This is a genomic window from Microbacterium sulfonylureivorans (assembly GCF_003999995.1).
Lineage (GTDB): Bacteria > Actinomycetota > Actinomycetes > Actinomycetales > Microbacteriaceae > Microbacterium > Microbacterium sulfonylureivorans.
Genome location: NZ_RJAD01000002.1, coordinates 113,681 through 168,347, shown reverse-complemented (window position 1 = coordinate 168,347; position 54,667 = coordinate 113,681). Strand labels below are relative to the sequence as shown.

The window sequence follows — 54,667 nt, the reverse complement described above, 5'->3', positions numbered from 1 at the left end:
CGAAGTCGCTCTGCTCGAGCAGCTCGTCGAGGCTGAGCAGCTGCACGCCGAGCTGCTGCGCGCGGGCGCTCGTGACATAGGGGTCGTACGCGACGACGCGCATGTCGAAGCCCTGGAGGCGCGCGGCGATCAGGGCGCCGATGCGGCCGAGTCCGATGATGCCGACCGTCTTCTCGAAGAGCTCGGTGCCGGTGTAGGAGCTGCGCTTCCACTGTCCCTGCGCGAGCGACGCGTGAGCGGCCGGGATGCGGCGGGCCAGGCTCAGGATGTGGCCGACGGTGAGCTCGGCCGCGGAGATGATGTTCGACGTCGGGGCGTTGACGACCATGACACCCGCCGTCGTGGCCGTCTTGATGTCGACGTTGTCGAGCCCCACGCCGGCACGGGCCACGACCTTGAGCGCGGGCGCGGAGGCGATCGCCTCGGCGTCGATCTTCGTCGCCGAGCGGATGAGCACCGCATGGGCGTCGGCGAGGGCCGAAAGCAGCGCGGGGCGGTCGGTGCCGTCGACGTTGCGCACGTCGAAATCGGGACCCAGGGCATCGATCGTGGCGGGAGAGAGTTCTTCGGCGATCAGGACGACGGGCTTCGACACGAAAGCGGATCCTTTGGAGCGTGGGCGCAGGCAGCGACAGGCAAGAGGTGGATGCTGCGCCACACGCCATCGGGGCGCAATCACGTCACACTCTATCCGCTCGCGCCGTGGGCTCCCCGTCGTGTGACGGAGCGGGTCAGCCCAGGAGGGACGCTCCGTACACGGCGGCGTACGCGATCACGTTGAGCCAGAACACCGCGACCACGCAGAGTCCGGTGAACAGCACGAGCGCGAACTGCCACGCTCGGCGCCGCCAGCCGAGAGCGAACGCGACGCCGAACGCGAGCAGCGGGAAGACCACGGCGAGAAGCAGCACGAACCAGCCGTACCCGTTGAGACCCAGCGGCCCGGTCGCCTGTGAGACGAGGAACGCCAGCGCATTCCACAGGGCGTACGCGTAGAAGAGGCCGAACACGACGGAGATCGCGACGACGACCCAGGTCGGCGTGCGCCGCGGCGCGGAGGACTCGGATGCTGCGGCATCCGTCGTGACATCGCTCATCGGCCGATCGCCCCCACCATGATGAACGGCCACGGGATGAGGAACAGCACTCCCCCGATGAGCCAGAGGAATCGCACCCACTTCTTGGAGCCCGTCGTGAGTAGGTACACCGATCCGAACCAGACGATCGGCGCGAGGATGGCGAGCCACAGGCTGACCTGGTACGCGACCGATGCGACGAGGAACTGCGCCGCGTCCTGCAGACGGAGCCCCCCGATCAGCCAGCCGACCGCGTAGAGCACGGAGAAGCCGCCCAGGACTCCGAGAGAGATCAGCTCGACGTTCCCCATGGGCTCGCGTGGAGCCGGCCCCTGCGCGTCGGACTCCAGGGAGCCTCGCGGGTCGACCGGCGCCTCGACGTCCTCACCCTCCGGCGAGTCGAGCGTCTTGCTTCCCTTGCCGACGGCGCTCCATCCTTCGGGGAGCGGCGCAGCGGCGCCGGTCTGGTTCACCGCCTCCGTGGTCTCGGCGGCGCCGACGTCGAGCGTCGGGTCGTCGTCACCGTCCCAGGTGAGGGCATCGTCGTCGCGTCCGGCTGGCACGTGATCAGCGTAGCGGTGCGCCCGGCGAGCGATCGACGGACTCAGCCCGACACGTACACCCCTTCTGTGAGCACCGCCTTGTCGTACTGGAAGGCGATCTCGACCCCGAAGTCGTCGTCGGCGGCGGTGTACCGGTTCTGCAGCCCGGCGTCGAGCACGTTCCACGGCCGGGCGTTCGTCGCACTCGTCTCGCGGCCGTTCTCGGGCACGAACTGCTCGTAGTCGTACGGGAACGACGCGTGCGCGCCGAGATTCGACGAGAACGTGTCCACGGCGATCCGGCCGGCGGCGAGATCGAACTGCAGAAGCCTCTGGAAGCCGGTCGACCGCTCCCCCGAGTGCGTGCGGAACTCCTGGTAATCGGCGACCAGCTCGACCACCGTGTGCCCCTCGATTCCACCGGCGTCCTCGGTCACGATGCGGCCGAGACCATGGAAGTGCCCTGACAGCACTGCGATCACGTTGCGGTTCGGCGCCACGACCCGCGCCCACAGCTCGCCGCCGCGCGAGGTCCACCTCGACCCGATGGAGCGGCCGACCGGGCTGTCGAGGGCCGCCGGTGTCACGTGCTCGTGCGTCGAGACGACGACGTTGTGACCGGGATGCCGCGCCACCACATCCTCTGCCCACGCGAGCTCGCGCTCGCCGAACGCGTACGGCAGCGACAGCATCAGGAATCGCGATCCCGAGCGCTCAAACGTCGAGTAGTTCGCACTGTTGTCACCCGGAGCGATCGACTCGCCGTACCAGGGCGCGTCGGCGTAGCGTTCGGGGCCGAAATAGATGTTGAACAGCTCGTTCGTGATCCCGCGCTTGTTGTCGTGGTTGCCCGGCAGCACGCTGTTGGGCATCCCCGCGTCATCGAGCCTGCCCTGGATCTCGGAGGCGATACCGAACTCGCGCCGCGCGCGCGGCTCGGTCTGATCGGGATCCACCCAGTTCTGCACGAGGTCGCCCGTGTGGGTCGCGAAGGCGATCTTTCGCACGTCGCGGTTGGCGAGGATCCAGCCGACGGCCTCGGCGTACACGTCGGGATAGGCCTCGGTCAGGTACTGCGTGTCGGTGATGTGGCTGATCGCGAAGTCGTAGTCGTCCGGATCCGCGAACGCCCCGTCGGGTTCTTCGGCCAGCGCGGACGCGGTCCGCGGCACGCTCTGCACGAGGACCTCCGCACGTCCGCCCGGCCGTTCCCCGTCCGCCAGAGCCCCCGTGAGGGTCAGGACCCCGTCGGATGTGGGCCCGGCCGCGGTGTCGAGAGCGCGCCATGATCCGGATGCCTCATTCCACACCGACAGGCTCAGCTCGGTCCGGCCGACAGCGCGTCCTCGCCAGGTCACCCTCGATGCGTCGGCGGGAATGTCGACGGTCATCCGCACGTAGGGGTGGTCGTACCCGTCGTCCTCGGCGCGCAGCGCGCTCAGGTCGCGGGCGTTCACGCGGCGCTCGCCGGTGCCCGTGCGCCCGACCAGCGGGCCGCCACCACTGGTCCCGGCATGGGCCTCGACGATCGACGCCGACTGCGCTCCGCCGGCGAGCGCATCGGATGCCGCGACCTCGTCGTCACGCGACCGCAGCGCCTCGACCCGCGCGTCGAGCCGCTCCGCCGCGATCGTCGTGAGCTCGGCCGGAGCGAGCCAGGGCCGCTCGTCCAGCGTTCCCGGCGTCGCCGCCGCGGTCACGTAGTCGTCGATATCGACACCCGAGAACCTCACCCGCTGGTAGGTCTCGCCCACGAGCCGATCCGGTGCGAAGGTCGACAGCGACAGGCCGTTGGAGCATGCGCTGTGGCGCTCCAGACTGTGGTCCATCTCGTTGGCGTGATAGGCGCCGACGCTGTCGACCTTGTTACCGTCGGCGTCCTCGATCCACACCCCCGCGCCGAGGAAGTCGAGCGGCTCGGCGAACAGGACTTCCGCGTCCCGCGCGGCAGCGGTCCCTTCGAGCGCCGCGACCCACGTCCGCCCAGGAGCGATGCTGCTTCCCTCGGCGACCGTCGCGAGGGTGTCGGTGTCGCGGAACCCGTCGGTGCGGCATCCGATGATCTTCCACCCGCCGATTTCGACGGTCGTCGATCCGTAGTTGCCCAACTCGACGAAGTGGTGCCGGTCATAGCCGTCGGGTACCGGACGGATGTCGGGATCCACCGCGAATTCGCTGATCGCGACATCCGTCCAGGCTTCGACCGAGAGCGCGCCCGCGGGAGCGGCGTCCGCGATCGCGTTGGCTCGGCCTGGGGTGCGGGCGGCGACCGAGAACACGCCGGTGCGCGGGTGCCGCTGCCAGCTCTCCCCTGTGCGGTAGTCGAGGGTCGAGGCGAGCTTCTCGTCTCCGGTCTGACAGGCCGTGTCGAAGTGGTTCGAGACGGTGAGACCGTCGACCCGCACTCCGTCGGCCGTCGTGAGGAGTACACCGGACGTCGTGTCCGCGAGCGACGTCGCGGTCGAGGCATCCGCTGTCCTCTCCCCCGCGCGCGGCAAGAAGCCGGGGCCGCCGACGACGAGGCGCTCGCCTGCGGTCAGGACTGTCCCGCCGGCGAGCGTCGCCTGCAGGGTGTCGGCGTCGAGCACCCCCGCCGCCGTGCAGCGGTACAGCCGCCAGCCGCTCATGTCGACATCACCGGCGCCCGCGTTGCGGAGCTCGACGAAATCGTCCGCCGAGCCGGCCGGACCCGCCGGGGCGACCTCGTCGATGCGCACCCTGCCGACGGATGCCGACTCGGGCCTCGCCGCATCGGCGATGCCGCGCGTCGCCGGCGCGCGCACGAAGTCGGCGCGCGAGTGCCCGGTCGAGGCGACGCGCTGCCAGCTCTCGTCGAGGCCCGCCGCGAGAGTGTTCGGCAGGTTGCCGTGCGCGCTGCACTCGGTCGTCATCGGCGTCGGGGTGCTCGGGTAGACGGCGACGGCATCGATGAGCCGGCCGTCGGGGTCCTCGAGGAACAGACCGTATCCGGTCGACGTGAACGGGTTCGAGAAGACCGCGTCGGGGACGCCGCCGGATGCGAGCGCGACGCCGACGCGACCGGCCGTGAAGATCTCGCCGGGAGCGAGCACCACTCCTGACAGCTCGGCCTCGGCAGCGCCCCGCTTGGCCCGGAGGCCGGTCGCGCCGCAGCGGTAGATCCCCCAGCCCGAGAGGTCTACGACGCTGTCGGAGATGTTCTTCAGCTCGAAGAAGCTGTCGGCCGTCGATCGTGACGACGACGCCGCGATCTCGTTGATGACGACGGCGGGAGCCGCCACCGGCGCGGGGAGCGCGTACGCCGAGGGATCGGCGCGCGCCGGTGCCGAGGCGACCGGAGAGACGACTGTCGCGAGGGCGACCATGAGGACGAGGGCGGAACGGGCGGCGACGACAGTGCGGTCCACGCGCCGAGCGTCGCGTGCCGGGGTGAACGGACCGGGTCACCGTCCTGCGTGTCGCGTGAACGGGAGAGGACCGGGCGGAGGCATCCCACGACATGCCTCGACGATCCGCCGCATCGGTACCCGTTTCCGCGCGGACGGAGGGACCGAACGATATCCGGACGCACGAAGGGCCGCCCCTTCGTAGGGGGCGGCCCACATCGTGCCGGGTGGAGGATGCTCCACCGTGCACAGGTCCGAGGGCTCGCGCGCTCCGATCCGAAGTCGGCGCGAGCCCTCGAAGATCAGGATCAGCGCGCGGCGGAACCCTCGACGTAGTCCTCGTCCTGCTGCTTCCAGGCGAACAGTCCGCGCAGCTCCTTGCCGACCTCTTCGATCGGGTGCTGGGCGCCCTTCTCGCGGAGGGCGTAGAACTCGGGAGCGCCGGCGTCCTGGTCGGCGATGAAGCGCTCGGCGAACGCGCCGGACTGGATGTCGGAGAGAACGGCCTGCATGTTCTCCTTCACGTGCGGGTCGATGACGCGGGGGCCCGACACGTAGTCGCCGTACTCGGCGGTGTCGGAGACCGACCAGCGCTGCTTTGCGATGCCGCCCTCCCACATGAGGTCGACGATGAGCTTGAGCTCGTGGAGCACCTCGAAGTAGGCGATCTGCGGCTGGTAGCCCGCCTCGGTCAGAGTCTCGAAGCCGTACTGGACGAGCTGCGAGACACCGCCGCACAGCACGGCCTGCTCGCCGAACAGGTCGGTCTCGGTCTCTTCCGTGAAAGTGGTCTTGATGACCCCGGCGCGCGTGCCTCCGATGGCCTTGGCGTACGACTTCGCGAGGTCCCACGCGGTGCCCGAGGCATCCTGCTCCACCGCGATGATGTCGGGGATGCCACGACCCGCGACGTACTCGCGGCGCACCGTGTGGCCGGGGGCCTTCGGGGCGACGAGGATCACGTCGACGCCCTCGGGCGCCTGGATGTAGCCGAAGCGGATGTTGAAGCCGTGCGCGAAGGCGAGCGTCTTGCCCGGGACGAGCTTGTCCTTGATCGAGTCGTTGTAGATCGACCGCTGGTGCTGGTCGGGCGCGAGGATCATGATGACGTCGGCCCATTCGGCGGCGTCGGCGACGCTCTTGACGTCGAAGCCCTCGTCCTGGGCCTTCTCGATCGACTTCGAGCCGTCCTTGAGCGCGATGACGACCTCGACGCCCGAGTCGCGCAGGTTCTGCGCGTGCGCATGGCCCTGCGAGCCGTAGCCGACGATCGCGACCTTCTTGCCCTGGATCAGCGACAGGTCGGCGTCGGCGTCGTAGAAGAGTTCAGCCATGGGGGTGTGTCTCCTTGTGTATCTGGTTCGTGATGGTCTGAAGAGAGCGGATGCCGCGGCTCAGCCGCGCAGGACGCGCTCGGTGATGCTCTTGCCGCCGCGGCCGATGGCGAGCAGGCCGGACTGCGCGAGCTCCTTGATGCCGAACGGCTCGAGAGCGCGCAGGAAGGCCTCGACCTTGCCCTTGTCGCCCGTCACCTCGACGACGAGGGCGTCGGTGGCGTAGTCGACGATCGAGCCGCGGAAGAGGCTCACGACCTCCAGCACGTTCGAGCGGGTCTGGTTGTCGGCGCGGACCTTGACGAGCATGTGCTCGCGCTGCACCGACGAGGCCATGTCGAGCTCGACGATCTTGATGACGTTGACGAGCTTGTTGAGCTGCTTCGTCACCTGCTCGAGCGGCAGTTCGTCGACGTCGACGACGACGGTGATGCGCGAGAGCCCGGGGACCTCGGTGACGCCCACCGCGAGCGATTCGATGTTGAAGCCGCGGCGGGCGAAGAGCCCGGCGACACGGGTCAGCAGACCCGGCTTGTCCTCGACGAGGAGGCTCAGCACGTGAGTGGTCATGGCGTCAGTCCTCCTGCTCGAAGGCGGGTGCGTGATCGCGCGCGTACTGGACGTAGCTGTTGCTCACGCCCTGCGGCACCATCGGCCAGACCATCGCATCGGCGCTCACGACGAAGTCGATCACCACGGGGCGGTCGTTCGTGTCGAGGGCGAGCTGCACCGCGGCATCCACGTCCTCCTCCTTCTCGACGCGGATCGCGAGGCACCCGTACGCCTCGGCCAGCTTGACGAAGTCGGGGATGCGCACCGTGCCGTGGCCGGTGTTGAGGTTGGTGTGCGAGTAGCGGCCGTCGTAGAACAGCGTCTGCCACTGGCGCACCATGCCGAGCGACGAGTTGTTGATGATCGCGACCTTGATCGGGATGTTGTTGATCGCGCAGGTCGCGAGCTCCTGGTTGGTCATCTGGAAGCATCCGTCGCCGTCGATCGCCCACACCTGACGGTCGGGCTCTGCCACCTTGGCGCCCATGGCCGCGGGAACCGAGTAGCCCATCGTCCCGGCGCCGCCGGAGTTGAGCCACGCGTTGGGCCGCTCGTACTTGATGAACTGCGCCGCCCACATCTGGTGCTGTCCGACGCCGGCGGCGTAGATGCCCTCCGGTCCGGTCAGCTCGCCGATGCGCTGGATCACGTACTGCGGCGACATCAGCCCGTCGCTCGGCTGCGTGTAGCCGAGCGGGAACTCGTCGCGCAGGCCGTCGAGGAACGACCACCATTCGGCGATGTCGGGAGCGGATGTCTGCGCCACCGCACGGAAGGCGGCGTCGAGGTCGACGAGCACGTCCTTGAGGTCGCCCACGATCGGCACGTCCGCGGTGCGGATCTTCGAGATCTCGGCGGGGTCGATGTCGACGTGGACCACCTGCGCGTTGGGCGCGAACAGGGCCGCCTTGCCGGTGACGCGGTCGTCGAATCGGGCACCGAGCGACACCAGGAGATCGGCCTCCTGCAGCGCGAGGACCGCGGGCACCGTGCCGTGCATGCCGGGCATGCCGAGGTGCTGCTGGTGCGAGTCGGGGAATGCGCCCCGGGCCATGAGCGTGGTGACGACCGGAGCGCCGGTCGACTCGGCGAGAGTCAGCAGCTCGGCCGACGCCTGCGAGCGGATGACGCCGCCGCCGACGTAGAGCACGGGCTTCTTGGCCTCGGCGATGAGCTGCGCCGCCGCCTGGATCTGCTTGCCGTGGGCCTTCGTCACCGGCCGGTAGCCGGGCAGGTCGATCTTCGGCGGCCACAGGAAGGGCGCCTCGGCCTGCTGCGCGTCCTTGGTGATGTCGACGAGCACGGGGCCGGGGCGGCCCGTGCCGGCGATCTCGAACGCCGCAGCGATGGCGCCGGGGATCTCGGAGGCGTCCTTCACGAGGAAGGAGTGCTTCGTGATCGGCATCGTGATGCCGACGATGTCGGCCTCCTGGAAGGCGTCCGTTCCCATGAGGTTGGAGAAGACCTGCCCGGTGATGCAGACGATCGGGACCGAGTCCATGTAGGCGTCGGCGATCGCGGTCACGAGGTTGGTCGCGCCGGGACCGGACGTCGCGATGGCGACGCCGATCTTGTTCGACGCGGCCGCGTAGCCCTCGGCCGCGTGGCCGGCGCCCTGCTCGTGGCGCACGAGGATGTGGCGCAGCTCGGTGCTGTCCATCAGCGGGTCGTAGACGGGGAGGATCGCGCCGCCCGGCAGCCCGAAGACGTCGGTGACGCCGAGCAGCTCGAGCGAACGGACGACCGCCTGTGCGCCCGTGAGCACGGGCGCGGTGGCGGTGCGAGCGGGTGGCCGTGGGACGGCCGCAGCGGTTTCGGCGGGCATGGTGATGTTCCTCGGATCAGTCGGAGGGGATGTCGGTAGCCGTGCTCAACCCGTGGTCGCGCCCTCCGCAGCGGAGCGCACGAGACGGGAGTACTTGGCAAGGACGCCACGGGTATAGCGCGGGGGAAGCGGCTCCCAGCCAGAGCGGCGGGAGTCGAGCTCTGCATCGTCGACGAGTAGGTCGAGAGTGCGAGCCGCGATATCGACCCGTATCAGATCACCATCGCGCACGAAGGCGATGGGACCAGCGTCCACCGCTTCGGGTGCTATGTGGCCGATGCACAGGCCGGTTGTGCCGCCTGAGAATCTGCCGTCCGTCAAGAGTAGTACATCTTTTCCGAGCCCCGCGCCCTTGATGGCGGCGGTGATCGCGAGCATCTCGCGCATGCCCGGGCCGCCCTTGGGGCCCTCGTAGCGGATGACGACGACGTCGCCCGCGGCGATCTCGCCGGCCTCGAGCGCGTCCATGGCCGCGCGCTCGCGCTCGAAGACGCGGGCCGGGCCTTCGAACACGTCGGCGTCGAATCCCGCCGACTTGACGACCGCACCCTCGGGCGCGATCGATCCATGCAGGATCGTGATTCCGCCCTTCGCGTGGATCGGGTCGTCGAAGGAGTGGATCACGGTGCCGTCGACCGGGTCGGGGTCCAGATCGGCCAGGTTCTCGGCGAGCGTCTTGCCCGTGACGGTCAGCGCGTCGCCGTGAAGGAGGCCCTCGTCGAGCATCGCCTTCATGATGACGGGGATGCCGCCGTGACGGTCGACGTCGTTCATGACGTACTTGCCGAACGGCTTCATGTCGGCCACGTGCGGCACCTTGTCGCCGATGCGGTTGAAGTCGTGGAGGCTGAGCTCGACGTCGGCCTCACGAGCGATCGCGAGGAGGTGGAGCACGACGTTGGTCGAGCCGCCGAGCGCCATCGCGAGGGCGATCGCGTTCTCGAACGCCTCCTTGGTGAGGATGTCGCGGGTCGTGATGCCCTGGCGCAGCAGGTTGACGACCGCCTCTCCGGAGCGGTGCGCGAAGTAGTCGCGGCGGCGATCCGCCGACGGCGGCGCGGCGGACCCGGGAAGGCTGAGTCCGAGAGCCTCGGCGACCGAGGCCATCGTGTTGGCGGTGTACATGCCGCCGCACGCGCCTTCGCCCGGGGCGATCGCGCATTCGATGCGCTTGAGGTCGGCCTCGCTCATCTTGCCCGCGAGGCACGCGCCCACGGCCTCGAACGAGTCGATGATCGTGACGTCCTTCTCGGTGCCGTCGCTGAGCTTCACCCAGCCCGGCGCGATCGATCCGGCGTACAGGAACACGCTCGACAGGTCGAGGCGGGCAGACGCCATGAGCATGCCGGGGATCGACTTGTCGCAGCCTGCGAGCAGCACCGAGCCGTCGAGGCGCTCGGCCATGATGACGGTCTCGACCGAGTCGGCGATGACCTCGCGCGAGACGAGCGAGAAGTGCATGCCCTCGTGGCCCATCGAGATGCCGTCCGAGACGGAGATGGTGCCGAACTGCAGCGGATAGCCGCCGCCGGCGTGCACGCCCTCCTTGGCGCCCTGGGCGAGACGGTCGAGGCTCAGGTTGCAGGGGGTGATCTCGTTCCAGCTCGACGCGATGCCGATCTGCGGCTTGTCCCAGTCCTCGTCGCCCATGCCGACCGCGCGGAGCATTCCGCGCGAGGTCGTCGCTTCGATGCCGTCTGTCACCACGCGGCTGCGGGGCTTGATGTCGATGGAGTTGTCAGGCTGGGGCATGGTGGGAAGTCTATTCCCGTGCGGAGGCCCGCTCGCCCGCGATGACGGACAGCACCGCGGCCAGCGCCTCGATGTCGGGGACGCACAGCGACGCCGCGGTGGGGCGGTTCCCCACGTGCACCCCCAGGTCGTCCGCACCGAGGCTCTCGAGCGCGTCCTCGTCGGTGACGTCGTCGCCGGCGAACAGGACGGCCGAGGCATCCGTCCGCTCTCGCAGCTCTGCGATCGCGGAGTCCTTGCCCTCGTGACGGAACGCGTACTCGACGATGTTGTGACCCGTCCGGCGACGCCAGTGCGGCGCCTCGGCGGCGACCATCGCGTCGACGAGGCGGTTCGCCTCCGCCGCGTCGGCGGGCGTCGACTTGCGGGTGTGCACGCCGAACCCGAACCGCTTCGGCTCGATCCAGACACCCTCGAGTCCGGCGGTCGCCGTCTCCGCGTGTGCGCGGAGCTCGTCGCGAAGTCGCTCGTCGCCGGGCTCGTCGTCGTGCGACGCGACGCCTTGGCCGGGGATCCAGAACTCGGCGCCGTGAGAGCCCGCCAGGAAGAGCGGAGAGTCGTCGACGTGCTCGGCGATGATCCGCAGGTCGGAGAGGCTGCGGCCCGACACCAGCGCGACGATCGTGCCCGGAGCGGCGACGAGCGCGTCGAGCGCGGCGCGTGCCGCGGGCAGCATCCGCGCGTCCATCGGCTCGTCCTCGAGCGGCGCGAGCGTGCCGTCGAAGTCGAGCGCGACGAGAAGGCGATCGGATGCCGCGACCCGCGCGATCGCCGCGCGCTCGTCGTCCGAGACGACGTCGCTCATGCGTCGGCCCGGATCGCCCGGTTGGCGGTGCCGGAGGACTCCAGCGCCGCGAGGAACGACTGCGACCACTTCGCCACGTCGTTGTCCAGCACCTTGCGCCGGAGCGCCCTCATCCGTCGGCCCTGTTCGGCCGACGGCATCTCGATCGATCGCATGATCGCGTCCTTCATCCCGTCGATGTCGTGGGGGTTGATGCGGACGGCGCTCGCGAGCTCGTCCGCGGCGCCCGCGAACTCGCTCAGCACCAGCACGCCCCTGTTGTCGATCCGCGTGGCGACGTATTCCTTGGCGACGAGGTTCATGCCGTCGCGGAGGGCCGTCACGAGCATGACGTCGGCGGCGAGGAAGAGGGCCACCATCTCCTCGCGCGGATACGCCTGATGCAGGTAGCGGATCGCCGTGTGGCCCATCGTGTCGTAGTCGCCGTTGATGCGTCCCACCATGAGCTCGATCTCGTCACGAAGCTGCACGTAGGCGGCGACGCGCTCACGGCTCGGACTCGCGACCTGCACCAGCGTGACGTCTTCGATCGCCACCTTGCCGTCTGCCAGCAGCTCGCCGAACGCCTTGAGTCGATGCCGGATGCCCTTGGTGTAATCGAGGCGATCGACGCCGAGCAGGATCTTCTTCGGGTTGCCCAGCTCCTCGCGGATCTCGGCGGCGCGCGCCTGGATCTCGGGGCGCCGCGCGAGCTCGACGTACGACGCGGCGTCGATCGAGATCGGGAACGCCTTCGCGAGGGCGTTGCGGGTCGTGCCGTCGCCGTTCGGCACGGCGATACCCGACGCCTTCGTCGGGTAGCGCAGGACGCGTCGAACTGCGCGCGCGAAGTTGCCGGCGTCCGCCACCCGCTGGAATCCGATGACGTCGGCGCCGAGAAGCCCCTCGAGCACCTGGCGGCGCCACGGCAGCTGCGAGTACAGGCCGTATGCCGGGAAGGGAATGTGGTGGAAGTAGCCGATCGTGAGATCGGGGCGGGACTCGCGCAGCATGCGCGGGACGAGCTGCAGCTGATAGTCCTGCACCCACACGGTCGCCCCGGGCGCGGCCGCCTTCGCCGCCGCCTCGGCGAATCGCCGGTTGACCTTCACGTAGGCGTCCCACCACACGCGCCGGTAGCGCGGTTCGGCGATCACGTCGTGGTAGAGCGGCCAGAAGGTGTCGTTCGACATGCCCTCGTAGTAGAGCTCGATCTCGTCGGCGCTCAGCGACACCGGCACGAGATGCGTTCCCTCGAACTCGAACGGCTCGACGTCGATGCCTGCCTGGCCGGGCCAGCCCACCCAGGCGCCGTCGGCGCGACGCATCACCGGCTCGAGCGCGGTGACCAGTCCTCCGGGCGATCGCCGCCATGAAAGCTCGCCCGAGCCGTCGACCACGCGGTCCACGGGAAGGCGATTGGCGACGACGACGAGTTCTGCCTGGGTCACTCGGGCTCCTGACGGTGGCGGGGGGACGAGGCATCCCCAGGCTATCGCGCCGGTCGCCCGTGCACCGGCCGCTTGACGCCGACGCCGATGCCTGTCAAGGGGCGACGCATATGCCCGCCCCGCGATAGCGTGGGCGCATGCGCAAGTACCTCTTCGGCACCGGCATCCTCACGGCCATCACGGGCGGCCTGACCCTGCTGCGGGGCATGCGCGAGGACGCGCCGTTCACCTGGCGCACGGCACTGGGATGGCTGAGCTGGGGGATCACGCTCGCACTCGCGATCGGCGCGATCGTCGACGTGCGCCGGGCCTCCCGCGGCGAGATCATCGCGAACGACTCCCCCGTGCACGGCAGGGAGAAGAAGCTCCTCAAGCGCCGCGTGCAGCGCTGACGCGGACCTACAGCTCGATCTCGTAGTGCACGAAGCCGGTCGAGACGGCCACCTTGTCGTACAGCGCCCGAGCTGTCGCGTTGTCGTCCGCGGTCAGCCAGTAGACCTTGCTCGCGCCATAGAGCTTCGCCCACCCCTTCACGTGGTCGATGAGCGCGCGCCCCGCACCGCTGCCCCGTGAGCCGGGGTCGACGAAGAGATCCTCGAGGTAGCAGTACGACCCGGTCGTCCACGTGGCCGGATGCGTCAGCCAGTGCACGAGCCCGATCGGGGTGCCCGCGGCATCCCGCGCGAGCGCGCCGTGCAGGTCTTTGTGGGCGAGGATGCGCTCGAACGTCGTGTTCGAGACGTCCGCCGGCACCTCCGACTCGTAGAAGGTGATGTACGCCTGCCACAGTGCGTCCCAGGCGGGCCGGTCGTCGGCGGTGATGCGGGAGATCGTGGTCACCCCGCTGACGGTACACCCCGGCGGTTCCGTCGCCCCCGCTGTCAGCGCGTCAGGATGAGCGCATCGCCCTGCCCGCCGCCGCCGCACAGCGCGACTGCGGCGACGCCGCCCCCGCGGCGGACGAGCTCGTGCACGGCGTGGACGACGAGGCGGTTGCCCGAGGCACCGATCGGATGACCGATCGCGATGCCGCCGCCGTGGGGGTTGACCACGTCGTCGGACAGGCCGAGCTCGGCCTGCGACCGCACCACGACGGCGCCGAACGCCTCGTTGATCTCCACGAGGTCGAGGTCCCCGGTCCCGATGCCCTGCTTGGCGAGGGCCTTCTCGATGGCGCGAGCAGGCTGCGAGTGCAACGAGTTGTCGGGTCCGGCGACCTGGCCGGAGGCGCCGACGACGGCGAGCACGGGCCAGCCCTTCTCATCGGCGTGCGAGCGGCTCGTGAGCACCACCGCGGAGGCGCCGTCCGAGATCTGCGACGAGTTGCCCGCCGTGATCGAGCCGCCCTCGGCGAACGCAGGGCGGAGGCCGGCGAGCGTGTCGACGGTGGTGTCGGGGCGGATGCCCTCGTCCTTCGTGACCACGACGGGGTCGCCCTTGCGCTGTGGGATCTCCACCGGGACGATCTCGGCATCGAACAGCCCCGCGGCCTGCGCGGCTGCCGCGCGCTGGTGCGACCGAGCGGCGACGGCGTCCTGCGCCTCTCGCGTGACCTCGAGACGCCCGTTGTGCCGCTCGGTCGACGCCCCCATGCTCTCGCGGTCGTACGCGTCGGTGAGGCCGTCGTACGCCATGTGGTCGAGCACCTCGACCGAGCCGTACGCCCAGCCGTCTCGCGACCCCATGAGCAGGTGCGGCGAGCGGGTCATCGACTCCATCCCTGCCGCGACCACGACGGGCGCATCGCCGACGGCGATCATCCGCGCGCCGTCGATGATCGCCGTGAGGCCCGACAGGCACACCTTGTTGACGGAGCCGGAGTGGACTCCCCACGGGATGCCGGCGCCCACTGCGGCCTGGCGTGCGGGATTCTGGCCGGATCCGGCCGGCAGCACCTGGCCGACCAGCACCGCGTCGACGGCCTCGGCGGGGATCCCGCCCTTCTCGAGCGCCCCGCGGATCGCGGCGCTGCCGAGCTGAACCGCGGTGAGCGGGGCGAGCTGGCCCTTGAGTCGCCCCTGCGGCGTGCGCGCGGCGGCGACGATGACGACGTCGTCGTGGTTCATGCTTCCTCCTTGAGTTCGACGGCGATCGTGAGCGTGGGCTCCGTCGCCGCGACCACCTCTTCGACCGTGACTCCCGGTGCGAGCTCGATCAGGACGAGACCTGCATCCGTCACGTCGATCACGGCCAGGTCGGTGATGATCCGGTCGACGACGCCGCGGCCCGTGAGAGGGAGCGAGCAGTCGTCGACGATCTTCGCGGAGCCGTCGCGGGCGACGTGCTCCATGAGCACGATCACCTTCGCGGCGCCGTGGACGAGATCCATCGCCCCGCCGGGGCCTTTGACCATCTTGCCCGGGATCATCCAGTTGGCGAGGTCGCCGGATGCCGACACCTGCATCGCCCCGAGGATCGCGGCATCGATCTTGCCGCCGCGGATCATGCCGAAGCTCGTCGCGGAGTCGAAGAACGCCGCGCCGGGGAGAGTCGTGACCGTCTCCTTTCCGGCGTTGATGAGGTCGGGGTCGACGCGCTCCTCCGAGGGATAGGGACCGACGCCGAGGATGCCGTTCTCGGACTGCAGCACGACGGTGACGCCGTCGGGCACGAAGTTGGGGACGAGCGTGGGCAGGCCGATTCCGAGGTTGACGTACGCGCCGTCGGCGAGCTCCTGAGCCGCGCGGGCGGCCATCTCGTTGCGGGTGAGTGCCATGGTCAGGCTCCTTCCGGCATCTCACGAGCCGCAGCCTGGGCGACGGACACGGTGCGACGCTCGATGCGCTTCTCGATGTCGGATCCGACTTCCACGACGCGGTGCACGTAGATGCCGGGCAGGTGGACGCAGTCCGGGTCGAGCTCGCCCGGCTCGACCAGCTCTTCGACCTGGGCGATGCAGACCCGGCCGGCCATCGCGGCGAGCGGGTTGAAGTTGCGCGCGGACTTGTTGAAGATCAGGTTGCCGTGCCGATCGCCCTTCTGGGCGTGCACGAGCGCGAAGTCGGTGACGATCGCCTCTTCGAGCACGTAGTCGCGGGCCGCACCCGAGACGTCGAAGGTGCGCACGTCCTTCACCGGCGACGCGACGGCGATGCCGCCGGCCCCGTCGTACCGGCGCGGAAGCCCGCCTTCGGCGACCTGCGTGCCGACGCCGGTCTGCGTGTAGAACGCGGCGATGCCCGAGCCGCCGGCGCGGAGCTTCTCGGCGAGCGTGCCCTGCGGGGTGAGCTCGAGCTCGAGCTCGCCGGAGAGGAACTGGCGCTCGAACTCCTTGTTCTCGCCGACGTACGAGGACGTCATCTTGCGGATGCGCTTCGCGTTCAGCAGGATGCCGAGGCCCCAGTCATCCACTCCGCAGTTGTTGCTGACGATGCTGAGATCGGTGGTGCCCTGCGTGAGCAGCGCCTCGATGAGGGCGATGGGATTTCCGGAGAGGCCGAATCCGCCGACCGCGAGCGATGCTCCGTCCGGGATGTCGGCCACCGCCTCGGCGGCGGACCCCCAGGTCTTGTCGATCACGCGCTACTCCTTCGTTGCCGGATGGGTCCATCCTGCGCCCTCCGCGTGCCCGGCGCGCGACTCTCGTTTGCCATGTGGAGGACGGCGAGCGTAGTGTCCACATCGTGGACGAATCGACGAAGACCCAACGCTCGGTGCCCGGCGCCCAGTCGGTCGCGCGGGCGGCTCACCTGCTGCGATTGGTCACATCGGCGGGCGACGACGGGATGCCGGTGGCCGACCTCGCCCGCCGGGCCGACCTCACTCGCCCGACCACGCACCGGCTCCTCACCGCGCTGCGGTACGAGGGCCTCGTCGACCAGGACGACCGCACCGGCCGCTGGATGCCCGGACCGGAGCTGTACCTGATGGGGACAGTCGCAGCATCCCGCTACGACATCACGGGGATCGCCCGCGACATCGTCCGGTCGCTCGCCGTCCGCACGGAGGAGAGCGCGTTCCTCTCGGTGCGCCGCGGCGATGAGACGGTGTGCCTGCTGCGCGAAGAGGGGAGCTTCCCGATCCGGTCGTTCGTGCTGTCGGAGGGCGTGCGCTTCCCCTTGGGCGTGGCTTCCGCCGGACTTGCGATCCTGGCCTTCCTGCCGCCCCACGATGTGGACGCCTACCTCGAGCGACACCCAGAGCTGCCGCAGGCGTGGGGCGCATCGCACGGCGAGGCGCGGCTGCGCGCACGACTGCGCGACACCCACGAACGCGGATACGCGGTGAACCCCGGGCTGATCGTCGAGGGCAGCTGGGGGCTCGGCGCCGCGGTGTTCACGAAAGAGGGCCACCCGCAGTGGGCGCTCAGCCTCACCGGCGTCGAGTTCCGCTTCGGTCCCGACCGGCTGCCCGAGCTCGGACGCACGCTGCTCGCGCACGCGCATCAGCTGACGACCCGCATCGCCGCGAGCCGCTGACGACGCCGACGAGGCCGATCGGCGAAGGCCGACTCAGTCGCCGGCGGCGAGCTCTTCGCGCACGACGGCGGCGACGGCATCTGCCCCCGCCGGCGACATCACGATCGTGTAGTGGTTGAACCTGTCGAGGCGCTCGTGCCGCACGCCGGGATTCGCGGCGAGCACGCGGGCGAGATGTGCCGGCGCGTACAGGCCCGGCTCCTCGTCCTGCAGCCCGCGCGGGGCGGTGATCATGCGGGCCGGATGCCGCAGCCCCGCGAGCGCGTCCGACAGGCCGGTGCCCGTGTTCATGTCGAGGGTGTCGTCGGCGGTCGTCTCGTAGCTCGTCGCCGGGCGGAACGCCCCGGCGCCGTCGGCCACGAGATCGTACGCGAGGTACTGCTCGAGCTCCGGCGTCCAGTCCGCTCGGAACGCAGGGTGCGACCGCCAGAAGTCGAGGTACTCCCCCGCGTCCGCGAAGCGCATCGACAGTCGAGCGGCGGTCGGGCCGAGGATGCCCGCGACGAGCGTGTCGGTGTCGAGTCCGGCCGGAACGTCGAGCGGAAGCCCGCCGTCGACGAGCACCAGCCTCGATACGCGGTCCGGGTGGCGGTGGGCGAACACGACCGCGACGAAGGCGCCCATCGAGTGCCCCACGACGACCGTCCGCTCGATGCCGAGCGCGTCGAGCGCTGCGGCGAGGTCGTCGGCGTGCGCCTGGAGTCCGGCGGGTCCGACGAGGTCGTTGCTCGCCCCGCGGCCCCGGAGGTCGGGAGCGACCGCCCGCACGCCGGGGAGCCGATCGACGACGAAAGGCCACGCGAGGTGCGACGACGTCACACCGTGGATGAGAAGGACATCGGCCGCGGCGGCGTCGGCGGGCTCGGGATCCCAGACGCCGACCCGCAGATCGCCGCCCGAGACGGGGACGTCGACCGTGCGGTAGCGGTGGCCCGTGCGGGTCTGCGGCGCCGAGCTCATCGTGCGGTCCATCCGCCGTCCATCGTGTACGAGGCGCCGGTGACCATGCCGGACTTGCCGGAGGCGAGCCAGCCCGCGAGCGATGCCACCTCGTCGGCCTCGACGAGGCGCTTGACCGCGGTCTCGGTGAGCATGATCTTCTCGATGACCTCGCTCTCGGGGATGCCGTGCACCTTCGCCTGATCGGCGATCTGCTTCTCGACCAGCGGCGTGCGCACGTACGCCGGATTGATGCAGTTGCTCGTCACGCCGTGCGGGGCTCCCTCGAGCGCGGTCACCTTCGACAGGCCCTCGAGCCCGTGCTTGGCGGCGACGTAGGCCGACTTGAAGGCGCTCGCGCGCAGCCCGTGGGCGCTCGAGATGTTGATCACGCGGCCCCACCCCTTCTCGTACATCCCGGGCAGCGCCGCTCGGATGAGGAGGAACGGCGACTCCAGCATGAGCCGCAGCAGCAGTCGGAACGCATCGGGATCGAACTCCGTGATCGGGCTCACCCGCTGGATTCCCGCGTTGTTGACGAGGATGTCGACATCGAGCGTGAGATCGTCGAGCGCGGCCGTGTCGGACAGGTCGACGACCCATGCCTCACCGCCCACCTCGGCCGCCGCGGCGGCTGCGGCATCCGCGTTCAGATCGGCCACGATGACGTGCGCGCCGCGGCCCGCGAACTCGTGCGCGCAAGCCAGTCCGATGCCGCTCGCGCCGCCGGTGACGAGGGCGCGCTTTCCTGCGAGGTCGTGCTCGGTCATCACTTCGCCCCTTCCTGCCCGGATGCGCGAGGTGCGAGGGCGTTGTCGATGATGCGGGTCATGCCGGCGAACACGACCGGATCGAGCTGCGCCGGCGGGCGGCCCTCGGCATCGCGCTCCCAGAGAAGGAATCGCATGCCGATGAGCTCACCCATGCCCATGAGCGCCCACGCGGTGGTCTCGGGGTCGAGTGCGCGGTCGACGTCGCCGGCGTCCTGCGCCGCGCGGAGCCCCGCCTCGTATCCCTCGACGATCCGCGTGTAGTGCAGTCGCAGCACCTCGGGTGAGACGAACTCGGCCTCGCGGACCACCCGGTAGAGCGCCGGATGCTCGGCCGTGAAGCGGAAGAACCCCGCGAATCCTGCCCGCTCGGCGTCGAGTCGGGTGGTTGCCCCCTCCATCGCCTCCGACATCGAGTGGCGCACGCGGCGGTTGAGGTCGATGACCAGCGCCTCGAAGATCGACTGCTTGCTGTCGAAGTAGAGGTAGAACGTACCCAGGCCGATGCCCGCGCGCTCTGTGATCTTCACGATGGATGCCTCGTGGTATCCCTGCTCCGCGAACACGACCTCTGCCGCCTCGAGCAGTCGTCGCCGCGTCGCCTCGCCGCGCTTCGTGAGCGGGCGTCCGGTGGCCGGTGAGACCAGCTCGGGCTCGTCGTCGACCAGTTCTTCGGGAAGCGTCATCGCCGCACCTCTTCCGTCTCGTGCCCGGTCGCCCGATCACGTCGCTCCATCAGCCTTCTCCCCCGATCGCGCAGACGCGACCTGGCGAGCTTCTCGATCGTCGAACGCGGCAGTGCGTCGACGAACTCCACGTGCACGGGCACTTTGAAAGCGGCGAGGTTGCGTCGCGCGTGCGCGAGCACCTCGTCCACCGACAGTGCGGCCCCCGGAACCGGCACCACGAACGCTACGCCGCGCTCGCCCCACACGGGATCCGGCACGCCCACGACTGCAGCCGCCTCGACCAGCGGATGCAGGGTCAGCGCGAACTCGACCTCGGCGGGCGCGACGTTCTCGCCGCCCGAGATGAAGATGTCCTTGATCCGATCGACGATCCGCACGATCCCCTCGGCATCCCTGTGCACGAGGTCGCCCGTGCGGAGCCACTCGCCGCTCATCGCGCGCGCCGTTGCGGCGTCGTCGCCGAGGTAGCCGGCGAACACGCTCGGACCGCGCACCCACAGCTCCCCCGTCGCCTCGCCGTCGAGCGCCAGGCCGGACTCGGGATCGACCACCCTCACCGAGACGTGCGGATACGGCCGACCGACCGCGCCGGGCCGCCCGGCGGAGTCCTCCGCGGGAAGGTGCAGCACGTTGGGTGCGGCTTCTGTGAGCCCGTAGCCCTGGGTCAGGGGCACGCCGCGGGCGGTCCACTCCTCCTGGAGCGAGACCGGCATGGTCGCCCCGCCGACCAGTGCGAGCCGGAGGGAGGACGCATCCGTCTCCTCCCACGCGCGATCGGCGGCCAGCAGCGCGTACTGGGTCGGGACGCCCATCATCGCCGTCACGCGGCGTTCTGCGATGAGCTGCAGCACGCGTGCCGGGTGGAACCCGCGCTCGAGCACGACGGTCGCGCCGACCCACCACGCCAGCAGCGGCTGGCAGTTCCACGCGGCGACGTGGAACTGCGGCAGCATCGCCAGCACCACGTCATCGTGCGTGAGCGGCAGCGCCTGCGCGAGGGCGAGATTGTTCCAGAAGCAGTTCGCGTGCGTGAGCACCACGCCCTTCGGGGCCGCCTCGCTGCCCGACGTGAAGATCACCAGCAGCGGGTCGTCGTCGTGCACGGGCCGGCGCGGTCGCGCCGTGCGCGGGTGCGGGACGGTCCCCAGGGCGGACCGCTTGGGCCCCGCCTCGACCCCGGTGGTGCCGAGCACTGCGACGGGCGGCATCCTGTCCAGCGCGCGAAGTGCCTCGCCGGCGAGCGACGCGTGCTCGTCCTCGACGAGCACCAGGGCGGGATCGGTCCGGTCGAGCAGGTCGGACAGTTCGCGCGGCGTCAGCCGCCACGACAGCGGCACGAACGCGACACCCGCGAGGGCGCACGCGAAGAACGCCACCACGTGGTCTGTCGAATTGCCCGAGATCGTCGCGATGCGGTCGCCCGGGCCGTAGCCGACGTGGCGCAGACCCTCGGCGAGTGCCGTGGCCCGGGCTGCGAGGGTCGCGTAGTCGGTCGTCACGCCGCGGTCGTCGATCGCGATGCGCTGCGGCGAGCGGGCGGCGCGGTCGGTCAGCCAGCGGCCGATCGTGTGCGCGCCGTCCTCGAGCTCGGCATCCCACGTCATGCGCGCACCTCCACGGGCGTCTCCGCCTCGGCGGCGTCGTCGTCGAGCGTGCGCAGCGACCCCCGGACCTTCTCGCCGCGACGGCGGCGGAAGGCGGCGTCGATGGTCCCGGCGATCCCGCCGGGGAGGAACATCACGACGAGGATGAACAGCACGCCGAGGATGAACAGCGGCTCCGAGAGGGGAACGCGCAGCACGTCGGGGAGGCCCGCGATGGCGTCCGAGCCGGCGAGGACCGTCAACCGCTGGTCGAGCAGCGTGTACAGCACACCGCCAACGATGGCACCCCACCGGAAGCCGACGCCACCGAGGACGACCATCACGAGGATCGTGATCGTGAGATCTGCCGACACGGCCCGCGGCACCGTGCCCGACTGAAGCAGCATGTAGGCCACTCCGGCGAGGCTCGCGAGCACCGCGGCGATGACGAACACGACGAGCTTGACGGTGTAGGGCCGCAGGCCGAGCACGCGGACGCGCTGCTCGTTCTCGCGCGTGGCACGGGCGAGGTGGCCGAGGCGCGACGTGTCGACCCACAGCGTCACGAGGTACACGACCACGAGCACTGCGAGCGCGAACCAGTACAGGTTCCGCGTATTGACCACTCCGACGAGGACGTCGGGGACCTGGTCGGTGTCGAGGGTCAGCCCTTCCTCGCCGCCCGTGATCTGCGAGTTGCGGCGGACGAGCACCGACCCCGCCTGGGCGAACGCGAGCGTCACCATCGCGAACGGGATCCCCGAGACGCGCATCGACACGGCGCCGGTGACGAGGGCGATCACCATGCCGCCGATCAGCGCGATGAAGATCCCGGGCCACAGCGGAACGCCGAAGTGCTCGAGCGCGATGCCGAGGCCGTACGCGCCGGCGCCGAAGTACAGGGCGTGGCCGAAGGACAGCATCCCGCCCGATCCGAGCAGCAGGTTGTACGACAGCGCGAGCGCGGCGAACACCATGCACAGCGACAGCAGCGCGAGGGTGCCGGGCATGTAGGTGGGCGTCGGAAGGATGCCGGGCAGCGACAGGTTCAGCAGCGGAAGCACCGCCATGAAGACGATGAGCCCGGCACCGACGATGACAGGGACGAGTCGGCGGATGCCGAGCGACGAGGTCGAGGAGCCGGTCATGCCTTCTTCCCCAGGAGTCCGGCCGGGCGCACGAGGAGCACGACGGCGAGGAGGATCACGACGATGAAGTCGCCGGTTCCGCCGAGATAGAAGTTCGCGAACTGCTGCAGCACCGCGACGAGGACGGATGCCACGGCCGCCCCCGTGAGCGATCCGAGGCCGCCGACCACGGTGACGATGAACGCGAAGATGAGGAGCGTCGCGCCGAGGTGGGCCGAGACGAACGTCGAGTAGTGCATCGCGAGCACTCCCCCGATTCCTGCCGCGGCCCCGCCGATCGCGAAGACCAGGGTGAAGGATCGGCGCACGTCGATGCCGAGCGCGGTGACCATCGAGCGGTTCTCGACGCCGGCCCGGATGATCATGCCGTAGCGCGTGCGCTTGAGGAACAGCACCAGGGCCGCAAGCACCAGCACCGCCGCGATCATCAGGACCCAGTAGGTGTTCGGGATGCGGGCGCCGAGCACCTCCGTCGTCTGCGTGAGCCACGGCGGACCGGTGATGTGGATCGGATCGGTCCCCCAGATCCCCTCGAACAGGGCGACGGCGGCGAACGACAGTCCGACGGTCACGAGCACCTGCTCGATGTGCCGCTCGTAGAGGGGCCGGATCAGGACCAGCTCGGTGAGGGTGGCGAACGCCGCGCCGACGCCTGCGCCGACGAGCACGGACAGCAGGAACGAGCCCCACGACGCGGTGCCGAGCGCCTGCGCGACCATCCATCCGATGAACGCACTCAGCGTGAGGAACGCGCCGTGGGCGAAGTTCAGCACGTGCATGAGTCCGTAGATGAGACTGAGGCCGCTCGCGACGAGGAAGTACAGGGCGCCGAGGCCGACGCCGGTGATGAGGGTGAGGACGAGGGTGCTCACGCGTGGGCCTCCGTATGCACTCCGAGCAGGCGGCGGGTGAGCTCGTCGTCGTCCAGGATCTCGCGGGCCCTGCCCGTGTGGACGACGCGGCCCCCGCCGATCACGATCGCCGTGTCGGCGAGCCGGCGCACGACCTCGAGGTTCTGCTCGACGAGCAGGATGGGCACGGTCCTGCCCGCTTCCTCGAGGGCGTCGGCGACCTCGGTGACGATCTTCGGGGCGAGTCCCTTGGTCGGCTCGTCGACGAGGAGCAGCCGGTTGTCGTTGATGAGGGCGCGCGCGACCGAGACCATCTGCTGCTGTCCGCCGGACAGGGTGCCGGCGAGCTGGTCGCGGCGGGCGACGAGGTCGGGGAAGAGCTCGGCGACGAACTCGCGGCGAGGGGCGCGCTGGCGCTCGGCGAGCGCCAGGTTCTCGGCCACCGTCAGCTTCGAGAAGATCTCGCGATCCTCGGGCACATACCCGACGCCCCGGCGCACGATCCGGTGGGTCGCCAGGCCGTCGATGCGCTCGCCCGCGAGCCGCACCTCGCCACGGCGCTGGATGAGACCCAGGATGCCGCGGAGCGTCGAGGTCTTGCCCACGCCGTTGCGACCGAGGACGGCGGTGATGCCGGTCGCGGGCATCTCGAACGTGACGTCCTCGACGACCTGCTGCCCGCCGATCGAGCAGCGGAGTCCCTTCACCGTGAGGATGGGCTCGGCCGCGACCGACTCGGCGCCGCTCACGCCGCCCCCGTCCCGAGGTATGCGCTCTGCACGAGGGGGTTCTCCATCACGTTCTGCGGGGTGTCGTACGCGATGATCGTGCCGAAGTACATCACCGCGACCTTGTCGACCAGCCCCATGAGCACGTCGATGTGGTGCTCGACCATGAGGACGGTGCAGCCCTTCTCGCGGTGCAGGTCGCGGATGTTGCCGACCAGCCCGTCGACGTCGCCCGAGCCGACTCCGGCCATGGGCTCGTCGAGCAGCACGATGCTCGTCTCGGTGGCCAGAAGCACTGCGATCTCGAGCTTGCGCTTGTCGCCGTGGGAGATGTCGCCCGCCGCGAAGTCGCGCTTGTGGCCGAGCCCCACGGCCTCGAGCTTGGCGATCGCGACCTCGGTCGCGGCATCCGATCGTCGCGGGAAGCGCAGCAGCGACGCCGAGCCGCCCAGCGACACCTGGGCGGCCAGCCGCACGTTCTCGAGCACGGACAGCCGCGGGAAGAGGCTCGAGGTCTGGAAGGTGCGCCCCAGTCCCGCCCGCGCCCGGGCGGGCACGGACGCCGTCGTGATGTCGTCGTCGTCCAGGAGCACCCGGCCGGCGGTGGGCTTCATGAGGCCGGAGACCACGTTGAACAGCGTGGTCTTGCCGGCTCCGTTCGGTCCGATGACGCCCACGAGCGAGCCCGCGGCGACGTCGAGCTCGACATCCTTCAGGATCGTCGCGCCGCCGATCTGCAGGCCGAGGCCCTCGATCTTCAGGTGCGAGCCGCGACGGGGCGCAGCGGGCGCCGTCGGCGACGCGGACGGGACAGGGGTGCTCATCGTGCGGTGCCGGCTATTCGGCTTCGGCCGGGGCGACGTCGTCGGCCGAGACCGTGTCGACGAGCTCGGGCACGAACGCGTCGCCGTCGGCGACGAGCTTGACCTGGTACATCTCCTGAATGAGCGCGTGGTCGCTCTCACGCACGGTCATGGCGCCCTTGGGGCCTTCGAACTCGAAGCCCTCGAGCGCCGACACCATCGCGTCGACCTCTCCGTCGCCCTCGGCGATCGCGTGGGCGATCATGATCGCGGCGTTGAAGCCGTCGGGGCTGAACAGGTCCGGCGTGCCGCCGGCGCCCTCGATCGCCTCGACCATCGCGGTGTTCACCTCGTTGTCGGGAGCGCCCGGGAAGTAGTGGTTGAGGAAGCTGATCTTCTCGGATGCCTCGCCGTACGCGCCGAAGGTCGCGGAGTCGCCGAGCCCGGTGACGACCGGGATCTCGTCGAGCACGCCCTGCTGGCTGAGCGCCTGCCACATCGCACCGGAGGTCGCGCCCGCCCACGCGACGAACACGAGGTCGGGCTCGCCCGCGAGGATCTGCTGCGCGAAGGGCGTGAACTCGGTCGCGTCCTCGGCGACGAGCACCGGGGTCACGGTCGCGCCCTGTGCTCCGAGGATCGCGTCGACCGCGGCGACGTTGCCCTGGCCGAACGCGTTGTCCTGGGCGAAGACGGTGATCTTCTTGCCGTCGATGTCGTCGAGGAAGGTTCCCGCGGTGGCGACGTCCTGCGCGCTCTGGCGTCCGGAGCGGAACGTGTAGTCGTTGATTCCGGTGAGCGCGTCGGCGGCCGCCGGACCCGAGATGTAGAGCACCTTGTTCTGCTCGGCCTGCTCGGCGACGGCGAGCGCGACGCCCGAAGCCGCCGTGCCGGCGATGATGTTCACGCCTTCGCCGATGAGCTCCTTGACGACCGTGACCGCCTTGTCGGGGTCGCCGGCGTCGTCCTTGTACTCGACGTTGATGGTGGTGCCGTCGATCTCGCCGGTGCCGTCGGTGACATAGTCGAGACCGGCCTTGAACGCGTCGAGGTACTGCTTGCCGTAGCCGGCGAGCGGGCCGGACTCGCTCGTGACGATGCCGACCGTCACTTCGGACGGACCGCTGCCGTCGCCGGTCGACTCGCCGCCGGGCTCCGTCGACGGAGCGCAGGCGGCCAGGACGAGTGCGGCCGTGGCGACCACGGACCCCAGGAGCAGCTTCTTCGTAACCCGCATGTGCGTGCCTTTCACCGTTGGAAGGTTCGGGTGCCCGGATCGGGCGTACCTGAAAACTGATTCAGGTATTCGCAAATGTAGGAAACAAGAGCGCCGCGGTCAAGTCGAGCAGGTCGACTCGGGGCGGTCGTTACCGAATCGCGATGCAGGCCGACGTCGACGCGGCACCGCCCGACGGCGTGCCCTCACCGACTCACGTCAGGTACGCGTCGACGAGCAGCGGACCGCGGATGTCGCGCAGCACGTCGACGATCCGCCCCAGGCTCCGCGCGCCGACGGAGGAGAGCTGCAGGTCGTACGGACCCAGCGGCTCGAGCCTGCCTGTCCGGATCCGCAGCACCTCCCAGCCGACGGCCCGGAGCGCGCGGTCCTTGCGCCGGTCGGCGTCCTCGCGCCGACCGACGTGCTCGAGTCCGTGACGGCCCGTGCTGTCGTACTCGATCGCCACGCGCAGCTCGGGAAGCAGGATGTCGGGCCAGACCTCGAGGTGATCGAAGAACGGGCGTGCGACGCGCACGGCGTTGAGACCGGGCGTGACGGCGAGCCGGGCGAACACGTCGGCACGCAGCCGCGCCTCGACGGCCGAGGCGGGTCGCGGGGCGCACTCGCTCGCGAACGGCTCGCCCTTCGGCAGTTCGGGCGTCTTCGGGCACAGCGGGCGGGACTGCTTCGGCGGCCGCGGCATCCGCTCCCCTGCCCTCCGGATCGGCGGCGGCTTCGCGAGCACCGAGCAATCCGGGCACCACGCCGACCGCCGCCGCTCGCGCCCCGGCCTGCTGCGCTGCTCGGAGGGCGTTGCCACGAACGTATGACCTGCCTCGCACTGCCACAGCAGCAGCACGTCCGCAGCCGGTGGGATCTGCGTGAGCACGATCCCGGCGTTGAGCTCGGGGTGATACTGACGAATGAGCGCGGGGTAGGGCGCCCACGCCTCGCGGTACGTGCCGACGGCGTACGGCACCTCGGCGCCGCGCGAGAACCGCCGCCGCGCCCACCAGAGCTCGACTCTCTCCACCATGCCCGCACGTTAGCGCCGGCCACCCACATCGGATGTCGGCGGCCGCCGCGTACCCTGGGTGCACCGGCCGGAGAAGTGGATGCCCGGCAACGGTGACGAAGAACAAGCGGTACGAAGCGCAGTCAGCGGAGTTGCATTAGCTGCAGGACGCAAGCGGCGCACTGCTGACGAAGATGTCGCCAGCCACGGTTCCACATTGGACGGGAGACCCCGGGGTGGATCATCTTCGCGGCTGGACTCGTAACACTCGCGTTCCTCGCCGGTCGGGTTGCGGATCGGAGATCCGCTTAAGCCTCAGCGGATTGCCATCCCCGCACTGTTCCGACTGAGGCCGCGCGGTTAGGGTCGGCACATGAGCATCGTCCCGAAGTCGCGCGACGGTCGCGAAGCGCTGCTGATAGCCGTGGGGTCCTTCGTCACTGCGATCGCTTTGTGGGTCGGGTTCTTCGCGTTCACTGGCTACCTGGTCGATTCCGGCGACCGCGACCTGAGCCAAACCCAGACTGATTAGGCCGACGTCGCCAGCGACGGACACGCCGCTGAGGGATCCGCTTGCAGGGCGGAGAGATGCGCCGTAGCGTCCGTTGCATGGGGGAACTGATCGGCGGTCTCGTCACGGTCTTTGCGGCTCCCGATGACTGATTTCCCCGCGTGGGGCGAGCCGGTCAATGAGACATCGTCGTCGTGGGCGAAAGTGCCGATCAACGGTTACTGTCTCTGGCTGCGACGGTCACCTGTCAGTCCAGCCGACTGATCACTCCGGGCGGCTGGTCAACGTCGAGATCACCGACAAGTCAGGCGCCGTCTCCAGATTCACCCTTCCGTTCAGCGACGAGGACGCCACCGGTGGCGTGGAGTTGGTAGGCGAACGTGCCGGCGTATCGGAACACTTCGTGAAGGAATGGTGTGCTGATGCGCACGTCGACGTCTTGTCGCGTGGGGTCGGTGGGGTTGGTTCGTTCGTTCAAGGTCAGAGCGGCGACGCGCGGGAGCGGGATGCGCAGGCGACCGACGCGCAGAGCGAGGCTCGTGGACGTCATGCGCAGCCCGCCGGAGACAACGGCTAGTTGAAGGCCGACCTCGAGTCCGCGTCGCTTACCCAGGCGGTCACGAAGTTGACCGTTCTCGACCGTCATGGTGTCTTCCATAACCCGGGTCCGGCGGGCGAATTCGAAGGTGCGCACGGCGCTGAGGCTGCCGTCCCCGCAGGGTCTGTTCGTGATGGCGAAGGGGACGTCTTGTTCGAGTTCGGGAAAGAGGATGTGGCGCCAGGCCATCAGCGCGAGCACGGGGCGAAGCACTCGGTGTCGGGATCCTGCGACCGCATAGAGGCCGGATCCGCTTCCAACCCATCCGTGAGGGATCGGACCGAAGTACTTCTGCAGGTTCGGATCGAGGAGGTGAAACTCCGCACCCAGTGCCTGCTGGTAGACAGAGTGACGGGGCTCGACGGATTGGGCACCGACGCTGGGGGGCGTCGCGCCCGTCGCCGGCTCCTGCCCCTCGACCGTCACCAACCCGACGCTAGTCACCTTCTCTGGCGGGGGCCAACTACACGCACGGGTTAGCCTCGAGGGGTGGCGCGCCGGGGCATCTTCGTGGAGATCGATATCGATGTCACCGTTGAGCAGGTATGGACGCTGACCCAGGATGCGCACCAGCACGGGAGGTGAGTTCCTGTGCACCCTGTGCGGGCGCGTGCTCGCCCCCGGCTGTTGCGACACCAGCCACATCTTCGCACCCGACCTGTACACCGGCCCGGGTATCGGACACCTACAGGCCCAGGTCGGAGTCCTTCTTCGGTCCGCGACCAAGGAAGACCAGCACACCGAGGCCAATGAGCACGGGCGAGATCCAGGCGAACCACACGGCGTAGAGCCAGCCGTAACCGGCGAGCGCGAAGCCGCCGCCGACCGCAGCGATCGCCAGCCCGCCGACGATGGCGAACACTCCATCGCGCTTGTTCTGCCTGCTTCCGCCCACGACACAGATTCTGTCATCCCGAAGGAGACTCCATGACTACCATGATCGGCTACCTCCGAGTCAGCACCGAGGAGCAGGCCGCTTCCGGCCTCGGCCTGGAAGCTCAGCGCGACACCATCACCCGCTACGCCGCGAGCCACGGCTAGGGCGTGTTGCTAAACCCGGTCGGCGGCCCGGTGGGCCAGTCTCCCGTCGTGTCATAGGGCAGTATCGGTCGCATGCGTGCGACGTTGCGGAGTCTCGCTTTCGACCCGGATCCCAGAAGTCTGGCTGCCGATGCGTCGGCATTTAGAATCAACGCTCGGTTGACGGTTGGCCCCGCCGACGGTCCTGGTGACGAGACGTTCGACGTCACCGTCTGCACGCCCGAGTGGCTCGCTCAGGCCTGCCGGAAGACGGGAGGCATCTACGACGCGCGACACCACGTCGTCGTCACCATGGGGCAGTTCGACGAGCGAGTCCTCCACGACTGGTTCGAGGCCAGAGTGCGACGTGTCGAGGGCGACGAGTGGAGCGAGATCGGCAACCGCCTGGGCCGGCTCGGCTTCTGGGAGTTCGAGGACTACACGCCCTAATATCCGGTCGCTAGCTGCTGGCGACCCAGTGCAGCGTGGCGGCGAGGCAGAGTCCTGCGTGGTAATTCCGGGCGGTCTTGTCTGAGCGTATCGCGATCCCGCGCCATTGCTTGAGCTTGTTGAAGCAACGCTCGACGACGTTCCGGCCGCGGTAGCGGAGTCGCTGTTCGTCGCCGAACTCGATCGGCCTGCCGGAGCGTTTGCGCCGGTTGGCGATCTGATCGTTCCGTTCTGGGATCGTGGCGGCGATGCCCCGCTCGCGAAGCCATGCCCGATTCGCCCGTGACGGGTAACCCTTGTCCGCGAGGACCCGATCAGGCCGGGACCTCGGCCCGCCGACCGCGCCGTGAACACGAATCTGCTCCAGCGTCGTCGACAGCAACCTGGTGTCGGCCGCCTGCCCGGGGGTCAGGATGAACGCCAGGGCGCGCCCGCGACCGTCGCAGACCAGATGGTTCTTCGTCGTCAGGCCGCCGCGAGATCTTCCGATCGCGTGATCAGGAGGCTCCAGCCCGAACTTCTTGTAGTTCGACAGGGCCCCCCGTGACTCGAGGAAGGGTCGCGCCATGCTGGTGCACGCGCACGATCGTCGAGTCGATCGACGCGACCCAATCCAAGTCTCCCCGCTGATGCGCGAGGGACTGGACTTTCTCGAGGACCCTCGCCCAGACGCCCTGCTCGGCCCACCGGTTGAAGTTCTTATAGATCGTGTTCCAATTCCCGAACCGCTCTGGGACGTCCCGCCACGGAGCCCCGGTCCGGAACCGCCACGCGGTCGCTTCCACCAACGCGCGACGGTCCACCGGTGGCCGACCCGTTGCTCTCACCACCGGGAACAGCGGCCCGATCACCGCCCAGGCCTCATCCGAGATCACGTCACGCGACACGACATCAACACTCACCGACGAACGGCCCAAGAGTGTTTAGCAACACGCCCTAGGACATCGAGTGGTACGTGGACGAAGGTCTGTCGGCGAAGTCGCTCGACCGCCCTCAGCTCCAGGCCGCGCTCGAACGCCTGCACCCGAAGAAGCGCGACGCCGCAGGCCTCGTCGTGGCGAAGCTCGACCGCCTGAGCCCGTCGTGCAGGACTTTTCGGGCCCTGCTGCCCGTACGGGTCGGCGGCATCCTGTTGGCAGTCTGTTTGACGGGTTTGACGGTATTTCATTGGGGCGCGCAAACGGCGTCGCGGCGCGGCGATCCAAGCCGCGCTCCTAGCAAATCCCTGGCATTCGTGCACGCTCGAGTTTGTACACGAGAAACGCCTGGCAGAGATTCACACTCTGACCAGGCGTTTCTATTTGGTGCACCCCCTGGGACTTGAACCCAGAACCCACTGATTAAGAGTCAGTTGCTCTGCCGATTGAGCTAGAGGTGCGTGATTCGCAAGAGGCGAACCGAGGGTCAACATTAGCATCACGATTGCGTGACTCGGAAATCGAGGTCGCTCTTGGCCGGATATCCTCGGTAACGTGACCCCGCCTTCCTCGACGCCTCCCTTCGATGCGCCGTTCGAGGGCGACCTCGGCGCCGATCTCGAGCTGGCGCTTCGCATCGCGGACGCGGCGGACGCGGCATCCATGGACCGTTTCGATGCCGCGGATCTCGAAGTCAGCCTGAAGGCGGATGCGAGCCATGTCACCGAGGCCGATCTCGCGACCGAGCGGGCGATCCGCGCGGTGATCGAGGTCGAGCGCCCGGACGACGGCGTGTTCGGCGAGGAGTACGGCGTCACCGGCGACTCGAACCGCCAGTGGATCGTCGACCCCATCGATGGCACGGCCAATTACCTCAAGGGCATCCCGATGTGGACGACTCTGATCGCCCTGTCGATCGACGGCGTGCCTCGCGTGGGGGTCGCGAGCCAGCCGGCGATCGGGCGGCGGTGGTGGGCCGCGACGGGACTGGGCGCATGGACGAACACGCCCTCGGGCGCGCCGAAGCGCCTGGCCGTGTCGACCGTCGACACGATCGCCGATTCGAGCGTGAGCTTCCAGAGCATCGGGCAGTGGCGGGATGCCGGCAAGCTCGACGCGCTCGAGCGACTGACGTCGTCGGTCTGGCGCGACCGAGGCTACGGCGACGCCTGGCCGTACATGCTCCTCGCCGAAGGGCGGCTGGAGTTCGTCGCCGAGTTCGGCGTGAAGGAGTACGACATCGCCGCGCTCGTTCCGATCGTGACCGAGGCCGGCGGACGCTTCACCTCGTACGACGGCCACGACTCGCTGTCCGAACGGTCGTCGCTGGCCACCAACCGCGTTCTCCACGATCCGTTCCTCGCATTGCTGCACTCCCCCTAGCCCTGCACCATCCGATCCCCTCCCCCGGAGACCGCTCGATGTTCCCCCCACGACACCGTTTCGGCGCCGCGCTCGTCATCGCGCTGACCGCCACCCTGGCGACCGCGTGCGCGTCGCAGGCTCCCCCCGCGTCGCAGCCCACCGAGTCGATGGCCGGCACGCCCACCGCCGCCCCACCCGAGGCGACACCCACACCGACCGCCGACGCCGCGGACGAAGACCCCACCTGCGAGACCCTCATCGGCGCCGACGTCGTCGCCGACTTCGAGAGCATCGGATGGTCGTCACGCGCCGAGAAGTTCTACCTGGGCGAGCTCGAGCTCGCCCACGGCATCCAGTGCGTCTGGGCAGACTTCGAGGGCCCGGCCGGCGATCACCTGCAGCTGTTCGGCTGGGCGCCGATCGGCGACGAGGAGGCCGCCGAGGCGCAGACCTCGATGGTGGACCAGGGCTGGATCCGCGAGGAGTCCTCCGAGGGCGTGTACATCACCGAGCCCAAGGAGACGACGATCGCCGTCGACGAGGAGGGCTACGGCATGACCTACCTCTTCGTCGCCGGCTCGGTGAAGCTCGCCGACACCAAGCAGGGCCTGCTCCTCATCGAATGGCCCAAGTCCTGACCCCGGGGTGACCGGCGCCGTTCAGCGCCCGGCGGCCTTCAGCTCGGCGCGCCAGTCGGCCGGCACTCGGTCGGCGGGGCCGGGAACGGTCTGTTCGTCGGGGCGGCTGGTCGGCGGGGCCAGGTCGGGCCCGTCCGCCCACGTCGCCGCCTCGTAGTCCCACCACCAGTCCTCGCCCGGCTCGAAGCTCTGCACGAGCCGGTGCCCGCTCTCCCGCGCGTGCGCGGAGGCGTGCTGGGCGAGCGACGAGTCGCAGCATCCGACGTGGCCGCACGCCGCGCAGCGGCGCAGATGCAGCCACCAGCCACCCACGGCGTCGCAGTCGGCGCAGCCGGTTCCGCTCGGCGCGGCCGTCACGTCGATGTCGTCCAGCACGGTCTTCTCCTCGTAGGGCTCGGAACGGTCAGCCGGCGAGGGCGCGATGCACCGACGCGACGGCGCTCGACCCCTCGCCGACAGCGGCGGCGACGCGCTTCATCGAACCGCGGCGCACATCGCCCGCGGCGAAGACCCGCGGAACGGAGGTCTCGAACGGCAGTGGCTCGCGGCCCAGCCGCTGCCACTGCGCGAGGGACTGGGCAGCGATGTCGGTGCCCGTCCGCAGGAAGCCGTCCGCGTCGCGGTCGAGCGACGACAGCCAGCCTGTCGCCGGATCGGCGCCGATGAAGCAGAACAGGCCGCGCGCATCGACGTCGCCGACGCGGTCGATCCGCACGCGCTCGAGGGCGTCGCCGCCGTCGAGACCGACGACGTTCGCGCCGGTGTGCACCTGCACGCGGGGATCTTCCAGCAGCCGGTCGACGAGATAGGACGACATGCGCCCGCCGAGGTCGGTGCCGCGCACCACAAGGTGGACGGGGCATCCGTTCGCGGCGAGATACAGCGATGCCTGCCCGGCCGAGTTCGCGCCGCCCACGACGACGACCGGCGACTCCATCACCTGACGCAGCTCGAGCTGCGTCGCGGCGTAGTAGATGCCGGCGCGCTCGAAGTCGGCCCATCGCTCGAGGTCCAGGCGCCGGTAGGCCGCACCCGACGTCACGATCGCGGTGCGGGTGCGGATGAGGCGACCGTCGGCGAGCGTCACGTCGAGCTGGCGGTCCTCGACCGGCTCGAGCCTGACCGCCTCGCACGGCGCATACACGCGCACACCGAACTTGAGCGCCTGGAGGCTGGCCTGCCCGATGAGATCGCCTCCGCTGACGCCGAACGGGAACCCGAGGAAGTTCTCGATGCGGGATGTCGAGGCCGCCTGCCCGCCCGGAGCCACGGCGTCGAGCAGCACCGTGCTGAGTCCTTCGGAGGCGCCGTAGATCGCCGCGGCAAGGCCGGCGGGGCCACCCCCGACGACGACCAGATCGACGACCTCGTCGCCATTGGCCTGATAGCTGAGCCCGAGGCGCTCGGCGACGATTCCCGGAGTGGCGCGCGGGATCGCCTCTCCCTGGATGTAGGCGATCGGGAGGTCGTCGGCCGTGAGCCCGAGCTTCTCGTGGGCGCCCAGCTCGCCCGGTGCGAGCGCGACCGTCTTGTGCACCAGATCGAGGCGCTCGGCGAAGCGCTGGAGCGCGAGGAAGTCGCGCGACGAACTCTGACCGACGAACTTCAGGGTGAGGGCGGCCGGTCCGCGGCGCAGCGATTCGCGGCGCGCCCACAGCGCGTGGAGGATGATGTCGCACAGCTCGTCGTCCTCGGCCATCAGCCGTCGCAGCTCCGGCCGGGTCACGCGAAGGACCCGCGCGGGCGTGGCCGCCCGGGCGGAGAGGAAGGCGCCCTGCCCGTTGAGAAGCCCCAGCTCCCCGACGAACGTCCGCGCGCCGCTGCGGGCGAGCACCGCCTCTTCGATCCAGAAGAGCGAGTCGCGCACGATCTCGACCTCGCCCTCGTCGACGAGGATCAGGTCATAGGTGCGATCACCCGAGCGGAACAGGTAGTCGCCCGCCTCCACCCGCTCGGGCACGCCGAAGCCGCACAGGCGCTCCCACTGGGCATCGGTGAGCTCCGGGCGCTGGATGGGGTCGGATGCGGTGTCCATCGCCACCAGGCTACTGAGCGGCCGGGCCGGTGGGGCCGACCGGAGCGGATTCGGGGTCGGAACCCGACAGCGCGCGGATGAGCGACTGCGAGTCGTACGGCCCGGTGTGCCTGCGACCGTTGATGAACAGCGTCGGCACAGACGTGATGCCCATGGCCTCGGCATCCAGCATGTCGTCCTGCACCCGGCCGGTGACCTCGGGAGCCGTGAGATCCCGCTCGAACCTGTCGACGTCGAGCCCGAGCTCGTGCGCGAGGCGGATGATGTCGGACGGCCGCTGGTTCTCCTGGTCGGCGAACAGGCCCCGCTCGAACTCGAAGAACTTGCCCTGCAGCGACGCCGCCTCTGCCGCCTCCGCACCTGCGAGCGCGTTGGGGTGGTACTGCGTCAGGGGCGCGTGGCGCCACACGTAGCGCAGCCGGTCGCCGAGCTCTTCGTACACCTCGTGGATCGAGCCGGACGCCTTGAGGCAGAAGCCGCACTGGAAGTCGCCGTACTCGACGATCGTGAAGGGCGCGTCGGGCGAGCCGAAGATGTGATCGCGTCGCGGGTCCACCGGCCGTGCGAGCGTCTGTCCGGGGTCGGTGTCGGGCCGCACCGCGTCGGAGATCCGGAAGATGATCGTCGCGAGGACGAACGCGATGACGGATGCCGCGAGCACGCCGACGCGCGCCGCGTTCTTCGCGTCGGCGCCGTCGATGGCGATATCGACGATGAACAGCGAGATCGTGAAGCCGATGCCGCACAGCGCGGCGCCGCCTGCCAGCCGGTCGAGGGTCAGCCCTGGGCCGAACTCCCCCACCTTCATGAGCTTCATGAGCGCCGTCGATCCGAACACTCCGAGGAGCTTGCCGACCACCAGTCCGACGACGATGCCCCACGTGAGGGCGGAGGTCATCGCCCGGCCGAGGATCTCCGGGCTGAGCACCACCCCGGCGTTGGCGAGGGCGAACAGCGGAAGGATCACGTACGCGACGTAGGGTGCGTAGGCGGACTGCAGCCGCTCGTTGATGGAGATCGACTCGCGCAGGCTGTTCGCCGCGGCGCGCGCGTACTCGCTGTTCGGCGACTGCCGGAAGGTGCGGGCGAGCTCGAGCGCGTGCTCGACGTCGCGCCGGTCGGGCCGGTACACCGGCACCAGCAGGGCGATCGCCACGCCCGCGAGTGTCGGATGCACGCCCGACGCGAGGAAAGCGAGCCAGACGACGATCGAGAGCGTCGCGTACACCGGGCCGCGTCCGCTGGGCAGGTACCGGGTGAAGTAGACGCCGACGAGTCCCACGGCGGCGATGGCGAGCGGCAGCGGCGTGAAGTTCTCGGTGTAGACCAGCGCGATGATCGAGAGGGCGCCGATGTCGTCGACGACCGCGAGGGCGAGAAGGAACACGCGGAGCCGGCCGGGCACGCGCGGTCCGATGAGCGCCAGCGCCCCGACGAGGAATGCCGTGTCGGTCGAGATCACGACACCCCACGCGGCCTCGTAGCCCGATCCCATGGCGATGAGCACGAACAGGAGCGCGGGGAGCGCGAGTCCGGCGATCGCGGCGATGACCGGCACCATCGCACGCGACCAGCTGGTGAGCTCTCCGATCGCGAACTCGCGGCGCACCTCCAGCCCGACCGTGAAGAAGAAGATCGCCATGAGGGCGTCGTTGACGAGCGCATGGAGCGTGAAATCGAGGTGCAGATCGCCGACGCCTACCGTGAGGTGGGTCTCCCAGAACGCCGCGTAGGAGCCCGTCGCGATGTTCGCCCACACGATCGCGATCGCGGTGGCGAGCAGCAGGAGGAGGGCGCCGATGCGGTTCTGCCCCATCGCGCGGATCTTGGCGGCGATGGATCGGCGCGTGCGCGATCGCTGCGCGACCTGTTCCGGCTCGGGCGACTGCTGGATGATCGTCAGATTGGCCATTGGTCGAGATTCTGCCACGCCGTCGGCTCCCGAGGGCCGGTCGAGCGGATGCCGCAGCTCAGCCGCGACGCACGAGCGCGACGATCGCCGCTGCGACGCCCACGAGCATGAGCACCGCGGCCGCACTGAAGATCAGCGCATCAATGAGAGCGACGGGCGCCCGGGACCAGCTCTGCACGGCACCGACGACGACAAAGGGTGCTGTCAGCACGCAGAACACGAGAACGACCCAGGCGTATCCCGCGCGCCGCCTCTCGGTCCGCGGGGGGCGACTCTTGCCATGGTTGTACAGCGCCATCGGACGAGCATATGGCGCGGACGCGGCGGATTGCGGATGCCTCGGCGCGGCGCGCGCCGAGGCATCCGGTCCCGTCAGCTGCGAGGCGGGTTGGCGGGCAGCCACTCGTCCAGCGTGGTCGCGAAGATCTGCGCTCCTTCGACGGGGACGAGGGTGCGTTCCTCCATGCGTGCGCCGAAGTAGGTCGCCTCCGGGTCGCCGACGACCTCGCGCGCGTCGCCGCGGAAGGCCAGCGCGCGCCGCACCCACTCGTCGAGGCCCATCTGCTCGGGTCCGGCGATCTCGACGTCGGCGTTCAGCGGCGCGCCGGCCGCTGTGCGGGCGACAGCGGTCGCGACGTCCTCGGCCGCGATGGGCTGCACGAGGTTGCCCGGAAGGTGGACGGCGCCGTCCTTCATCGACGTGTCGGCGATGCCGCCGACGAATTCGAAGAACTGCGTCGCGTGGACGAGCGAGTAGGGGATGCCGGACTCTCGGATCAGCGCCTCCTGCGCGACCTTCGCCTGGAAGTAGTCGATGTGCTGCGGACGGTTCGTGCCGACGATGGTCAGAGCGACGTGGTGGCCGACTCCCGCCTCGCGCTCGGCCGCGATGAGGTTGCTCGTGGACGTCGTGAAGAACTCCATCACGTCGGCGGCCGCGAACGACGGCGAGTTCGAGACGTCCACGACGACATCGGCTCCGACGAGCACCTCGGCGAGTCCTTCGCCGGTGATCGTGTCGACTCCGGAGTTCGGCGAGGCCGCCACGGCCTCGTGCCCGTGCTCGGCGAGCTTCGCGACGACCTTCGAGCCGATGAGGCCGGAGCCTCCGATGACGACGACCTTTGCCATGATGTGCCTTTCGTATGCGTGGAGCGCCGGGACCGGCGCACACCAGCTACGACCGGGCGGAGAGCCCGGATGTGACGACTCCGTGGACGACGGCGACCCGGATCATCGCGCGTCCCAGTGGGCGAGCTTGTCGGGGTTCAGGACCAGCCACGCCTCCTCGATGCCCGCGCGACCCGCGCGGAAGCACAGCACGCCGACGACGCGTCGCCGCTCGGACCGGCGGATCACGAGCCCCGGCAGCCCGTTGACAGGCTCGACCGCGAGGGCCTTGCCGTCTCCGAGGACGTGGATGAGATACGCGGCCACGTCATCGCGGCCGCGCAGCGGCCCGACCGGCGCGGCCACCAGTCCGCCGCCGTCGACGATGAGCTCGGCATCCGCTCTCAGCAGACGCTGGATGCCGCGACCGTCGCCCGATGAGGCGGCGGCGAGGAGGTCCCGGGCGAGGCGGTCATGGCGGGCGGTGGCGGCGGCATCCGCCCGTCGTGAAGCGTGAAGCCACCGCGCGACACGTCGGCGGGTCATGCTCCGGCCGCGACGGCGTGGCGGAGCTTGTCGGGGCTCATCACCCAGAGGAGCTGCACGATGCCGTCCTCCGACGCGGTCACGGTCACGACGGTGGTCACCACGCCGTTCTCCGCGAGGGTGGCGGCGGGCTGGCCGTTGACCTCGACCCAGTCGATCGTCTTGCCCGTCCAGAAGTGGCTCGAGAACGCGGCGACGAACGTGGCGACGCGGCTGCGCCCCGCCACCGGGGTGCGGGCCGCGAGTCTGACGCCGTTGCCGTCGGTGTAGCTCACGACGTCGTCGGCGAAGAGGTGCTCGAGCTCGGCCACCTCACCCTTCTGCGCAGCCACGAGGAAGGCCTCGAGCAGCCGGCGCTGCTGCGTCGCAGGCACCTCGGTGCGGCGTGCGGACGCCAGGTGCCTGCGCGCCCGGCTCACGAGCTGCCGCGCGCTCGCCACCGTCGAGCCGACGACGTCGGCGATGCGCTCGTAGGGATAGTCCAGCGCCTCCCGCAGCACGTACGCCGCGCGCTCGGTCGGGGTGAGCTTCTCGAGCAGCAGCAGGATCGCGAACTGGAGCGCCTCGCCCCGCTCGGCACCGAGCGCCGGATCATCGTCGGTGTTGATCGGCTCGGGGAGCCAGGGTCCGATATACGTCTCGCGCCGCGCATGGGCGGACTGCGTGGCGTTGATCGACAGGCGGGTCGCGATCGTCGCGAGGAACGCGGCGGGCTCGAGCACCGCCGCGCGGTCGGCGCCCTGCCAGCGGATCCAGGTCTCCTGCACGATGTCCTCGGCATCGGCCACCGTGCCGAGCATGCGGTAGGCGATGCCGAAGATACGGCGACGATGCTCGTCGAACACGGCCACGGCGTCGTCGAGATCGTCCGTGCCGGCGCCGGAGTTCGCTTCCAGGCTCATGATTCGTCTCACGCTACTTAAGGACCGGACGGCCCCGCGATCTGTGACGGGTCGGTCGAATCGGCGAACGCCGTGGCGGATGTGTCACACCGGCGCGGAGAGCTCGGTCCTTCTTGACGACGGCGTACCTCGCCGCTCATCGATGCACCGCCTCACCCACTCGCAGAAAGAAGCACGATCATGACCGAGCAGAAGCCCACCATCGTCCTCGTCCACGGCGCCTTCGCCGAGTCCGCCTCCTGGAACGGCGTCATCGCCCGGCTGCAGCAGCACGGCGTCCGCGCCGTCGCAGTGGCGAACCCGCTGCGCAGCCTGTCCGGCGACGCGCAGTACGTGCGCGACGTCATCACCTCGATCGGCGGGCCGATCGTTCTCGTCGGTCACTCGTACGGCGGCATGGTCATCACCGAGGCCGCCGCGGAGAACGATGCCGTGGTGGGCCTCGTTTACGTCGCCGCTTTCGTGCCGGAGACGGGTCGGAGCGCATTCGACCTCTCCACGAGTGAGCCCGGCAGCACGCTGGGCGCGGCGCTCGCCGCCTACCCCGTCGCCACAGGCGGCGACGAGCTCGCGATCCGTCCGGAGGTGTTCCACCACCAGTTCGCCGCCGATGTGTCCGACGCCGAAGCGGCGCTCATGGCGGCGACGCAGCGCCCGGTGACGCAGGCCGCGCTGTCGGGGGGCCTTCTCACGGCTCGCCCGGCGTGGAAGGACATCCCTTCGTGGCACGTGTTCGGCGACCAGGACCTCAACATCCCCGTCGCGGTGCACCGTGCCGGCGCCGAGCGCGCCGGGTCACGCGGGACGCACGAGATCGCAGGCGCCTCGCACGCCGTCGCCGCCTCGCAGCCCGAGGCTGTCGCCGCGACCATCGCCGAGGCCGGCCGCGCCTACGTCGCGAGCCTCCAGGCGGACGCGGCCTGATCAGACCGCAGCCAGGTACCGGCGATCCCTGGGTAGGCGCGCCCTGAATCGAACAACGGATTCCGCCCAGCATGGAGGCAGTCCACTTCGAATGCCCCAGGAGCCCCGATGCCCGCATCGCTCGACATCCCCGTGCCCGACCTCTCCGGCCGCCTCGCCCTCGTCACGGGTGCGAGCGACGGCGTCGGATTCGAGATCGCCGCTCGCCTCGCCCGTGCGGGCGCCGAGATCGTCATGCCGGTCCGCAGCGTCGAGAAAGGCGAGGCGGCGGCGGATCGCATCCGCGAGCGCACGCCGGATGCCGGCATCCGGGTGTCGGCGCTCGATCTCTCGTCACTCGACTCGGTCGCGTCCTTGGCGGACGAGCTGCTGACGGCGGGACGTCCGATCGACATTCAGATCAACAACGCCGGCGTCATGAACCCGCCGACGCGTCGGCTCTCCGGCGACGGCTTCGAACTGCAGTTCGCGACCAACCACCTCGGCCATTTCGCACTCGTCGCGCGCCTGCTGCCGCTGCTGCGGGACGGTCGTGCGCGCGTGACGAGTCAGGTGAGCATCGCCGCCGACCAGGGCGCGATCAACTGGGACGACCTCGCCTGGGAACGCCATTACGACCCCATGAAGGCCTACAGCTCGTCGAAGATCGCGTTCGGCCTGTTCGCGATGGAACTGCAGCGCCGCTCGGACGCGGCAGGCTGGGGCATCCGCAGCAATCTCTCCCACCCCGGCATCACTCCCACCAACCTGCTCTCCGCGCAGCCCGAGATGGGACGCCCCGACGACACCGTCGCGGTCCGGTTCATCCGCGCGATGTCGCGCCGCGGCCTCCTCGTCGGCACTCCGTCTTCGGCCGCACTGTCGGCCGTGTACGCGGCGACGAACCCGGACGCACAGGGGGGCAGACTCTACGGTCCGCGCGGCTTCCGGCACCTCAGCGGACCGCCCGCCGAGCAGAAGCTCTACTCGCGCCTGGACGATCGTGACGCCGCGCGCCGAGTCTGGGAGCTGTCGAAGCGGATGACGGGGGTCGAGGTGTCGGCATGAGCCCGTCGACGCGAAGAGAAGGATCGGCGGTCCCTTGTTCCGTCGGTGGTGATCTCGGAGACTCGGAGCATGGATAGAGCGCAGCTGGCGGACTTCCTCCGCCGCCGCCGCGAGGCGCTTCAGCCGGAGGACGTCGGCTTGCGGCGCGGTGCGCGGCGGCGCACCTCCGGGCTGCGCCGCGAGGAGGTCGCGGCGCTCTGCGACATGTCGGTCGACTACTACAGCCGTCTCGAGCAGAGCCGCGGTCCGCAGCCGTCCGAGCAGATGCTCGCCGCGATGGCGCGAGGTCTCCGGCTCTCGCTCGACGAGCGCGATCACCTGTTCCGGCTCGCCGGGCACACCGCGCCCGCGCGGGCGCTCCGCAGCGACCACATCTCCCCCGGAGTCATGCGCGTGCTCGATCGCCTGTCCGATACCCCGGCACAGGTGATGACCGAGCTCGGCGAGACGCTCGCGCAGACGCCCGCAGCACGAGCGCTCTTCGGCGACGAAACCCGCTACGAGGGATTCATGCGCAGCATCGGCTATCGATGGTTCATGGATCCCTCGGTACGAGACGTGTACCCCACCGAGGACCACGCAATGCACTCGCGTGCGTTCACCGCTGATATCCGCACGGTGTATGCGAAGCACGGTCCGCAATCCCGCGCCGGGGCGATCGTCGAAGCCCTGCTGGCGGAGAGTCCCGAATTCGCCAGCATCTGGACAGAGCACGAGGTCCGCACCACGCACGCCAGAGAGAAGCGCGTGCAGCATCCCGAGGTCGGAGTGATGGACTTGCAGTGCCAGTTCCTCGTCGATCCCGAGCAGGGTCAGACGCTCCTCGTCCTCACCGCGACACCGGGAACGGGCAGTCACGACATGCTTCAGCTGCTCTCGGTGATCGGCACGCAGGCACTCGAGGCGGATCGCTGACACCGGCATCCCTCTCGGATCGCTGACGGAACGCGGCGAGCGCCTCGTACCGCACGGTCGCGCCGAGGCGTCCTGCTCGATAGCGTCGGACAGGCGCGACGCGCGCGCGAAGAGGAGAGCCGGAGATGGATCCCATCGACACGATCGTCATCGGCGCCGGGGTCGCCGGCCTCACCGCCGCACGCCTGCTCGCGCGCTCCGGTCGACAGGTCGTCGTGCTCGAGGCCCGCGACCGCATCGGCGGTCGAGTGACGACCGAACGCCGCGACGGATTCGTGACCGACCTCGGCGCCTCCTGGATCCACGGCATCACCGACAGCCCGGTCGCTGCGGCGGCGCGGGCGTTCGGCATGCGCACGGTGGAGTTCACCGTCGGCGGCTACCAGCCAGACAGTCGCCCGATCGCCTATTACGGCCCCGACGGGGCGCGGCTGACCGATGCCGAGGCCCAGCGCTTCGTCGACGACATCCATGCGGTCGACGCCACTCTGCTGGGGGTGGTCGCGCAGTCGGCTCCGGATGCCTCGTACCGCGACGTGACCGACACGGCGATCGCCGCCCAGGGATGGGATGAGGAGCGCGCCCAGCGTGTGCGCGAATACATGGAGCACCGGTCGGAGGAGCAGTACGGCGCACGGATCGAGGACCTCGCCGCGCACGGTCTCGACGACGACTCGATCGACGGCGACGAAGTCGTCTTCCCCGACGGCTACGACCGCCTCCCGGCGAACCTCTCGAACGGACTCGACGTGCGCCTGTCCCACATCGTCTCCCGGGTGGAGTGGTCGAGCGGGGGCGTCGTCGTCACGACCGACCAGGGCGTCTTCTCCGGCGCCAGCGTCGTCGTGACCGTGCCCGTCGGCGTGCTGCGGTCGGATGACTTCGTGATCGAGCCGCCGCTCCCCGAGCCCGTCGCCGGCGCGTTGCGCCGACTGACGATGAACGCCTTCGAGAAGGTGTTCCTGCGGTTCCCGACGAAGTTCTGGGACGACGGCGTGTACGCGATCCGCCAGCAGGGCCCCGAGGGCGCCTGGTGGCACTCCTGGTACGACCTCACGGCGCTCCACGGCACACCCGCGCTGCTCACATTCGCCGCAGGCCGCGGTGCGATCGACACGCACGGCTGGACCGAGGATCGCGTCGTCGACTCGATCCTCGCCCAGCTGCGCCGTCTCTACGGCGAGAAGGTCGAGCTGCCGACCCGGGTCCACCTCACCAACTGGCAGGATGACCCGTTCGCCCACGGCTCGTACGCGTATATGACGGTCGGATCGACGACAGAGGATCACGACGATCTCGCCACGCCCGTCGGCGGCGTGCTGCACATCGCGGGCGAGGCGACCTGGACCGACGACCCCGCCACCGTCACCGCTGCGCTCTGCTCGGGGCATCGCGCGGCGGAGCGGGTGCTCGATCGGACAGTGCCGATGAGCCGGCTGTGGGATCACGAACGCTGATTCGACGGAGCAGGATTGCGAGAAGGAACATGCAACATCGCGTTGCCGTGCGGAGAGCGGTGCCGTCGGACCTGGACTCGATTGCTGCGCTCAAGGAGGAGTGGGCTGCTCTCCCAGCCCGCGCTTCCGCCGAGGAGCGGGACGAGTTCGCCAGGGCGCTCGGCGAGTGGTGGGAGGAACGGAGCGGGTCGGTGATCTGCTTCGTCGCGGAAGTCGACACCACCCTCATCGGGATGGCGTGGCTGGTCATTTTCGAGCGCGTCCCAGACATCCGCAATCACCGTCGACGGACGGGCGACATTCAGAGCGTCTACGTGCGCCCCGGCTACCGCGGAGCAGGGATCGGCTCGCAGCTGCTCGCGGGCCTGGTCGCCGTCGCCGACGAGCTGCAGATCCCGCGGGTTACCGTGAGCGCGAACTCGAAGGCGGCAGCACTCTACGAGGCCCAAGGTTTCGCTGCCGCATCGACCTTGCTCGAGCGACGCTTCCGCTGACCGTCGAGTCGCGGCGCGCGGGCGAGGGCGAGGGCGAGGGCGGAGCCTGCAGCGAGCGAGCACGGGCCCCGCGCAGATCGTGCTTCCGGGCGACTCGCCCGGACCGGATGCGCGTCATCCGCCGGAGCCCCCGCCCGCTAGGCGTGGTCTCGGGCGAAGGATGCGATGACGTCACTTCGGGTTTCGCCGAGCGCGCCGAAGTTGTCACGCAGGCAGGTGCCGAGTTCTTCGAGCGCGTCGTCGAGGATCAGTCCGGCCACGCGAAGGTCGGCGTGAGTGGACGCGCTGGCCGCGTCAGCGAGGGCCTGGGCGACGGGGAGTGCGTGACCGAGTGAGGTCGGCTTCTCGCCCTCGCGGAAGTAATAGGACTCGGGGCTCTGACTCAGGTCGACCTGCGCGCTCGCGATGTGCTGGGCCACCGCATGGACGACGACCGACGCGCTGACGGGGTCCGCTTCGGCGATGTGGTCGGGGTACGACGCGCGGCCGAGGAGCGTGAGATAGAGCGCCGTCGACCGCCTGCGCGCAAGGGTCGGGAACAGCTGAAGGAGCCAGGTCGCACCGCCGGTTAATAGCGCGAACCCCGTCACTGCCTGCAGCGGTGACAGCACACGAACGAAGGGGTCTGCCGGGACGACCTCCCCGAACCCCAGCGTGGACAGCGATACCAGCGAGAAATAGAGAGCCTCCAAGACATCGGGGTAACTCGCTGGGTCGATCCCGTCGGGGTAGACGAATCCGTCGGGCACATGAGGAAGGTAGATGAGTGCCCATCCGATCGCCTGGATCGCCGCCCAGGACAGCACGACGCAGATCGCGGCGAGCGGTCCAGATGCGGCGCGTGCGCGGCGGCCGAAGCGAGACGTGATCGCCCAGATGCCGGCGACGATCCCGCGTGTGAGCCGCCCTCGTGCGTGCGGGTGAACCAGCGTCAGGAAGATGTCGGAAAGTCCGTACACCACGACCGCCGCGCCTGCGATCGTGCTCAGGACGTTCCAGATCACAACCCCACGCTACTCCGGGGCGATCTGCTAGAGCCGTCCGCGGCGCTGCCGTCTGACAAGGCGAACCGGGAGCCGGTTGGCCTGACATCAGATCGGGCACACCCGGTCGGAGCGGCGAGCCGTGCACATCGAGCACCGAGACAGATACCGTTGGCGGATGTTCTGGAGAACGTACGGCTCCGTCGTTGGATGGATGGTGGGCGTCGGCGCCGCGGTCGGCGGGCTCTTTCTCTTCATCGTCTTCGGATGGCTCGTCCCGCCGGACCGCGGCGAGGAGTTCGCCATCGTGATGCTTCCCGCCTACGGCGGATTCTTCGGCGCTCTCACCGCGGCATCCGCGAGCCTGATCTACGCAATCTGTCTCGCCCTGTGGACTCGGCGAAGGGACCGGTCGATCGCCTCTCGGGGGTGGGTCGGCGGGCTCTCATCGGCCTTCGGTGCGCTGACCTTCTGGCTGGTCTTCGGACTCGCGATGAGCGGACCATACGGATTGGTGGTCTGGGGTGCGATGTTCGGCGCGGTGTCGGCAATCCTTGCCATGTCGGTTGCCGGACCTCTCACCGCTCGCGCGGCACGGCGCGCAGACCGCGATGCCACGAGCGCATCCCAGGTCGCGCTTTCGACTCAGCACACGGGGTAACAGCGGCGCCATGCGCCGCGCGAATGTGGCTGCTCTGCGCGCGTTGTCAGCGGGCGGGCTATTCGTGCGCAGTCAGTCCCCCGCCCACGACCGATCTCGTTGCGATGCCCGGCCGATCACATCAGATGACGATCCGGTTCTGGAACGCTTGGCGCGGCGATCGAGACGTGATGCACTCCGGGATCGGGAACGCCGGAATGCCAATCGCAGAGGAGCGCGACCCCCTCCGACGAACGTGAAGTGACGGCTGGGGATCCATAGCCTTCGGGAACCTGGGTCGCGGACGTAGCGTGGGCCTCGACTAGCAACAGGTCGTCTGCGCCGCACACTGAGGGAGCGGGGTGCGGGCGCTGGCTCGACTCTCGAGGCGGCTTTGTTCGACCTGCGCGCGGCTAGGGGCGGATCGTCTCGATCGCAGTGGCGTAGTCGGCGATTCGTTTTGGGTCGAGTACCGCCGTGTAGCCGAGGAGGCCGTCCCGGTTGGGGACGAAATCGACGGGGTGAGTATCGAAGAGCTCGAGGCGAACGGTGGTCAACGGTCGGGCGAGCATCACCTCGCCCGTCGTTACCCGCCGCACTGCCTGCCAGGGAATGAGCGCTCGTCGCGACGGGTCCGTACTGGAGCCTTTCCAGAACGAGACTCCGTCGGAGTCTGCCACGACGGTTACCAGTTGGCCGAAGCTGGTCGGGCCGGTCCCTGGCACCGGGAAGTCCGCCGCGATGCGAGCATCGAGCAACGGCTCGGTCTGCGCCCCCAGGACGACGGCGCGGGGGCGGCGCATTCTCAGAGTCGCGATACGGCCGGTGTTTCGAAGAGGCGTCCAGAGCACACCGGCCGCTGTCCCGGCGAGCACAAAGCCGGTGACCATCGCGATCATCTCAAAGGGGTTCCCATCGCCGGCCAGGGTGCGAACGAGGCTCCACACTGCGAGCAGAACCGCAAGCATCACGAGAGCCGTGATCAGGAGACCAACCCAAGCGCGGCGCGATTTCACAGTCTCATCCAACCCCACCCGACGGGTGCTCACTGCCATGGTTGGCGCTGAATCGGCCGCTACTCTCTGGCCATGGTGATGAATTGGGAGACGTGCCAGGTGCTCGCCACGGTGCTGCCGCTAGTGATCGTGACCCTTGTCGTCGAGCGACGTTCGATGAGGATGAAGGTTCGTCGACGTCGTTGGTTCAGAGACGGCATCCTTATCGTGTTCGAAGTCTCGGTCGTCGGGCTCGGATTTGCCATTGCAGGCACCCAATTCGGAGGCTTGCCAGCCTACTGGGGAATGAGCGCCTGGATCCTCTCGGCTTCCTCGATCGTTGGCCTTGCAGCGATCACGTTGTTGTCGATGGCTTCCACTGAAGTCGACGAGGACGAGGAGGAGGACGCCGTTGCGGCGTAGATCGCGGCGCGCACGGGCCGGTCCGCCCGACTGTCCGATGAGCGACCGCCTGTCGGGCGCAGCAGGTTCTCCGAGCGGGGTCGTGGTGCGTCTGTGCGCGTGGAGTATGGCACAGATGCCAGTTTGGCGCGCTCCTGGACCCGGATGCGCGCGCCCAGTAACCCACCAGTGGGTGGTGCGCGTACGGCGGCGGCCACAGGCGATAGTCCCCCTGTGGCCGCTGTCCGTTGTGACGAGTTACAGGTGCGGGTACGCGGTGACCGCGGAGTCCAGCGGCACTTCCCAGAACGAGGTCTCCCACGCCACGGTGCCGCCGGCGGGGACGCGATCGGTGTAGGTGGAGTCGACGCCGACGATTTTGCCGGCGCCGTCACGGGCGATCAGGTCGATGGTGACCAGATCCTGATCCTCGGAGAACACTGACACCAACTTCCCGGAGACCTTCATCATGTCGTACTCGGCGCCGGTGACGACGTCGGTGATGCTCATCGAACCGGTCTCCGCCGCGGGAGAGTGGGTCGCCGCGTCCGCGGTCGGCCCGCGCACCTCAATGTGGTCAATGACCCCGGTGCCGATCTCGAAGAAGTCCCCCACGTACCAGCTCTCGCCGGACAGGATCGTGGTGTACGTGCTGCTGGAATCCAGCAGCACGCCGTCGGCGTCGTACGCCTCGACGGAGATCTCCGCGAACGAGAACACGTAGTCCGCGTTCGGGTTGGTGACCTGCACCGCGTACCAGCCCATGCCGTTCTCGGTGTCCATGCCGAACGCGGACTCACCGAGTACGAGCTCCTCAACCGCGGCGGCGGCGTCGGCCGGCTCCTCCTCGGCAGCCTCCTCGTCGTCAGCCACCTCCGACGAGCCGACATCCTCGGCCACTGTGTCCTCGATCGCATCGTTCACGGCTCCTGCGGCCAGGGAGACGAACACGACGATCCCGACAATGGTCCCCACTACCGACACGATGATCGCGGTCAGCCCCTGCCACTTGGGCTTGTCCTTCTGGAACACAGCAACGATGCCTAGGATGAACCCGATCGGCAGAAGCACCCATCCCAGGATGAGTGCGCCGGGAATGCAGGCAAAGACGAAGCCGACCGCAGACACGGCAAGAGCCACGATGCCAAGGATGTTGCGGGGCTTCTTCGGCGAGGGCTCCGCGACCGCAGTGACAGTCGGCCGTGCCGGGCGAACACTCTCGGTCCAGATGGTGCCGTCGTAGTAGCGCTCCTGGCCGGGGTTGTTGGTGTCCGGGTACCAGTTCGCCGGGTAGTTTCCAGGCGGGTTCGACTCAGTCATGTTGCTCTCTTCTCAGGGGAGGACCGCAGGCCGCAAGGCTGCCCTCCGGTATTGCTTCTCCTCTGCGGGTGGCAGGGGTAGGCCTACAGGTCGTGCGCGATGGTCGGCGCTACAAGATAGATCCGTTCCGTGCGACGGATCGGCGCGTCGTCGTCCGGCTCGCAGGAAGTCTGGACAGGCCTGGTGCCGCTTTCCACGGCCCGCGATGTTCCGTCCGGAACGCGCCGTCGATAAAGAACCTATCGGGAGGAGCTTTGCCGATTGCAAGGTTCCGATCAGCGGTGCCTCAGGATCCTTCGAACGGTTCCAGCGCTCGTTGTCTCGGAGTTGAAGCCGCCACGCCGTGTGCAGCCCGTGGATAGGACCGTGGGCGGGGCATGCGGGGTGGGCGGTGCATCATCAGCACTTCGATCGGTCAAGACCGCCCCAAGCTCCAAAGCCGTGCCATGCGGTATCGATGCACGGGAGCGCGCACCGGCACACGGACGGGGCGCTTAGACGTGGATGCCTATTGCTGTTCCATCTCCACGGTCATGGTCACGCCCATCGCAGTCAGCTCGTACGTAAGCTTGCCGTTCGCGAACGTGAAGGTCTTCGTCGGATCACCGGACGCTAGCAGCGCGCTGTCGGTCTGGGTGGTGTCGTTCAGGGACTCCCACGTGAATGTCTCAGTCGTCTCGGTCGGCGCCTCGTACGTCCCCGCTCAATAGAGGGCGGTAGTGGACTCGGCCTCATTGACCCAGCTGATGGTGGTTGCGGGCGGCGTCGAGGGTCTGATCGAGCAGAACCGCGATCGTCATCGGGCCGACACCGCCCGGTACGGGCGTGATGAGTTTGGCTCTTGTGGCTGCGGCCGCGAACTCGACGTCGCCAACGTTGCCGGCGTTGTAGCCGGCATCGACGACAACCGCGCCCGGTTTGATCCAGTCTCCGCGGATCAGTTTTGGCCGCCCCACTGCGGCGATCACAATGTCCGCGTCGCGAACAGCGTCAGCGAGATCTCCCGTCTTCGAGTGGCAGAACGTCACGGTCGAATCGCGGGCGAGGAGCAGCATCCCGATCGGTCGGCCGAGGATGGGGCTCCTCCCGACCACGACCGCCCTAACTCCGGCAAGCGCAACGTCATACCGATCGAGGAGCCTGAGGATTCCGCCGGGTGTGGCCGAATGGAATCCAGGCTCGCCAAAGGCCATGCGAGCGAAGGAGGTTCGGGTAACTCCGTCGACGTCTTTGCTCGGGTCGATCGCCTCAAACGCGGCGCGTTCGTCAATGTGAGCTGGCACCGGGTGCTGCAGCAGGATCCCGTCCACTGACCGGTCGTCCGACAACTCTTTCAGGACGGCGACGAGCTCTGCCGTGGTCGTCGCTTGCGGCAGGTCAATGCGTCGGGACTCGATGCCGACCTTGCCCGAGCGGTTGACCTTCATCCGCACATACACGTGCGAGGACGGATCGTCGCCCACCAGGACAGTGACCAGACACGGGCGTCGCCCAGCGACCGCAAGCAACTCGGCTGTGCCCTCAGCTATCTGCGCGAACGTCTCGTCCGCGAGGGACGCGCCATCCATCAGCTGTGCTGTCATGAAATTCTCCGCTCTCTATGCGGAGAACGCCCAGGCGGACGACGTTCTCGACTCCACTCCCTGGTAGTTCCCTACCCGCGCCAGTCGTGTGTCCCAATCGTAGGGCCAGGCCATGGAGCGCGTAGCGGGACCGTTTCCCGGGTGAAGTGCGCCTGTTCGTAAGCTGTCGCCGTGGCAACTCTGCGCGGCGTCGGCTTTGACCTCGATGGCACGTTGTTCGATCATCACGGATCGGCCTCGCGTGCTGTCGACGAGTTCCTTGGATCCCTGGGCGTCCAGTCGTCGCCTCAGGCCCGCGCGATGTGGTTCGCAGCCGAGGAGCTGCAATTCGAGCGGTGGCGAGCCGGCCAGATCAGCTTTCAAGAGCAGCGTCAGGAACGGTTACGGAGCGTTCTACCGACGTTTGGGATTCGGCCGCCGGACGACGAGGTGGAGCTCGATGACCTATTCGAGCAGTATGGCCGGGCGTATCGACGCGCGTGGCGGGCATTTTCGGATAGCGCCAGCCTGCTGAAAGGCCTCCGATCGGCTGGACTGCGTGTGGGAGTACTTACGAATGGCACTCAGGAGCAACAGCTCGACAAGCTCACCGCGATCGGTTTGATCGACTCCCTCGATGTTGTGTGCACCTCAGAACGCATCGGGGCGCAGAAACCCAGCTCAGCTGCGTTCGGCGCGTTCACCGTTGAGCTTGGGGTGAGTGCCGAAGAGTGCTTGTTTGTCGGTGACCACGCCGAACATGACGTGGCCGGCGCCCGTGCTGCGGGCATGCACGCGCTGCTCATCGATCGTCGCGGTGACCACGCAGAAGGCATTGCAACAGCAATTCACGACAGCCTCGCGCTGGCGCGGTAGCCGATCGCCATTTGACGTCCCGTCCTCGGCACGATCGCTAACGATGGCGCATCGGACGCCCGGGCAGATCCCTCCTTGCAGGGCGCGAAAGTGTCGAGGGAGTATCAGGCCGGCTTGTCGTTCGTGTCGTCGGCGGCGGTGGTCAGCTCGAGGATGCGCGCTTCGAGGGCGCGCAGGAGTGGTTCGCGCCTGGCCGTCTTGAGCAGTTCGCTGATGTAGGACTGTGCGAGTCCTGTGGCGACGAGGCCGGCATAGCCGCTGTCTTCGATTTCGATGACGAGGTGACTGACGGCGTCGACGTCGTCAGCGACCATGCCGCGGAGAAGCCTTGTCGCGAGAAGATCTGGTCCGTCCATGGCGGTTGCTCCCTTCGCTGCGGGATTCTAGGAACCGATCGGGCATCGCTCAAGGGTGCGTCTATACCCCTGATGCGCGAGCTGGTTCCCGAATTCGATCGCCGCCCGCACGAGGACCGGCTTGTGGGCGTTGACGTGGGCCTTCGTCCGCCGAACAGGGGACATCAAGACAGGGTGTTGGGTGACTAGATTTGAGCGGCGCGTCATCGAGCGGCGCATCGAACACTGAGCAAAGGTCGAGTGGTTGCATCCTTCTCTCGTCATGGCGCACCGCAAACTCAGGCTCGCCGCAATTGTCGCGAGCATCCTGCTGCTCGGTGTCGCGGGAACCGGGTGCGCCGCTGCCGTCCAGCCGAGCCCAACGCGCGCTGTAGCAGCAGCCTCCCCGACCCCGAAGCCATCGTCGACTGCACAAGCTGGCCCCAGCAAGCACCAGATCGAGTACGAGGCGGCTATCGCCACCTGGCCCGAGCCGCTGCCTCCGGGCTACTCCTGGCCGGCTTGGACCGACCTGCCTCATATCGATCCTCCTGGCATGGGACAGCTCGGTGAGGCGGACAACGCAAGCGGCATCTATCGCTGCATCCTCATCGATGCCGCCTGGCACGCCTACTTCGAAACGAATGACCCGGTCGCGTCGAAGGGCTACGCGACCCGTGCCGACCAGTACGTCATTCCCGACAACCCATCGTTTAGCCAACCTGTCACCGAGGACGGCGTGATCGTCGACAGCGAGCTAGCTAGAGCCAACGGCATCTGCCGGGGCATCGTAGGAGAGTTGCCGCACTGAGGTCAGATAGCCGCGGGTGTAAATCTCGGTTGGAACGGAAGTGAATGTGGCGACTATGCCCAAGACGGCAGTGCTGAGACGCATCACGTCCCGGCGCCTCAGCGCCTGTCTGGTGGTCGTTGTCGCGGCCAGCCTCTGCTCAGGGTGTGTGACGAGTTACGACGGGGCGGTTCGAATGGCTCGCGATGAGGCGGCCTCTTCTCTGGAATATGCCGTCACGTCGATGGGAGAACTTTCGGACTCGGCAAATATCGGCCTAACCATCGATCGAGATGACTTCGAGGATTACACCTGGGGGCTGCTCCTTAGTGAGTCGGACAGGGCTGACCCTGAGTTCCGATCATTAGCCGTCACCTCGTTCACGCAAGACGGAAGGTCGCTTGAAGTGCGAATCTTCGTCCGTGACGCTGCGACGTTCTCTCGGGGCTTGGCCTCGACGTCGGCATCGGTGCATGGATGTGCAGCACTGAGGACGGTGCGTGACGGCTCGGTCTCAGTCAGCGACGTGCCCTGCGATGAGCGGCTCGCCGAGGTGACGTTCGAAGAGTCCACAGAGACATCCCTGGCTGATCTCCACGCATCCCAAGACTAAGCACCTTCCGCCCGATGGTGGATCGCGTTGCGGGCGGTCATGGACCGGAGATAGGCCTTCGATTTCCCGCGCTGACTGCTGGAGGCGCAGCAGCACGCGAGGCGCAGTTCGCTGCAGCGGATCGACGCTGGCATCCGCAAACCGAGACAGTGTGAAAGTCGTTGCGGTCCGCCTACGACCCGCACTCGACGGCTGCGCCGTGATGGGCGCGCGAACGTGCACGATAGAACCGTGACTGAGTCAGGTCAGAGCGGCATCGCTCTCGCGCGGCGGTACTTCTTCGACGTGGTGAGTCCGATCCTCGCAGACCGGTTTCCGGGTCTGCCCCACGCTGCGGGGCGTCTTGGCTCGGGCTCGGATGTCTTCGGGTGGGACGACGAGGTCTCGCGTGATCACGACTGGGGACTCAGGCTGAGCCTGTTCGTGCCCGCGGATGCCGTCACCGAAGTCGACGAACAGCTGCAGCGTCTCCTGCCGGAGCACTATTCGGGCTTCCCGGTTCGTTTTGCCTTCACAGGTCAGACCGTTCCGCGGCACCATGTGGACGTCAGCTCCGTCTCTCGATTCCTTGATGACCGGTTGGGGTTCAACCCCCGTGCTGACCCGTCAGTGCCCGACTGGCTCTCGCTCACGGGGCAGGCCGCGCTGGAAGTGGTCGCCGGTCCGGTGTTCGTCGACACCGCTGACGAGCTGACCTCGGCTCGACGGGCCCTTGACTGGTATCCGCACGACGTGTGGCGTTACGTGCTGGCGTGCGACTGGATCCGCCTGGCGCAGGAACTGCCACTGATGGGCCGCGCGTCCGACGTCGGCGACGAGATCGGATCGCGCATCATCGCCGCGCGTCTCGCACAGATCGCCATGCACTTGGCGTTCATACTGGAGCGACGGTGGCCGCCGTACGCGAAATGGCTCGGCACGTCATTCAGCCACCTGGCGTACGCACCAGAACTACGCGGTGCGCTCGACGGAGTGCTCACCGCCGACGAGGGTACCTCTCGGCAGCACAGCATCGCCGCCGCGCTGGAGCACCTGCTCGAGCGGCAGAACTCCCTGGGGCTCACCGCAGTGACAGGTGCCACCATCCCGTTCTGGGACCGGCCCCACATCCATCCGAACCCGACCATCATCGATCAACTGCTGGACGGGATCACCAACCCCGATGTCACCGCGCTTCCGCGAGGTCGGGGATCCGCCGAGCAGCGAACCGACAACGTCGACATCCTCATCAACCCTCAAGCTCGAGCGCGCATCGTCGCCATCTAGGCGATCACGCCCGCTCAACCACCGGCTCGCGAGCGCTCGATCCGGTCAGCTGCTGGGGCCGAGCATCCGGGAATCGGCGACTCCGGCTGCCTCCCCTTTGAGTTCGACGAAGATGGCGTGCGTCCCTGATCGGCCGATGTTCGCCCCCGCGTGCCGCTGCGCCGGGAGCCACGCTGCTTCGTTGGCGTGCATGTCGACTTCCCGCTCGCCCGACTCGGTGCGGAGCCGGCGCTGGAAATCGCTGAGTGTCACCATCACGCTGTTCGGGTGCACGTGCGGCGTCGTACTGTCGCCAGGCTCGTCGCGGTACTCCAGAACGCGCACGAATTCGTTCTCAAAGATGATGCGGTAGTGGGCCGGGTTAGTCGTCACCGGATCGTCCTCGACCATGATCGCGAGCGTACTCCGCGATTCGACGTGTTCGCAGCGACCGCCCGACCGGCTCTCGGACCCTGGACAGCGCCGCAACTGCCCCCACGACTGCTCGCCTCGATGGCCATCGACTCCACCTGCGCGCAGGTCGACCCGCCATCGCGCATGGATGACGTGACAATAGTCGATCGGCCGACACCGGCGCCATGGAGCGATCACCCATCGCCATGGCTGGATCACTCAGTAGTCAGCAGTCACAATGTGGCGTGCTCCGTCGAGTGCGATGGTGCCGCCATGTGGGACGATCCATTGCGGGCGGGTGTGTCCGAACGGCACCCCGACGCAGACCACCGCGTTTGGGTTGTATCTGACGATCTGCTCGATGATTGTGTCCCGTTGCGCGTCGCGCAGGCGGGTTCGCTCCGGCACTGAGGACACGGGTGAAAGCCGCTCGCTGACCGGCGGTCGGGCAACAAGCACACCGGCAACTGCGCCGAGGACTCCGCGCTCGCCCAGGGCGCGTACCCAACGCTTGACCTCGGTCACAGACGGTACCTCCCCGCCGGTCTCCAGCAGCAGGATCGCCCCGTCGAAGTCAGAAACGTCGGGCATTCGTCCGGCAAGAGCAATCTGGTCGATGACCTCGATGCAACCGCCCCAGCTGCGACCAGACACGGCCTTCTCCGGTCCAGCCCACGTCCATGGCTCGGTGACCTCACGTGCGCCGAAGTCCAACAGAGATCGTGGGTCTTCCCACGGCCACCCGAAGTCCTCGGACTCGCCGGGCTCGGTGAGCTCGAGAGTGCCGCCGTCGAGCAGGGCAGCCCG

Annotated in this window: 59 protein-coding genes, 1 tRNA gene, 1 pseudogene and 1 riboswitch (2 of these 62 cut by a window edge); of the genes and pseudogenes, 19 read left to right on the top strand and 42 right to left on the bottom strand. The window is 68.8% G+C overall.

Going from position 1 to position 54,667, the window contains the following annotated elements; all coding sequences use genetic code 11:
* The 10 genes from serA to EER34_RS10255 all read right to left on the bottom strand — a co-directional run.
* Positions 1-595, bottom strand: the start of a protein-coding gene (gene serA, locus EER34_RS10300; protein ID WP_127474545.1) for a phosphoglycerate dehydrogenase. The gene continues 1,010 nt to the left of window position 1, outside the view; the window shows 595 of its 1,605 coding nt (coding positions 1-595); the start codon lies at positions 593-595; the stop codon falls past the left edge of the window.
* A gap of 136 nt (positions 596-731) precedes the next feature.
* Positions 732-1,097 carry a bacitracin resistance protein gene (locus EER34_RS10295; protein WP_127474543.1) on the bottom strand — a complete coding sequence of 122 codons (366 nt, stop codon included), beginning with the start codon at positions 1,095-1,097 and terminating at the stop codon, positions 732-734.
* On the bottom strand, positions 1,094-1,639 hold the full coding sequence (locus EER34_RS10290) for a DUF423 domain-containing protein (RefSeq protein WP_127474541.1): 546 nt from the start codon (positions 1,637-1,639) through the stop codon (positions 1,094-1,096). Before EER34_RS10290 ends, EER34_RS10295 begins: the two co-directional genes overlap by 4 nt.
* Positions 1,640-1,680: 41 nt before the next feature.
* A complete protein-coding gene (locus tag EER34_RS10285; protein ID WP_127474539.1) occupies positions 1,681-5,004 on the bottom strand; it encodes a lamin tail domain-containing metallophosphoesterase family protein in 3,324 nt (1,107 codons plus the stop codon).
* 287 nt (positions 5,005-5,291) lie between these two features.
* Positions 5,292-6,317: a ketol-acid reductoisomerase gene (ilvC, locus tag EER34_RS10280; RefSeq protein ID WP_127474537.1), complete on the bottom strand. Its 1,026-nt coding sequence runs from the start codon at positions 6,315-6,317 to the stop codon at positions 5,292-5,294.
* A 60-nt stretch (positions 6,318-6,377) separates the two neighbouring features.
* Entirely contained in the window at positions 6,378-6,887 is a 510-nt protein-coding gene (gene ilvN, locus EER34_RS10275; RefSeq protein WP_127474534.1) for an acetolactate synthase small subunit, read from the bottom strand.
* Positions 6,888-6,891: 4 nt separating this feature from the next.
* Complete coding sequence (locus tag EER34_RS10270) at positions 6,892-8,694, bottom strand: acetolactate synthase large subunit (RefSeq protein WP_127474532.1); 1,803 nt, start codon at positions 8,692-8,694, stop codon at positions 6,892-6,894.
* A 45-nt stretch (positions 8,695-8,739) separates the two neighbouring features.
* Positions 8,740-10,446 (bottom strand): dihydroxy-acid dehydratase, encoded by a 1,707-nt coding sequence (ilvD, locus tag EER34_RS10265; RefSeq protein ID WP_127474530.1) that lies wholly within the window; start codon positions 10,444-10,446, stop codon positions 8,740-8,742.
* A gap of 10 nt (positions 10,447-10,456) precedes the next feature.
* Positions 10,457-11,251: a trehalose-phosphatase gene (gene otsB / locus EER34_RS10260; protein ID WP_127474528.1), complete on the bottom strand. Its 795-nt coding sequence runs from the start codon at positions 11,249-11,251 to the stop codon at positions 10,457-10,459.
* Complete coding sequence (locus tag EER34_RS10255) at positions 11,248-12,681, bottom strand: alpha,alpha-trehalose-phosphate synthase (UDP-forming) (RefSeq protein ID WP_127474526.1); 1,434 nt, start codon at positions 12,679-12,681, stop codon at positions 11,248-11,250. The genes otsB and EER34_RS10255 overlap by 4 nt, the downstream gene beginning before the upstream one ends.
* 137 nt (positions 12,682-12,818) lie before the next feature.
* On the opposite strand from EER34_RS10255, the gene EER34_RS10250 reads away from it, so the two are divergent.
* The gene (locus tag EER34_RS10250) at positions 12,819-13,073 is read left to right on the top strand and encodes a hypothetical protein (RefSeq protein WP_127474524.1); all 255 of its coding nucleotides are present in this window, start codon (positions 12,819-12,821) and stop codon (positions 13,071-13,073) included.
* Between the two features lie 7 nt (positions 13,074-13,080).
* Here the strand turns inward: EER34_RS10250 and EER34_RS10245 are convergent, their stop codons facing one another.
* Genes EER34_RS10245 through EER34_RS10230 form a run of 4 tightly spaced genes read right to left on the bottom strand, consistent with a single transcriptional unit; the run spans position 13,081 to position 16,200 of the window.
* A complete protein-coding gene (locus EER34_RS10245) occupies positions 13,081-13,521 on the bottom strand; it encodes a GNAT family N-acetyltransferase (protein ID WP_127474522.1) in 441 nt (146 codons plus the stop codon).
* Between the two features lie 41 nt (positions 13,522-13,562).
* Complete coding sequence (locus EER34_RS10240) at positions 13,563-14,747, bottom strand: acetyl-CoA C-acetyltransferase (RefSeq protein ID WP_127474520.1); 1,185 nt, start codon at positions 14,745-14,747, stop codon at positions 13,563-13,565.
* The gene (locus EER34_RS10235) at positions 14,744-15,397 is read right to left on the bottom strand and encodes a CoA transferase subunit B (protein WP_127474518.1); all 654 of its coding nucleotides are present in this window, start codon (positions 15,395-15,397) and stop codon (positions 14,744-14,746) included. The genes EER34_RS10240 and EER34_RS10235 overlap by 4 nt, the downstream gene beginning before the upstream one ends.
* Before the next feature lie 2 nt (positions 15,398-15,399).
* The gene (locus EER34_RS10230; RefSeq protein ID WP_127474516.1) at positions 15,400-16,200 is read right to left on the bottom strand and encodes a CoA transferase subunit A; all 801 of its coding nucleotides are present in this window, start codon (positions 16,198-16,200) and stop codon (positions 15,400-15,402) included.
* A gap of 104 nt (positions 16,201-16,304) precedes the next feature.
* Here EER34_RS10230 and EER34_RS10225 point away from each other — a divergent pair, with 104 nt between their 5' ends.
* Positions 16,305-17,099, top strand: a complete 795-nt coding sequence (locus EER34_RS10225; RefSeq protein ID WP_127474514.1) for an IclR family transcriptional regulator — start codon at positions 16,305-16,307, stop codon at positions 17,097-17,099.
* A gap of 33 nt (positions 17,100-17,132) precedes the next feature.
* Here the strand turns inward: EER34_RS10225 and EER34_RS10220 are convergent, their stop codons facing one another.
* The 10 genes from EER34_RS10220 to EER34_RS10175 all read right to left on the bottom strand — a co-directional run bounded on the left by EER34_RS10220 (position 17,133) and on the right by EER34_RS10175 (position 26,865).
* Positions 17,133-18,071, bottom strand: a complete 939-nt coding sequence (locus EER34_RS10220; protein ID WP_127474512.1) for an alpha/beta hydrolase — start codon at positions 18,069-18,071, stop codon at positions 17,133-17,135.
* Positions 18,056-18,808 carry a 3-hydroxybutyrate dehydrogenase gene (locus EER34_RS10215; RefSeq protein ID WP_127474510.1) on the bottom strand — a complete coding sequence of 251 codons (753 nt, stop codon included), beginning with the start codon at positions 18,806-18,808 and terminating at the stop codon, positions 18,056-18,058. Before EER34_RS10215 ends, EER34_RS10220 begins: the two co-directional genes overlap by 16 nt.
* Positions 18,808-19,494: a TetR/AcrR family transcriptional regulator gene (locus tag EER34_RS10210; protein WP_127474508.1), complete on the bottom strand. Its 687-nt coding sequence runs from the start codon at positions 19,492-19,494 to the stop codon at positions 18,808-18,810. Before EER34_RS10210 ends, EER34_RS10215 begins: the two co-directional genes overlap by 1 nt.
* Positions 19,491-21,101, bottom strand: a complete 1,611-nt coding sequence (locus tag EER34_RS10205) for a class I adenylate-forming enzyme family protein (RefSeq protein ID WP_127474506.1) — start codon at positions 21,099-21,101, stop codon at positions 19,491-19,493. The genes EER34_RS10210 and EER34_RS10205 overlap by 4 nt, the downstream gene beginning before the upstream one ends.
* A complete protein-coding gene (locus EER34_RS10200; protein ID WP_127474504.1) occupies positions 21,098-22,228 on the bottom strand; it encodes a branched-chain amino acid ABC transporter permease in 1,131 nt (376 codons plus the stop codon). The genes EER34_RS10205 and EER34_RS10200 overlap by 4 nt, the downstream gene beginning before the upstream one ends.
* On the bottom strand, positions 22,225-23,100 hold the full coding sequence (locus EER34_RS10195; protein ID WP_127474502.1) for a branched-chain amino acid ABC transporter permease: 876 nt from the start codon (positions 23,098-23,100) through the stop codon (positions 22,225-22,227). Before EER34_RS10195 ends, EER34_RS10200 begins: the two co-directional genes overlap by 4 nt.
* Entirely contained in the window at positions 23,097-23,828 is a 732-nt protein-coding gene (locus tag EER34_RS10190) for an ABC transporter ATP-binding protein (RefSeq protein ID WP_127474500.1), read from the bottom strand. The genes EER34_RS10195 and EER34_RS10190 overlap by 4 nt, the downstream gene beginning before the upstream one ends.
* On the bottom strand, positions 23,825-24,631 hold the full coding sequence (locus tag EER34_RS10185) for an ABC transporter ATP-binding protein (protein WP_127474498.1): 807 nt from the start codon (positions 24,629-24,631) through the stop codon (positions 23,825-23,827). Before EER34_RS10185 ends, EER34_RS10190 begins: the two co-directional genes overlap by 4 nt.
* A 13-nt stretch (positions 24,632-24,644) precedes the next feature.
* A complete protein-coding gene (locus EER34_RS10180; RefSeq protein ID WP_127474496.1) occupies positions 24,645-25,847 on the bottom strand; it encodes a substrate-binding domain-containing protein in 1,203 nt (400 codons plus the stop codon).
* Between the two features lie 193 nt (positions 25,848-26,040).
* Positions 26,041-26,865, bottom strand: a complete 825-nt coding sequence (locus EER34_RS10175) for a zinc-ribbon domain-containing protein (protein WP_127474494.1) — start codon at positions 26,863-26,865, stop codon at positions 26,041-26,043.
* A gap of 352 nt (positions 26,866-27,217) precedes the next feature.
* On the opposite strand from EER34_RS10175, the gene EER34_RS17500 reads away from it, so the two are divergent.
* On the top strand, positions 27,218-27,376 hold the full coding sequence (locus EER34_RS17500) for a hypothetical protein (RefSeq protein WP_164743540.1): 159 nt from the start codon (positions 27,218-27,220) through the stop codon (positions 27,374-27,376).
* Positions 27,377-27,659: 283 nt separating this feature from the next.
* Here EER34_RS17500 and EER34_RS17495 read toward each other — a convergent pair whose 3' ends face one another.
* Together EER34_RS17495 and EER34_RS17490 are read right to left on the bottom strand one after the other, a co-directional pair.
* Positions 27,660-28,379 (bottom strand): DUF4166 domain-containing protein, encoded by a 720-nt coding sequence (locus EER34_RS17495; protein WP_164743539.1) that lies wholly within the window; start codon positions 28,377-28,379, stop codon positions 27,660-27,662.
* 259 nt (positions 28,380-28,638) lie between these two features.
* Entirely contained in the window at positions 28,639-28,848 is a 210-nt protein-coding gene (locus EER34_RS17490; RefSeq protein ID WP_164743538.1) for a hypothetical protein, read from the bottom strand.
* A 32-nt stretch (positions 28,849-28,880) separates the two neighbouring features.
* Here EER34_RS17490 and EER34_RS10165 point away from each other — a divergent pair, with 32 nt between their 5' ends.
* Complete coding sequence (locus EER34_RS10165) at positions 28,881-28,994, top strand: recombinase family protein (protein WP_205791562.1); 114 nt, start codon at positions 28,881-28,883, stop codon at positions 28,992-28,994.
* Positions 28,995-29,066: 72 nt separating this feature from the next.
* A complete protein-coding gene (locus tag EER34_RS10160) occupies positions 29,067-29,423 on the top strand; it encodes an Imm8 family immunity protein (RefSeq protein ID WP_127474490.1) in 357 nt (118 codons plus the stop codon).
* A 10-nt stretch (positions 29,424-29,433) separates the two neighbouring features.
* Here the strand turns inward: EER34_RS10160 and EER34_RS10155 are convergent.
* Positions 29,434-30,340 (bottom strand): annotated as a pseudogene (locus EER34_RS10155) (IS5 family transposase).
* 38 nt (positions 30,341-30,378) lie between these two features.
* On the opposite strand from EER34_RS10155, the gene EER34_RS17755 reads away from it, so the two are divergent.
* Positions 30,379-30,747, top strand: a complete 369-nt coding sequence (locus EER34_RS17755) for a recombinase family protein (RefSeq protein WP_240642277.1) — start codon at positions 30,379-30,381, stop codon at positions 30,745-30,747.
* On the opposite strand, the gene EER34_RS10145 is transcribed toward EER34_RS17755, so the two are convergent.
* A tRNA-Lys gene (locus EER34_RS10145) sits at positions 30,726-30,801 on the bottom strand. The genes EER34_RS17755 and EER34_RS10145 overlap by 22 nt on opposite strands.
* A 94-nt stretch (positions 30,802-30,895) precedes the next feature.
* Between EER34_RS10145 and EER34_RS10140 the strand changes: the two genes are divergently transcribed.
* Positions 30,896-31,723 carry an inositol monophosphatase family protein gene (locus tag EER34_RS10140; protein ID WP_127474488.1) on the top strand — a complete coding sequence of 276 codons (828 nt, stop codon included), beginning with the start codon at positions 30,896-30,898 and terminating at the stop codon, positions 31,721-31,723.
* 38 nt (positions 31,724-31,761) lie between these two features.
* A complete protein-coding gene (locus EER34_RS10135; RefSeq protein WP_127474487.1) occupies positions 31,762-32,343 on the top strand; it encodes a hypothetical protein in 582 nt (193 codons plus the stop codon).
* Between the two features lie 21 nt (positions 32,344-32,364).
* Here EER34_RS10135 and EER34_RS10130 read toward each other — a convergent pair whose 3' ends face one another.
* The 7 genes from EER34_RS10130 to EER34_RS10100 all read right to left on the bottom strand — a co-directional run bounded on the left by EER34_RS10130 (position 32,365) and on the right by EER34_RS10100 (position 38,848).
* On the bottom strand, positions 32,365-32,715 hold the full coding sequence (locus EER34_RS10130; protein WP_127475610.1) for a UBP-type zinc finger domain-containing protein: 351 nt from the start codon (positions 32,713-32,715) through the stop codon (positions 32,365-32,367).
* 31 nt (positions 32,716-32,746) lie between these two features.
* On the bottom strand, positions 32,747-34,378 hold the full coding sequence (locus EER34_RS10125) for an FAD-dependent oxidoreductase (protein WP_127474486.1): 1,632 nt from the start codon (positions 34,376-34,378) through the stop codon (positions 32,747-32,749).
* Between the two features lie 10 nt (positions 34,379-34,388).
* Positions 34,389-36,290, bottom strand: coding sequence for a Na+/H+ antiporter NhaA (gene nhaA, locus EER34_RS10120; RefSeq protein ID WP_127474485.1), 1,902 nt, complete (start codon positions 36,288-36,290; stop codon positions 34,389-34,391).
* Between the two features lie 58 nt (positions 36,291-36,348).
* A complete protein-coding gene (locus tag EER34_RS10115) occupies positions 36,349-36,588 on the bottom strand; it encodes a hypothetical protein (protein WP_127474484.1) in 240 nt (79 codons plus the stop codon).
* 74 nt (positions 36,589-36,662) lie between these two features.
* A complete protein-coding gene (locus EER34_RS10110) occupies positions 36,663-37,421 on the bottom strand; it encodes an SDR family oxidoreductase (protein ID WP_127474483.1) in 759 nt (252 codons plus the stop codon).
* A gap of 102 nt (positions 37,422-37,523) precedes the next feature.
* Positions 37,524-37,946, bottom strand: coding sequence for a sigma-70 family RNA polymerase sigma factor family protein (locus EER34_RS10105; RefSeq protein WP_127474482.1), 423 nt, complete (start codon positions 37,944-37,946; stop codon positions 37,524-37,526).
* The gene (locus EER34_RS10100; protein WP_127474481.1) at positions 37,943-38,848 is read right to left on the bottom strand and encodes an RNA polymerase sigma-70 factor; all 906 of its coding nucleotides are present in this window, start codon (positions 38,846-38,848) and stop codon (positions 37,943-37,945) included. The genes EER34_RS10105 and EER34_RS10100 overlap by 4 nt, the downstream gene beginning before the upstream one ends.
* A 180-nt stretch (positions 38,849-39,028) precedes the next feature.
* On the opposite strand from EER34_RS10100, the gene EER34_RS10095 reads away from it, so the two are divergent.
* From EER34_RS10095 to EER34_RS10075, 5 genes are all read left to right on the top strand, one after another.
* On the top strand, positions 39,029-39,772 hold the full coding sequence (locus EER34_RS10095) for an alpha/beta fold hydrolase (RefSeq protein ID WP_127474480.1): 744 nt from the start codon (positions 39,029-39,031) through the stop codon (positions 39,770-39,772).
* Between the two features lie 108 nt (positions 39,773-39,880).
* Positions 39,881-40,819: an SDR family oxidoreductase gene (locus tag EER34_RS10090; RefSeq protein WP_127474479.1), complete on the top strand. Its 939-nt coding sequence runs from the start codon at positions 39,881-39,883 to the stop codon at positions 40,817-40,819.
* Positions 40,820-40,888: 69 nt separating this feature from the next.
* Positions 40,889-41,734: a helix-turn-helix transcriptional regulator gene (locus EER34_RS10085; protein WP_127474478.1), complete on the top strand. Its 846-nt coding sequence runs from the start codon at positions 40,889-40,891 to the stop codon at positions 41,732-41,734.
* 125 nt (positions 41,735-41,859) lie between these two features.
* On the top strand, positions 41,860-43,191 hold the full coding sequence (locus EER34_RS10080) for a flavin monoamine oxidase family protein (protein WP_127474477.1): 1,332 nt from the start codon (positions 41,860-41,862) through the stop codon (positions 43,189-43,191).
* A gap of 29 nt (positions 43,192-43,220) precedes the next feature.
* On the top strand, positions 43,221-43,685 hold the full coding sequence (locus EER34_RS10075) for a GNAT family N-acetyltransferase (RefSeq protein WP_127474476.1): 465 nt from the start codon (positions 43,221-43,223) through the stop codon (positions 43,683-43,685).
* 137 nt (positions 43,686-43,822) lie between these two features.
* On the opposite strand, the gene EER34_RS10070 is transcribed toward EER34_RS10075, so the two are convergent.
* On the bottom strand, positions 43,823-44,689 hold the full coding sequence (locus EER34_RS10070) for a potassium channel family protein (RefSeq protein WP_127474475.1): 867 nt from the start codon (positions 44,687-44,689) through the stop codon (positions 43,823-43,825).
* 157 nt (positions 44,690-44,846) lie between these two features.
* On the opposite strand from EER34_RS10070, the gene EER34_RS10065 reads away from it, so the two are divergent.
* Positions 44,847-45,329 (top strand): hypothetical protein, encoded by a 483-nt coding sequence (locus tag EER34_RS10065; RefSeq protein ID WP_127474474.1) that lies wholly within the window; start codon positions 44,847-44,849, stop codon positions 45,327-45,329.
* 392 nt (positions 45,330-45,721) lie between these two features.
* On the opposite strand, the gene EER34_RS10060 is transcribed toward EER34_RS10065, so the two are convergent.
* Positions 45,722-46,363, bottom strand: coding sequence for a hypothetical protein (locus EER34_RS10060; RefSeq protein WP_127474473.1), 642 nt, complete (start codon positions 46,361-46,363; stop codon positions 45,722-45,724).
* Between the two features lie 33 nt (positions 46,364-46,396).
* Here EER34_RS10060 and EER34_RS10055 point away from each other — a divergent pair, with 33 nt between their 5' ends.
* On the top strand, positions 46,397-46,726 hold the full coding sequence (locus tag EER34_RS10055; protein WP_127474472.1) for a hypothetical protein: 330 nt from the start codon (positions 46,397-46,399) through the stop codon (positions 46,724-46,726).
* A gap of 237 nt (positions 46,727-46,963) precedes the next feature.
* On the opposite strand, the gene EER34_RS17750 is transcribed toward EER34_RS10055, so the two are convergent.
* Both EER34_RS17750 and EER34_RS10045 read right to left on the bottom strand, forming a co-directional pair.
* Entirely contained in the window at positions 46,964-48,025 is a 1,062-nt protein-coding gene (locus tag EER34_RS17750) for a DUF2510 domain-containing protein (RefSeq protein ID WP_127474471.1), read from the bottom strand.
* A 731-nt stretch (positions 48,026-48,756) separates the two neighbouring features.
* Complete coding sequence (locus EER34_RS10045) at positions 48,757-49,608, bottom strand: bifunctional 5,10-methylenetetrahydrofolate dehydrogenase/5,10-methenyltetrahydrofolate cyclohydrolase (protein ID WP_127474470.1); 852 nt, start codon at positions 49,606-49,608, stop codon at positions 48,757-48,759.
* A 21-nt stretch (positions 49,609-49,629) separates the two neighbouring features.
* Positions 49,630-49,706, bottom strand: a riboswitch (ZMP/ZTP riboswitch).
* Between the two features lie 73 nt (positions 49,707-49,779).
* Between EER34_RS10045 and EER34_RS10040 the strand changes: the two genes are divergently transcribed.
* Entirely contained in the window at positions 49,780-50,463 is a 684-nt protein-coding gene (locus EER34_RS10040; protein WP_127474469.1) for an HAD family hydrolase, read from the top strand.
* 104 nt (positions 50,464-50,567) lie between these two features.
* On the opposite strand, the gene EER34_RS10035 is transcribed toward EER34_RS10040, so the two are convergent.
* On the bottom strand, positions 50,568-50,777 hold the full coding sequence (locus EER34_RS10035; protein ID WP_127474468.1) for a hypothetical protein: 210 nt from the start codon (positions 50,775-50,777) through the stop codon (positions 50,568-50,570).
* Positions 50,778-51,081: 304 nt separating this feature from the next.
* On the opposite strand from EER34_RS10035, the gene EER34_RS10030 reads away from it, so the two are divergent.
* The 3 genes from EER34_RS10030 (at position 51,082) to EER34_RS10020 (ending at position 53,467) form a co-directional block, all read left to right on the top strand.
* Positions 51,082-51,609 (top strand): hypothetical protein, encoded by a 528-nt coding sequence (locus tag EER34_RS10030; RefSeq protein ID WP_127474467.1) that lies wholly within the window; start codon positions 51,082-51,084, stop codon positions 51,607-51,609.
* A gap of 55 nt (positions 51,610-51,664) precedes the next feature.
* Positions 51,665-52,201 (top strand): hypothetical protein, encoded by a 537-nt coding sequence (locus EER34_RS10025; protein ID WP_127474466.1) that lies wholly within the window; start codon positions 51,665-51,667, stop codon positions 52,199-52,201.
* A 285-nt stretch (positions 52,202-52,486) separates the two neighbouring features.
* Complete coding sequence (locus tag EER34_RS10020; protein WP_240642276.1) at positions 52,487-53,467, top strand: DUF4037 domain-containing protein; 981 nt, start codon at positions 52,487-52,489, stop codon at positions 53,465-53,467.
* Between the two features lie 45 nt (positions 53,468-53,512).
* Here the strand turns inward: EER34_RS10020 and EER34_RS10015 are convergent, their stop codons facing one another.
* Positions 53,513-53,857, bottom strand: a complete 345-nt coding sequence (locus EER34_RS10015) for a cupin domain-containing protein (RefSeq protein ID WP_127474464.1) — start codon at positions 53,855-53,857, stop codon at positions 53,513-53,515.
* A 222-nt stretch (positions 53,858-54,079) separates the two neighbouring features.
* Positions 54,080-54,667 carry the 3' portion of a S66 family peptidase gene (locus EER34_RS10010; protein WP_127474463.1) on the bottom strand. 462 nt of this gene lie beyond the right edge of the window, so 588 of the gene's 1,050 nt are visible here — the last part of the coding sequence; its start codon lies beyond the right edge, outside the window; it ends in the stop codon at positions 54,080-54,082.

What these genes read in the sequence shown, in the direction of transcription:
- EER34_RS10055 (WP_127474472.1), top strand. Translation starts at nt 46,397, where the DNA reads ATGGTGATGAATTGGGAGACGTGCCAGGTGCTCGCCACGGTGCTGCCG.
- EER34_RS10065 (WP_127474474.1), top strand. Translation starts at nt 44,847, where the DNA reads ATGTTCTGGAGAACGTACGGCTCCGTCGTTGGATGGATGGTGGGCGTC.
- ilvC (WP_127474537.1), bottom strand. Translation starts at nt 6,317, where the DNA reads ATGGCTGAACTCTTCTACGACGCCGACGCCGACCTGTCGCTGATCCAG.
- EER34_RS10035 (WP_127474468.1), bottom strand. Translation starts at nt 50,777, where the DNA reads ATGGTCGCTGACGACGTCGACGCCGTCAGTCACCTCGTCATCGAAATC.
- EER34_RS10105 (WP_127474482.1), bottom strand. Translation starts at nt 37,946, where the DNA reads ATGACCCGCCGACGTGTCGCGCGGTGGCTTCACGCTTCACGACGGGCG.
- EER34_RS10175 (WP_127474494.1), bottom strand. Translation starts at nt 26,865, where the DNA reads ATGGTGGAGAGAGTCGAGCTCTGGTGGGCGCGGCGGCGGTTCTCGCGC.
- EER34_RS10115 (WP_127474484.1), bottom strand. Translation starts at nt 36,588, where the DNA reads ATGGCGCTGTACAACCATGGCAAGAGTCGCCCCCCGCGGACCGAGAGG.
- EER34_RS10125 (WP_127474486.1), bottom strand. Translation starts at nt 34,378, where the DNA reads ATGGACACCGCATCCGACCCCATCCAGCGCCCGGAGCTCACCGATGCC.
- EER34_RS10185 (WP_127474498.1), bottom strand. Translation starts at nt 24,631, where the DNA reads ATGAGCACCCCTGTCCCGTCCGCGTCGCCGACGGCGCCCGCTGCGCCC.
- EER34_RS10295 (WP_127474543.1), bottom strand. Translation starts at nt 1,097, where the DNA reads ATGAGCGATGTCACGACGGATGCCGCAGCATCCGAGTCCTCCGCGCCG.
- EER34_RS10110 (WP_127474483.1), bottom strand. Translation starts at nt 37,421, where the DNA reads ATGGCAAAGGTCGTCGTCATCGGAGGCTCCGGCCTCATCGGCTCGAAG.
- EER34_RS17750 (WP_127474471.1), bottom strand. Translation starts at nt 48,025, where the DNA reads ATGACTGAGTCGAACCCGCCTGGAAACTACCCGGCGAACTGGTACCCG.
- EER34_RS10250 (WP_127474524.1), top strand. Translation starts at nt 12,819, where the DNA reads ATGCGCAAGTACCTCTTCGGCACCGGCATCCTCACGGCCATCACGGGC.
- EER34_RS10180 (WP_127474496.1), bottom strand. Translation starts at nt 25,847, where the DNA reads ATGCGGGTTACGAAGAAGCTGCTCCTGGGGTCCGTGGTCGCCACGGCC.
- EER34_RS10060 (WP_127474473.1), bottom strand. Translation starts at nt 46,363, where the DNA reads ATGGCAGTGAGCACCCGTCGGGTGGGGTTGGATGAGACTGTGAAATCG.
- EER34_RS10025 (WP_127474466.1), top strand. Translation starts at nt 51,665, where the DNA reads ATGCCCAAGACGGCAGTGCTGAGACGCATCACGTCCCGGCGCCTCAGC.
- ilvD (WP_127474530.1), bottom strand. Translation starts at nt 10,446, where the DNA reads ATGCCCCAGCCTGACAACTCCATCGACATCAAGCCCCGCAGCCGCGTG.
- EER34_RS10160 (WP_127474490.1), top strand. Translation starts at nt 29,067, where the DNA reads ATGCGTGCGACGTTGCGGAGTCTCGCTTTCGACCCGGATCCCAGAAGT.
- EER34_RS10210 (WP_127474508.1), bottom strand. Translation starts at nt 19,494, where the DNA reads ATGACGCTTCCCGAAGAACTGGTCGACGACGAGCCCGAGCTGGTCTCA.
- EER34_RS10075 (WP_127474476.1), top strand. Translation starts at nt 43,221, where the DNA reads ATGCAACATCGCGTTGCCGTGCGGAGAGCGGTGCCGTCGGACCTGGAC.
- EER34_RS10200 (WP_127474504.1), bottom strand. Translation starts at nt 22,228, where the DNA reads ATGACCGGCTCCTCGACCTCGTCGCTCGGCATCCGCCGACTCGTCCCT.
- EER34_RS10080 (WP_127474477.1), top strand. Translation starts at nt 41,860, where the DNA reads ATGGATCCCATCGACACGATCGTCATCGGCGCCGGGGTCGCCGGCCTC.
- EER34_RS10085 (WP_127474478.1), top strand. Translation starts at nt 40,889, where the DNA reads ATGGATAGAGCGCAGCTGGCGGACTTCCTCCGCCGCCGCCGCGAGGCG.
- EER34_RS10165 (WP_205791562.1), top strand. Translation starts at nt 28,881, where the DNA reads ATGACTACCATGATCGGCTACCTCCGAGTCAGCACCGAGGAGCAGGCC.
- EER34_RS10205 (WP_127474506.1), bottom strand. Translation starts at nt 21,101, where the DNA reads ATGACGTGGGATGCCGAGCTCGAGGACGGCGCGCACACGATCGGCCGC.
- EER34_RS17500 (WP_164743540.1), top strand. Translation starts at nt 27,218, where the DNA reads ATGAGCATCGTCCCGAAGTCGCGCGACGGTCGCGAAGCGCTGCTGATA.
- EER34_RS10015 (WP_127474464.1), bottom strand. Translation starts at nt 53,857, where the DNA reads ATGGTCGAGGACGATCCGGTGACGACTAACCCGGCCCACTACCGCATC.
- EER34_RS10100 (WP_127474481.1), bottom strand. Translation starts at nt 38,848, where the DNA reads ATGAGCCTGGAAGCGAACTCCGGCGCCGGCACGGACGATCTCGACGAC.
- EER34_RS10095 (WP_127474480.1), top strand. Translation starts at nt 39,029, where the DNA reads ATGACCGAGCAGAAGCCCACCATCGTCCTCGTCCACGGCGCCTTCGCC.
- EER34_RS10090 (WP_127474479.1), top strand. Translation starts at nt 39,881, where the DNA reads ATGCCCGCATCGCTCGACATCCCCGTGCCCGACCTCTCCGGCCGCCTC.
- EER34_RS10045 (WP_127474470.1), bottom strand. Translation starts at nt 49,608, where the DNA reads ATGACAGCACAGCTGATGGATGGCGCGTCCCTCGCGGACGAGACGTTC.
- EER34_RS10220 (WP_127474512.1), bottom strand. Translation starts at nt 18,071, where the DNA reads ATGGACCGCACGATGAGCTCGGCGCCGCAGACCCGCACGGGCCACCGC.
- nhaA (WP_127474485.1), bottom strand. Translation starts at nt 36,290, where the DNA reads ATGGCCAATCTGACGATCATCCAGCAGTCGCCCGAGCCGGAACAGGTC.
- ilvN (WP_127474534.1), bottom strand. Translation starts at nt 6,887, where the DNA reads ATGACCACTCACGTGCTGAGCCTCCTCGTCGAGGACAAGCCGGGTCTG.
- EER34_RS10240 (WP_127474520.1), bottom strand. Translation starts at nt 14,747, where the DNA reads ATGAACCACGACGACGTCGTCATCGTCGCCGCCGCGCGCACGCCGCAG.
- EER34_RS10215 (WP_127474510.1), bottom strand. Translation starts at nt 18,808, where the DNA reads ATGACCGAGCACGACCTCGCAGGAAAGCGCGCCCTCGTCACCGGCGGC.
- EER34_RS10030 (WP_127474467.1), top strand. Translation starts at nt 51,082, where the DNA reads ATGGCGCACCGCAAACTCAGGCTCGCCGCAATTGTCGCGAGCATCCTG.
- otsB (WP_127474528.1), bottom strand. Translation starts at nt 11,251, where the DNA reads ATGAGCGACGTCGTCTCGGACGACGAGCGCGCGGCGATCGCGCGGGTC.
- EER34_RS10135 (WP_127474487.1), top strand. Translation starts at nt 31,762, where the DNA reads ATGTTCCCCCCACGACACCGTTTCGGCGCCGCGCTCGTCATCGCGCTG.
- EER34_RS10270 (WP_127474532.1), bottom strand. Translation starts at nt 8,694, where the DNA reads ATGCCCGCCGAAACCGCTGCGGCCGTCCCACGGCCACCCGCTCGCACC.
- EER34_RS10235 (WP_127474518.1), bottom strand. Translation starts at nt 15,397, where the DNA reads ATGGCACTCACCCGCAACGAGATGGCCGCCCGCGCGGCTCAGGAGCTC.